We start from the raw sequence: 54,430 nt of genomic DNA, 5'->3' as shown, positions 1-54,430 counted from the left end.
CACGATCACCGCCCCGGCTGCGGGGACCTGGCACGTCCGGGTGAAGGCCTACAGCACCTTCTCCGGCGTGACCCTGACCGCGCAGTATTGATGTCATCGGTCACCCGACCAACGGTCGGGTGCTACCGGAGGTAGGTGCCGACCGTTGGTCGGCACGCCCCACGCGTGACGCGGTTACCGCGTCACGCGTCTTCGAACCGGTTCGCAGCGACGTTCTTTCGCACGTGTTCGGGGTTCCAGATGCGGCCGTTCATGGCGATGTACACGCCCGGCTGCAGCGACTGCACCGCGCCGATCGCACAGCCGATGTTGAACTCGGCGTCCGAACCACGGAAGCGCGCCGGGCTGAGTGCGCCGGTCATGACGATGGTCTTGTCGGGGATGCTCTTGAGCACCCGGCCGGTCTGCACCATCGAATCGGTGCCGTGGGTGACCAGCACGTGGCGGGTCGGCTGCGCGGCGATGGTGGCGCGGATCAGCTCGCGGTCTTCGTCGGTGATGTGCAGCGAATCCTTGCGCAGGATCGGAATCACGTTGAAGCGGAAGGTCACCCCCAGCTCGCGCAGGATCATCCCGATCTGGGGATCGCCGATCTGGTAGTCCGACTTGTCGTCGAAGTAGATCTTGTCGATCGTGCCACCGGTGGTGATGATCAGTAGTTCTTCCATTGCAGGCTTCCTGGAGTGCGGGCGGTACCGCGCGGCAACACCCGCGCTGGGTGCCCATGATACGGCTGCCGACGCCCGCCCGCAGCCGCGCGCGAAGCGCTCAACGCTTCGAGAAACGCCGGCGCAGGCCGGGCGCGCTGGATATCCCGATCACCGCCAGGGCCAGCAGCAGTTCCAGCCAGGCGAAGTGCGCGGTTTCCGGGTGGCTCCAGGCACTCATCACGCCGTGGCTGAACCAGAACAGCGCCAGCACCCCGGCCCAGAACATCGCCTTGCCCCGCGCCGTGACCACGCCGAGCGCCAGCAGCAGCGGCGGGGCGGTGAAGACCAGCTGGCTGGCCAGCCAGTGCCGGTCATGCGCGAACCACACCGCAAACAGCGCCGCCAACGCCAGCAGCACGGTGGCCAACGTCCACTTCTGCGCGCGCGGGCTCATCCCAGCCGCCGCGCGATATCGGCCACGCGCCGGCCGAGCGCGCGCGCCAGGATCGCTTCGTCCTCGCTCGGCACCGGGTTGTCGTCGGCGCCGGCCACATGGCTGGCACCGTAGGGGGTGCCGCCGGTGGTGGTATGGCTCAGCGCCGGCTCGGTGAACGGAATGCCCACGATAAGGCAGCCGTGGTGCAGCAGCGGCACCTGCATCGACAACAGTGTGGATTCCTGCCCGCCATGCAGCGACGCGGTGGAGGTGAACACCCCGGCGGGCTTGCCGGCCAGCGTGCCGTTGACCCACTCGGCCCCCAGCCCGTCGAGGAAATGCTTGACCGGCGCGGCCATGTTGCCGAACCGCGTCGGGCTGCCCAGCAGCAGGCCGCTGCACTCGGCCAGGTCCTCCACGCTCACGTAGGGCGCACCGTCATCGGGCACCGGCGGCCGCGCGGTCTGGGTGACCGCCGCCACCGGCGGCACCGTGCGCAGGCGCGCGCTCATGCCGGGCACTTCGCCGATGCCACGCGCGATCTGGCGCGCAAGCCGCGCCACCGAACCGCCGCGGCTGTAATACAGCACCAGGATCTCCGCCATCTCGCTTCCGTTGTGTCCAGTCTGTCCGCAGTATGGCATTGCCTCCACCCGGCTTCAGGTACGCTTGCCACGATGGAACCCCTGGACACCCTCAACCTGTGGATGGAACGCGTGCGCGATCGCGCCCGTACCGCCAGCTTCGGTCGCTTCCTGTGGCGCCGCTTCCTCGACGACCGCCTGTTCCAGGCCGCTGCTTCGCTGGCCTACACCACCGTGTTCGCGCTGGTGCCGCTGGCGATCGTGGTGTTCGGCGTGCTCTCGGCGTTCCCGGTGTTCGACCGCTGGAGCGACACGCTCAGCGACTACGTGTTCTCCAACTTCGTGCCCAACGCCGCGCGCGCGGCCGAAGGCTACCTGCGCCAGTTCTCGGCCAGTGCCGGGCAGCTCACCGCCGCCGGCTTCATCGCGCTGGTGGTGTCGCTGCTGATCACCCTCAACAGCGTCGAGCAGACCTTCAACCAGATCTGGCGGGTCAGTTCGGCGCGGCCCAAGCTCACCCGCTTCCTGGTCTATTGGACCGTGCTCACCCTGGGCGCGATGCTGGCGGCCGCGTCGCTGGCCGTATCGGCCCGCGTGTTCGCGCTGCCGCTGTTCGGCACCAGTGAAGGCCGCCTGCTGGCCAATGCGTCGTTGACCCTGGCGCCGATCCTGATCGAGTTCGTCTGCATCATGCTGGTCTACCGGGTGGTGCCGCACCACACGGTGAAGTGGCGGCATGCCATTCCCGGCGCGATCCTTGCGGCGGTGATGCTGGAGCTGGTGAAGTGGGGCATGGGCGCCTACCTGGGCAGCTTCCAGTCCTACCAGAAGCTTTACGGCACGGTGGCCTTCGTGCCGATCCTGCTGCTGTGGATCTACCTGTGCTGGGTGTCGGTGCTGCTGGGTGCCTCGCTGGCCTCGTCGATCGCCGCGTTCCGCTACCAGCCGGCCGACCTGCGCCTGCCCACCGGCTACGAACTGTATGGCCTGCTGCGCCTGATCGGCCGCTTCCACCAGGCGCGCCTGGACGGACGCGGGCTGGACGAAGACGAGATCCTGCGGCTGGAGCCGATGCTGACCGACTCGCTGCTGCAGAGCATGCTCTGCGACCTGGAAGCGATCCGGGTGGTGCGCCGCGACGAACAGGGCGAATGGCTGCTGTCGCGCGACCTGGACAAGCTCACCCTGGCCGAGCTCTACGAATCCACGCAGCTGCGCATTCCGGTCAAGGAAGCCTACCTGCCTTACCGCGACGACAGCCTCGGTACCGCCTCGGTGGCGGCGCTGGATGCCCTGCGGCTGCCGCTGCGCGAGCTGCTCAAGCGCCGCGTCAGCGATATCTATTCCCCGTCTGGAGACACCCCATGACCTTCAAGCCCCTGCTGCTGGCCGTCGGCCTGCTGGCCCTGGCCGGCTGCAACAAGCCGGCACCGCAGCCCGAAGCGGCCGCCCCGGCGCCAGCCCCCGCAGCAGAACCGGCAGCCCCGGCCGCCGACCCCGCTACGCCCGACCTGGAGCGCAAAACCGTGGCGCAGCCGCGCCTGGTGCTGCCCGCCCTCGACGGAACCACGTACGACCTGGCCGCACATCGCGGCAAATGGGTGGTGGTGAACTTCTGGGCGACCTGGTGCGCGCCGTGCCGCAAGGAAATGCCGGAGCTGTCGGCACTGCATGCCATGCGCGAGGAGATCGAAGTGGTCGGCCTGGCCTACGAAGACATCGAACCGGAGGAGATGAAGGCGTTCCTGCAGAAGCTGCCGGTGACCTACCCGATCGTGCTGGTGGACACCTACAACCCGCCGGAAGACTTCGCCGTGCCGCGCGGCCTGCCGCTGACCTACCTGATCGCACCGGACGGCAAGGTCGCCAAGGAATTCCTGGGCCCGGTCACCGCAGCGGACATCGAAGCGATTGTGCATTGACGATCTGCCCTTGGTTGATTGATCCCGATCCGCGGACGCCACGTAACAATTCGTAGCGCCGGCCGTTGGCCGGACACCGCGCGAAGCGCGGCCCAAGTGTCCGGAGACGGTTGCGCCACGCTCGCGACCAACACGCCGGGGTTTACAGGTTCCGAAGCCGTCTGTCGGGCGCTCATGGCGCCGGAACGAAAAGCGGCCGGCCAACGGCCGGCGCTACAGTCGGCTTCGGATCGTCCAAGCGTCGGACGGATTACCGGAGCCGCGTTTTGCCGGCTGCGGATACGTGGGCCGCGCTGCGCGCGGTGTCCGGCCAACGGCCGGCGCTACGAATTCATACGGGCCCATCAGGATCGGGATCAATCAACCTGGGGGTCATGAGGTGACAGGTTGATCGGCTTCAACACGCCGAAATGCTCTTCGTGCAGTTTGCCTTTCAACGGCGGCAGGTCCGGGATGGGTTCTTCCACCCCGGTATCGGGCAGACGATCCAGCAGGTTGCGGATCAATCCCAGCCGCCCGCGCTTCTGGTCGTTGAAGTCCACCAGCGTCCACGGTGCCTCTTCCCGATGCGTCGCGCGCAACATCGCCTCGCGCGCTTCGGTATACGCGCTGTACTTGCTGCGCGATTTGAGGTCCACCGGTGACAGCTTCCAGCCCTTGAGCGGGTCCACGTGGCGCTCGGCAAAGCGTTTCTCCTGCTGCACCTGGTCGACCGTGAGCCAGTACTTGAACAGCAGGATGCCATCGTCCACCAGCAGCTTCTCGAACACCGGCGCCTGCGCCAGGAACGCGTGGTACTCGGCCTCGGTGCAATAGCCCATCACGTGCTCGACCCCGGCCCGGTTGTACCAGCTGCGGTCCATCAGCACGATCTCGCCGGCAGCCGGCAGGTGCGACACATAGCGCTGGAAGTACCACTGGGTACTTTCGCGGTCGGTCGGCTTGGGCAGCGCCACCACCCTGCACTGGCGGGGGTTTAGGTGCTCGGCGATGGCCTGGATGGCGCCGCCCTTGCCGGCGGTATCGCGGCCCTCGAACAGCACCAGCACGCGCTGCCCGGTGTGCTGGGCCCAACGCGCCATCGCCGTGAGTTCGAGCTGCATCGGTTCAAGCAGTGCCTGGTACGCCTTGCGCTTGAGCTTGCCCATCGGTGCGGTATTCCGGCTGACAGAAGAAACCCGAGCCTAGCGCAGTGGGTGGTCAGCCCGCGTGTGCATCCTGCCAGCCATGCAATCGCCCCATCGCCTGCACCTCGGCAGTGAAGTCGCGGGCGAAGGCGGCCATGTCGAACAGGCCGGTGTCCGAACGCCGCTGGGCCAGGGTGGCGCGCAGCGCTGCCAGTGCCTGCGGGTTGTTGCCCAGCGCGATGGCGGTCTCCACGAAGACGCGGTCGTCGGCAGCGTTCATCGCCGGCAGCTGCAGGTGATCGTTGAGCGAACCGGCCACGCGCGAAGCGAACGTCGCGCCCGGGCAGGTCAGCACCGGGCAGCCGGCCCACAGTGCATCGGATGCGGTGGTGTGCGCGTTGTACGGGTGCGTGTCCAGGAACAGGTCCGCCTGCTGGTAGCGCGCCAGGTAGGTCGGGTGCGGCAGCTTGGGCATGAACACCAGCCGCGCCGGATCCAGCCCCGCCTCGCGCGCCGCCGCGCGCAGCCGCGCATCGGCATTGCCCGGCCCGGACAGCAGCCACAACACGCTGCCCGGCACGCCATGCAGCACCGCGAACGCGCGGCGCATGCTGCGCGGGTTGAGCTTGTAACTGTTGTTGAAGCAGCAGAACACCACGCCCTGCGCGGGCAGGCCACAGGCCTCTCGGCCCGGCGCCGGCTCCAGCACGCGGGTATTGTCCGAGGGCTGGAACGCGCGGGGCAGCCGCCGGACCTGTTCGCTGAAGGCCGGCGTCAGCGCGGCGGGCAGCACGTAGTCATCGGCCAGCACGTAGTCGATCCACGCCGCGCCCGACGTGCCCGGATACGCCAGCCAGTTCACCTGCACCGGGGCCGGGCGCATCGCCAGTACCGCCGGCGCGCCACCGCCGCCCCAGCCACGCAGATCGAACAGCACATCGATGCCGGTCGCGCGGATTTGCGCGGCGATTGCCGCGTGCGGCAGGCTCGACACGTCATGCAGTGCGGTGGCAGCGGCCTGCAGGCGCGCGCGGATCGCGCTGCCATCATCGGCGTTGAGGGCAAACAGATGCAGCTCCAGCGCGCCGAGCGCACGCAGCTGCTCGAACAGCGCCACGGTCAGCAGCCCGGTCGGGTGCGCGCCGAAGCCATTGGAAAGGAAACCCACGCGCAGCTGCCCCGCGCGGCGGACCTGCGCGGGCGGCAGCGCACGCAGTCCCTCGGCGATGCCCGCAGCGCGCTGCCGCGCACACGCCAGCTGCTCGGCGGCGCTGGCGTCTTCGCTGAGGAAGGCGAACGGCTCCACTACCGCCGCGCCTTGCGCCACGGCCTGGCGCACCTGCTGGGACAGCGGTTCGAGTTCGCGCCAGTCGCACAGCCGGCGTTGCCAGTTGAGCAGCTGGGCGGTGATGTAAGGCTCGCCGGGCAGCAGCCGATGCGCCTGGCGGTAGGCATCGGCAGCGGCTTCGGGCTGGCCGGCGTCTTCCAGCGCGTGGCCCAGCCACAGCGCGATGCCGGGGTGCTCCGGGACCAGGTTGGCGGCCTGGCGCAGCAGCGTGGCTGCTTCGCCATGGCGGCCCTGCATCCAGCGCGCGCGGCCCAGCCGGGCCAGCGCTTCGGGGTGGCCGGGGCGCAGTTGCAACGCGCGTGTAGCGGCATGATCGCCGGCAGCGGTGTCACCGGCCTCAAGCTCGGCGTCGGCCAGCATCACCCAGGCGATGAAGTCCTGCGGCTGGCGCTGCACTGCGCTGCGCAGCTGCTCGCGCTGCGGGTCCATGCTCACGCGCCGGCGGACAGCTGGGCCAGTTCATCGGCCTGGTGTTCGTGGATCAGCCGCTCCACCAGCGTATCCATCTCACCGGCGATGATGTTGGGCAGGTCGTACAGGGTCAGCCCTTCCACCCGGTGGTCGGTGATCCGGCCCTGCGGGAAGCTGTAGGTGCGGATGCGCTGGCTGCGGTCGCCGCTGCCGACCTGCAGCCGGCGGCTTTCGGCGGTGGCGGCCGCCTGCTTGCTGCGCTCGGCATCGAGCAGCTGCGCCTTCAGGCGCTTCATCGCCTTGTCGCGGTTGGCGTGCTGGCTGCGCTCGGTCTGGCATTCCACCACCACGCCGCTGGGCACGTGGGTGATGCGGATGGCCGATTCGGTCTTGTTGACGTGCTGGCCACCGGCGCCGGACGAGCGGAACGTATCCACCCGCAGGTCGGCCGGGTTGATGACGATCTCATCGACCTCGTCGGCTTCGGGAATGATCGCCACCGTGGCCGCCGAGGTGTGGATGCGGCCCTGCGACTCGGTGGCCGGCACGCGCTGCACGCGGTGCGTGCCGGATTCGAACTTGAGCTTGGAATAGGCGCCGCGCCCGACCACGCGCGCCACGATCTCCTTGTAGCCGCCATGCTCGCCGGGGCTGTCCGATTCGATCTCGACCTTCCAGCCCTGGCGTTCGGCATAGCGCGCGTACATGCGGAACAGGTCGCCGGCGAAGATCGCCGCCTCGTCGCCGCCGGTGCCGGCGCGCACTTCCAGGAACAGGTTGCCGTCGTCGCGCGGATCGCGCGGCACCAGCAGCAGCGCCAGGTCATGGTCCAGCTGCTGCAGGCGTTCCTGCGCGGCGGTGATTTCCTCCTCGGCCAGCTCGCGCAGGTCCGGGTCGGCACGCATCGCTTCGGCGGCGGCCAGGTCGGCCAACGCCCGCGCTTCGTCGTCCAGCGCGGTGGCGATCGGCTGCAGCTGGGCGAATTCACGTGAAAAATTGCGGAAGCGCTCGTTGTCGCCGACCACGTCCGGGTCGGCCAGCAGGCGTTCAAGTTCTTCGCGGCGTTCGGCCAGCGCTTCCAGCTTACGGCGCAGGGTCGGCGTCATCGTTGCTCACGGCAGGGTGTTGGTAGCCCGGCTTGGCCGGGAACAGGCGCTCGGCGGCGCGGGTCAGTTCAGTATCGCCGCTGAGCGCGGCCGCACGCAGCGCGGCGGTCGGCGGGTGCAGCAGGCGGTTGGTCAGGCCATGCGCGAGCAGCTCCAGCACTTCCTCCGGCGATTTGCCGTGGGCCAGCTGCTGGCGCGCCTTGTCCAGCATTTCCACCCGGGTGGCTTCGCCGTAGGCGCGAAGCTGGCGCAGCGGCGCCTGGTGCGCGTTGGCCTGCAGGGTCTCGACGAACCGCGATACCTGCAGCTCGATGATGGCCTCGGCTTCAGCGGCCGCCTCGCGCCGGCTGCGGCGGTTGTCCTCCACCGCGCGCTCCAGGTCGTCGACCGTGTACAGGAAGGCATCCTGCAGCTCGCCCACCCCGGTTTCGATATCGCGCGGCACCGCCAGGTCGAACAGCAGCATCGGCTTGTGCTTTCGCGAGCGCAGCGCCGCGGCGATCTGCGCCTTGGTGATCACCGGCTCGCGCGCGGCGGTGGCCGAAAACACCACGTCGGCTTCGCCCAGGTGGCGTTCCAGCTCGGTCAGCGGCAGCGCCACGCCGCCATGGCGGGTGGCCAGCTCCTGCGCGTGCGCCAGGGTGCGGTTGGCGATCAGCAGCCGGCGCACGCGGCCTTCGCTGAGGTGGCGGGCGGCCAGTTCGATGGTTTCGCCGGCGCCAACCAGCAGCACGGTGGAGTCTTCCAGCCGCGCGAAGGAGTTCTGCGCCAGGCGCACTGCGGTGGAGGCCACCGAGATCGGGTTGGCGCCCACGCGGGTGTCGGTGCGCGCGCGCTTGGCCACCGAGAAGGTCTGCTGGAACAAGCGATCCAGGCGCTGGCCGAGCAGGCCATGGTCGCGCGCGGTCGCCCAGGCATCCTTCACCTGGCCCAGGATCTGGGGCTCACCCAGCACCATCGAGTCAAGCCCGGTGGCGACCCGGAACAGGTGGCGCACCGCATCGGCATCGGCATGCTGGTACAGGTAACCGTGCAGCTGCCCGGCGTGCGACTCCAGCCACTGCGCCAGCGCCTCGCCCGATTCGGCCACGGCATACAGCTCCGTGCGGTTGCAGGTGGACAGCAGCACCGCCTCGGCCACCTGTGGGGTATCGCGCAGCGACGCCAATGCCTGGGGCAGGGCGTCGCCGCCAAAGGACGCGCGTTCGCGCAGTTCCACTGGCGCGGTCTGGTGATTCAGTCCGAGCACCCACAGGGTCATTGTTCAGTTGCTTGCGATAAGCTGCTGGCCATTCAAGTCGTCATTTTAAGGCCAGAAGCCCCCGATGCCCGCATTGATTCGCATCTCCAGCGTTCTGCTGCTGTCCCTGTTCACCGCCAGCGCCCTGGCGGCGGCCCCGGCTGCACCGGCTGGCAAGGCCGGAACGGCCGAACCGGCGTCGCTGACCCCGGTCATGGCCGGTGAGTTCGCGCTGCAGGCCGGCAAGCTGCCCGAGGCCGCGCGCTGGTACCTGGAGGCCGCCGAGGCGGGCCGTGACGACGCCGGCCTGGCCGAGCGCGCCACCCGGATCGCCATGCTCGCCGACGATGACAAGCGCGCCACCCGCGCGTTGGCCCTGTGGGAGAAGCGTGCGCCCCGTTCGTTGTCCATGCGCAGCGCTGCGGCCGCGCTGGACCTGCGCAAGGGCGATGTGAAGGGCGCGCGGACCGAGCTGGCCAGCCTGCTGCGTGACCCGGACCCGCGCGGCTGGAAGTTCGCACTGGCCGCGCTGGTCGGTGGGGGCCGCGACCCGGCCGCCGCCGCCGATGTGCTGGGCCGGCTGGTCGACGACAACGCCATCCCCAACCAGCTCGAGCCCTGGCAGGAATTCGGCCGGCTGGCCATGCGCATGGACCGGCCCGAGCTGGCCCGGCGCATGGTCGATGAAGTGGTGCGCCGCTTCCCCGGTGAGCCGCGCGTGGCGCTGCTCAATGCCAGCCTGATGTTCCAGGCCGGCAAGACCGACGACGCGCTGGCGGCGCTGCATTCGGTGGAGCCGCGCACCGCCGAAGACCCGGAGCTGCGCAATGCCGTGGCCATCGCCTACGACGCCATGGGCGATGCGAAATCGGCCGAGCGCGTGCTCGCGGTCGGTCCGCAGAACGTGCAGACCTGGGGCATGCGCGCCTCGCTGCTGGCCAAGCAGAAGGACGATGTGGCGCTGCTGGCGCTGTATACCGATCTCTCGAAGCAGGCGACCAAGCCGGATCCGGCGCAGCGCCTGCTGCTGGGCAAGATCGCCGAATACCTCAAACGCCATGCCGAAGCGGTGGACTGGTACCTCAGCGTGCCGGGCGGCGAAGAGCGCGCCGAAGCGCGCCTGCGTGCGGCCAGCGCCCAGTACGAACTGGGCCAGACCGACAAGGCCTTTGCCGGGGTGCACGCGATCCAGTCCGACGCCATGATCGACGACGAAGCGCGGCGCGATGCCTACCTGCTCGAAGCCGAGCTGCGCCAGCGGGGCGATGACCTGCCGGGTGAGCTGGACGCGCTGGCCCGGGGCCTGGCCGCCTACCCGGACGAGAACGCGCTGCTGTATGCCCGCGCGCTGGCCTGGGAGCGCCGCGATGACGTGCCGCGCGCCGAAGCGGACCTGCGCAAGATCCTGGTGACCGAGCCGGAGAACGTGGCCGCGCTCAATGCGCTGGGCTACACCCTGGCCGACCGCACCACGCGCTACCAGGAAGCATTGGAGCTGATCGACCGTGCCCGTGTGGCCGAGCCGGACAACGCCGCCATCGTCGACAGCTACGGCTGGGTGCTCTATCGCCTGGGCCGCAACGAAGAAGCGCTGGTGCAGCTGCGCCGCGCGTGGACGCTGGCCAAGGACCCGGAAATCGCCGCGCATGTGGGTGAGGTGCTGTGGGTACTCGGCCGCAAGGACGAGGCCCGCCGTTTCTTCGATGAAGCACGCAAGCTCGACCCGGAAAACCGTGCGCTGCAGCGCGTGATCGAGAAATACGGCGTATGAACCTGATTCCCGTGAAGGCCGCCCTGGCGGCGGTCCTGGCCGTGTCGTTGTCGGCCTGCGTGTCACTGGACACGCGCAAGGCCCCGGCCGCCCCCGATGTGGTGACCACCGTGAGCACCGAAGCGCAGCAGGCAGAGGCCGCGCGCGTGGACGCGCTGCGCGCACAGCCGGCGTGGTCGTTCCAGGGCCGGGTCGCGGTCAGCAAGGGGCGCAACGGCGGCAGTGGTCGCATCGACTGGCAGCAGCAGGCGCGGCAATACGTGGTGTCACTCAGCGCGCCGGTCACCCGGCAGAGCTGGACCTTGAGCGGCGACAGCGAAAACCGCAGCGGGCGCCTGGACGGCGTGGACGGTGGGCCCCGCCAGGGCGAGGATGCGCAGCAGGTGCTGCTGGAGGCCACCGGCTGGGATATCCCGGTCAACCAGTTGCCGGAATGGGTGCGCGGCCTGGTCGCCGAAGGGGCTGGTGCCGAGCAGATCGATCGGGACGCCGAAGGCCGGCCGCGCCGCGTCCGCCAGATGGGCTGGGACATCCAATTCCTGGACTGGTACCCGGCCGAAGGCGACCGCCCCGTGCTGCCGCGGCGGATCGAGGCGGTCAATGGCGACGCCAAGGTGCGCCTGCTGGTCGACGGCTGGGTGCTCGGCAGCCCATGAGCGCGCTGGACCTGAACGCCGGCGGGCCGTGGTTTCCGGCCCCGGCCAAACTCAACCTGTTCCTGCACATCACCGGCCGCCGCGCCGACGGCTACCACGAACTGCAGAGCGTGTTCCGGCTGCTGGACTGGGGCGACCGGGTCCGGCTGCAGGTGCGTGAAGACGGCCAGGTGCGTCGTGTGGGGCCCTCCGTGCCGGGCGTGGCCGAGGCCGATGATCTCGCCGTGCGTGCTGCAGTTCTTCTGAAAAATCATGCGAACGTCGCGCAAGGTGCGGATATCGCCGTCGAAAAGCGCATTCCGGCGGGCGGTGGTTTTGGTGGGGGTTCTTCCGATGCGGCGACCGTCCTGGTGGCGTTGAACGCGCTCTGGAAAACGGGTCTGGACGAAGACGCGCTGGCCGGCCTGGGCCTGCAGCTGGGCGCGGACGTGCCGGTCTTCGTGCGCGGCCGCAACGCCTGGGCCGAAGGCGTGGGGGAACAACTGACCCCGCTGGCGCTGCCGCCGGCCTGGTATGTGATCGCCGACCCCGGCGTTCACGTGCCCACGGCTGCACTTTTCGCCAGTCCCGATTTGACGCGCGACGCCCCAGTAGCGAAAATAGCGGACTTCGCTTCCGGGTCTTTGCTCGGGAATGCGTTCGAGCCGGTACTGCGCCGTCGCGAACCTGCCGTCGAGGCAGTGCTTATCGCGTTGGACAGGATTGGCCGGGCACGACTCACCGGGTCGGGAAGCGGTTGTTTCGTCGAGTTCGCCACGCGCGCTGCTGCAGAGCAGGGCCTGGCGCGGTTGCCGAAGGAACTGCGGGCATGGGTGGCTGCGGGCGTGGAGCGCTCGCCACTGCTTGATGTACTCGAGCGTTATTGATTTTGATGCAGGGGCGTCGCCAAGAGGCCCAAGGCACCAGGTTTTGATCCTGGCATTCGGAGGTTCGAATCCTCCCGCCCCTGCCACTTGCGGACGCCAACCGCGTTCCATGCGCATGCTGCGCGGACACGGTTGAACGGCCGCGGTGTTGTCACCGCAGACGTCCTCGGGCGCCGGCGGCCGAGTTCTCCGCCAATCGCTCCCGCCCGAGACCGTCATGATGCAAGATCACCCGAACCTGCTGGTATTTTCCGGCAACGCCAACAAGCGCCTTGCGCAGAGCATCTGCAAGGAACTGGGGGTGCGACCGGGCAAGGCGCTGGTGTCGCGCTTCTCCGATGGTGAAGTGCAGGTCGAAATCGAAGAGAACGTCCGCAAGCAGGACGTCTTCGTGATCCAGCCGACCTGTGCGCCCAGCGCCGAGAACCTGATGGAACTGCTGGTCCTGATCGATGCGCTCAAGCGCGCTTCGGTCAACAGTGTCACCGCCGTGGTGCCGTACTTCGGCTACTCGCGCCAGGATCGCCGCATGCGCTCCTCGCGCGTGCCGATCACCGCCAAGGTAGCCGCCAAGATGTTCAGCGCCGTTGGCGCCGACCGCGTCCTGACGGTGGACCTGCATGCCGACCAGATCCAGGGGTTCTTCGACATGCCGGTGGACAACGTGTATGCCTCGCCGCTGCTGCTCGCCGATATCTGGCGCGCCTACGGCACTGAAAACCTGATCGTGGTGTCCCCGGACGTGGGTGGCGTGGTACGTGCGCGTGCCGTCGCCAAGCGCCTGGACGATGCCGACCTGGCGATCATCGACAAGCGCCGTCCGCGCGCCAACGTCTCCACCGTGATGAACATCATCGGTGACGTCGAAGGCAAGACCTGCGTGATGGTCGATGACATCGTCGATACCGCCGGCACCCTGTGTGCGGCCGCCGCGGCGCTGAAGGCGCGTGGCGCCCTCAAGGTGGCCGCGTACTGCACCCACGCCGTGCTCTCGGGCCCGGCGGTGGACAACATCAACAACTCCCAGCTCGACGAGCTGGTGGTGACCGATACCATCCCGCTGCGTGAAGAAGCGCGCGTGTGCAGCAAGATCCGCCAGCTCAGCGTGGCGGAAATGCTGGCCGAAACGATGCGCCGCATCGCCTTCGGCGAGTCGGTCAGCTCGCTGTACGTGGATTGATTCGTTTTTTTCCTGGCCGCCGGCAACGGCAGCCAGGGCCCCGGGGACGTCTGGTCGCGGACGTGCCCTTCATCGCCAAGCCACTCCGGCAAGGCAACAACTGGTAGAAGCAAAATGTCGAAGACCCATGAAATCAAGGTCACCAAGCGTGAACTGCAGCGTAAGGGTGCGAGCCGCCGCCTGCGTCACGCCGGTGTGATCCCGGCCATCGTGTACGGTGGCAACGCCGAACCGGTCGCCATCAGCCTGGACCACAACGCCACCTGGCTGGCCCAGCAGAACGAGTGGTTCTACTCGTCGATCCTGAGCCTGAACCTGGACGGCCAGATCACCAAGGTGCTGCTGCGTGACATGCAGCGCCACCCGCACAAGCAGCTGATCATGCACCTGGATTTCCTGCGCGTGGATGAGAACCAGGCCCTGACCGCTTCGGTGCCGCTGCACTTCCTCAACGAAGACACCTCGCCGGCCGGCAAGGCTGCCGACGTCGTGGTCACCCACGAACTGAAGGAAGTCACCGTCAGCTGCCTGCCGAAGGACCTGCCGGAGTCGATCGACGTCGACCTGGGCGAACTGAAGGCTGGCGACGTGGTGTACCTGTCCAACATCAAGCTGCCGAAGGGCGTTGAGATCGTTGCCCTGGCCCAGGGCAAGGACCACGACGACGCCATCGTCACTGCCAAGCACGGCAAGGGCGAAGCCGCTGACGAAGAAGTGGCTGCTGCAGAGTAAGTGATTGCGGCGCCTGTCCCCCGGGGCAGGCGCCGTTTCTGCATGTACCGGCACGACGCCGGTAGCGATGAAGAAGAGCGATGACAGGATTGCGATTGATCGTTGGCCTGGGTAACCCCGGACCCGAGCACGCCCAGACCCGGCACAATGCCGGGTTTCGTTTCATTGACGCCCTGGTCGCACAGGCCGGCGCGCGCTGGAGCGTGGACAGCAAGCTGTTCGGCGAGACCGCCAAGGTCGATATCGCCGGCCAACCGGTGTGGCTGCTCAAGCCCGCCACCTTCATGAATCTCAGTGGCAAGTCGGTCACCGCCGCACAGCGCTTCTGGAAGATCGAGCCCGAGGAAACCCTGCTGGCGCACGACGAACTGGACCTGCCGCCCGGCGTGGCCCGGCTCAAGTTCGATGGCGGCCACGGTGGCCAGAACGGCCTGCGTGACACCATCCGCCTGCTCGGCCATGGCAGGTTCCACCGCCTGCGCATCGGCATCGGTCATCCCGGTCACAAGGACCGCGTGGTGCCATGGGTGCTCGGCCGTGCCAGCAAGGACGATGACGTGCTGATCGGGCATGCCATCGACGACGCCATCGACGTACTGCCGCTGGCCGTGCGTGGCGATTACAGTGAGGCGATGAAGCGCCTGCACACCCCGAAATAACCACGGCGTACCGACCGACGGTCGGTGCCTACCACCCCAGAGGTTGTCAAAGATGGGTATCAAATGCGGCATCGTCGGCCTGCCCAACGTCGGCAAATCGACCCTGTTCAACGCGCTGACCAAGGCGGGCATCGCCGCGGCCAACTTCCCGTTCTGCACCATCGAGCCGAACGTCGGCATCGTGCCGGTGCCGGATCCGCGCCTGAACGAACTGGCGGCGATCATCAACCCGCAGAAGGTCATCCCGACCGCAGTGGAGTTCGTCGACATCGCCGGCCTGGTCGCCGGTGCCGCCAGCGGTGAAGGCCTGGGCAACAAGTTCCTGGCCCACATCCGCGAAGTGGATGCGATCACCCACGTGGTGCGCTGCTTCGAGCACGGCGACATCATCCACGTGGCAGGCAAGGTGGATCCGATCTCGGACATCGAGACGATCGACATCGAGCTGGCCTTGGCTGACCTGGACAGCGTGGAAAAGGCGCTGAACCGCGCCGAGCGCGCGGCCAAGGGTGGCGACAAGGATGCAGCGGCACGCAAGCCGGTGCTGGCGAAGCTGCAGGCTGCGCTGTCCGACGGCAAGGCGGGTCGTTCGGTGGGCCTGGACGAGGAAGAGAAGGCGCTGGTGCGCGACCTGTTCCTGCTGACGCTGAAGCCGGTGATGTACATCTGCAACGTGCTGGAAGACGGCTTCGAGAACAATCCGCACCTGGAAGCGGTGCGCGCGCACGCTGCGGCCGACGGCGCGATGGTGGTGCCGGTCTCGGCGGCGATCGAAGAAGAGCTCTCGCAGCTGGACGACGAAGACCGCGACACGTTCCTGGCCGACCTCGGCCTGAGCGAGCCGGGCCTCAACCGCGTGATCAACGCGGCGTACAAGCTGCTCGGCCTGCAGACCTACTTCACCGCCGGCGTGAAGGAAGTACGTGCCTGGACCGTGCGCAAGGGCGCCACCGCCCCGCAGGCGGCCGCCGTGATCCACACCGACTTCGAGAAGGGCTTCATCCGCGCCGAAACCATCGCGTATGACGACTTCATCAAGTACAAGGGGGAAGCCGGCGCCAAGGAAGCCGGTCGCCTGCGCCTGGAAGGCAAGGAATACCGCGTCCAGGAAGGCGACATCCTGCACTTCCGCTTCAACGTCTGATCGATCCGACCGTTGATGTCCGCAACGCCCCGCCTTGAGCGGGGCGTTTGCGTTTGGGCGTGGACAATAATTAGCCACGCCCCGAAAGCACTGCGCGACAGGCTTCACCGCACTTGTCCACAGCAAACTCCCATGCCTTTCCACGCGCCATGTGGAAAACCCGCCGCCGGCATGGACAAATAATCACCATGCATTCGAAACCATTGCGGCACGGGGCTCACGCAGGCTTGTCCACAGCTAACTCCCATCACTCTCCACGCACCCTGTGGAGAACCGCATCCAATCGACGTGACGCCGGGCTCTGCCCGGCTGCTTCTCGCATCTGGGCGAACAGCCGTGCGCTGCGAACGTGCCTGGCTTGGGCCGTCGGGTGCGGGTTTGCGGGACACGCCGTGAACCCATCCATGGGGGCTCGTAGAAAACATCCATGTTTTCTACGGTCCCGCAAACCCACCCCCGCCGGCCCCCGACAGTTGGCCGGTGGCCAAGGAAGGAGCGGAATTCCCGTTGTTTGGCATGCTCCGGCATCGCCGGTAGGGTTGGTTCCCAAACAACCGCCGTGAACGCATCTACGTCCGGTAGCGCATGAATTGGATCGGAATGATCGACGGCCAACGGCCGTCCCCCGCGTTTCCCATGGCAACGACACACCGTCAAAGGCGGGTCGGGGCGGGTTTCCGGGGGTGTAGAAAACATGGATGTTTTCTACAAGCCCCCATGGATGGGTTCACGGCGTCCCCCGGAAACCCGCACCGTCCCGCCAAGCCAGACGATCGTTGCAGAACGGCTGTTCGCCTCACCCGCTTACAGCGCAGACCCACCAAACTTGTGCGTGTACTGCAGGTTCAACTGGCGGCCGACGGTATCGAACCACGACACGTCGTAATACGGGTACGACGTATAGGTCGCATCCTTCGGCGGCATCTTGTTGAACAGGTTCACCACCGACAGCGACAGGCGCGAATGGTCGTCGAAGCGGTACTGCACCGACAGGTTGTAGCGGTACGTCGCCTTCATCCACGGGCTGTCGCCGCTTTCCCAGTCGAAACTCTGGTCGTAGCTGTCGAAGCTCGGCAGCTTGCCCAGGCGCGAACCGTACAGCGTGGTCGACCACGCCGCGTTCTCCCAGGTCAGGCTGGCGCTGGTCTTGGTGCGCGGTATGTCGAAGCCGCTGTTGACCGCGAACTGGTCTTCCACCACGTCCCCGGCGAACTGCTGGAAATCATGGCGCTGCACCCAGGTGTGGTTGCCGCTCAGGATGAAATCACCCGCGCCGGTGGTCAGGCGGTAGCGCAGGCCGACGTCGATGCCACGGGTGGTTTCGCGGGCGATGTTGATCGGGCTCACGTGCACCCCGTACAGGCGGCCGTCGTCGGTTCGGGTGATGCGGCTGATGGCGTCCACGCAGGTCGGCGAGCTGGCATCGGCGTCGCCCAGGCGGCAGGCCGCCTCATCGCGCAGGATCGTGCTCACGTCCATGTCCTGCACCTGGTCACGCATGTCGATGTCGAACCAGTCCACCGACAGGTCCAGGCCCACTGCGGGCGACCACACCAGACCGGCGCTCCAGGACGTGCTGGTTTCCGGATCCAGCTGGCGGTTGCCTTGGCGGGTGCGGATCAGGTTCTCTTCGTAATCCGAGCAGTCGTCGGCACCGTCTACCGCGCAGGCGTAGTAGTCGTTGGCACTGGTTTCATCGTTGCCCGGACCGGCATACACGTAATGCAGGTCCGGCGCGCGGAACGCGGTGCCGTACGAGCCGCGCACCAGCAGCGAATCGATCGGCCGCCACTCGATGCCGCCGCTCCAGGTCGCCTTGCCGATCGTGTTGCCCGAGTAGCGGTACTGATCGAAGCGGCCGGCTACGCTCACGTTGAGCGTGTCGTGCAGCGGCAGCCGCAGCTCGGCCGCGGTGGCCCAGCGGTTGCGGCTGCCATGGCCGTCCGAATCCTTCCAGCTGTAGTAGTAGTACTGCGTGGCCAGCGGATCGGGATGGAGCGCGTAGGACTGGTTGCCGAACTCGGCGGTGGCCGCAAAGCCGGCCTTGCCGCCGGGCAGCTCGAACAGCTCGCCGTTGGTCAGGGTCAGCGCGGCGGTATCGGTGCGCGATCTGGGCGTGTAGGTGGTGCGTGCGGCGATCGAATCGTACTCGGCGCGGGTCAGCGGCCGGTACAGGCGCGCCGGGTCCGCGTTATAGATCGGGAAGCCATCGTCATCCTCGCCCAGCTGCGGGCCCAGGAACAGGTCGTTGGCCTTGGCCGCGATGATCTGCGGCCAGCGGATCGACGACTGGTACTGCGAATGGCTCAGCGAGGCCTCGTAATCCCAGGCCGCGCCCAGCGAGCCCTTGAACCCGGTGGTGACACTGAAGGTCTTCTGGGTGCTGCGGATCATGCCGTTGCTCAGCCCGCCCATTTCCTCCGGCGAGAACTGGCGCTGCCAGAACTCGACCTGGTCGGTGGCCTGGTTATGGAAGTAGCCGTCTTCGTTGCCGTCCGGCGCCATCAGCCCCCACTGGGTCACGTCGCGCATCAGCGCGATGTCGTGGTAGCCCAGCTGTACGTCGGCGAACCACTCCGCGCCATTCTCGAAGCCGTAGCGCAGCGAGGCGTAGCCGTTGGCGCCACGACGCTTGCTCAGGATCGTGCCGTAGCCGATCGAGCGGTCGCTGCCGCAGTAGAAGCCGTACCGCGCGCGCTCGGCGTAGTAGGTGCTGCCCTTGTTCTGTCCGGCCAGCGCATCGCAGGTGGCCTGGCCCGGGTCCAGGTAATCGTCGTTGTAATCCGTGCGCAGGTAAGCGCGGCGCGCGGCGCGCGCGCTGTCGGTGGGGGCGTCGAGGGTGGAATCCTGCTGCGCGCGCTCATAGGCCCACAGCGGGGTCTGCGACTGCAGCTCCAGGCTGTAGACCGCGCTGAACTTTCCCGCATCGAAGCCGCTCGCGATGCTCATGTCGAACGACTCGCCACCGCCCTCGGTGGTGGTGCCCATGCGCACGTCCACCGTGGTGCCATCGACCTGCTTCTTCAGGATGAAGTTGACCACGCCGGCGATCGCGTCCGAGCCGTAGATGGCCGACGCGCTGCCGGTCAGCACTTCGATCCGGTCGATCATGCCCAGCGGGATGTTGGAAACGTCAGTGAAGTTGCTGCGGCCCTGGAACGGCATCGGGAAGTCGGCGATCCGGCGGCCATTGACCAGCACCAGGGTGTGGTTCGGCCCCAGCCCGCGCAGGTCGACCTGCTGCGCGCCCGGTGAGAAATCGGCGCCGCTGGCGGACTGCTGGCTCTGGGTCTCACCGCCGTTCTGGGTCATCGAACGCAGCACGTCCGGCACGCTGGTGAAGCCGCTGGCCTGGATCTGCTCGGCGGTGATCACCGTGACCGGGGCCGGGCCCTCAACCTGCGCGCGCGGAATGCGCGAGCCGGTGACCTGCACCGTGTCCAGCTGCTGCACCCCGGGGGCTGGGGCCTGCGCCGCCGCGGTTGCGGCCACACCCATCAACGCCAGCTGGATCGACCACGCCATCGCCTGTTTACGCATGAGAATTCCCAACAAGAAAAGTAGGCCTCAGGGGAGGCCGCGACCCCCATTCACATTCGGTGAACGGACGGCGCGCATTTAACGCCTTTTTCATGCCGTTCACCACTGCCTCATCTTCAGGAATGCGCTGAAGCCGATTTCCGGCCCCGGTCCCCGACCTGCATGGCTTTCGGCCGATGCAGGCGGGCGTGCGGCGCGGGCATGATGGGGGTTCACCCACCCCGGTCATCGCCATGTCCCGCCGATCCGCTCTCCTGCTGTCCCTGTGCCTGCTCAGCCCCCTCGCGTTGGCCGCCGAACCGGTGCTGGTCATCCATGGTGGGGCAGGGGTGCAGCGCAAGGATCTCTCGGCGGCCGAGGAAAAGGCCGCGCGCGCGGCCCTGAGCCAGGCGCTCATCAAGGGCCACCAGGCGCTGGCGGCCGGCAAGCCGGCGCTGGACGCGGTCACCGCCGCCATCACCGTGCTCGAGGACGATCCGACCTTCAATGCCGGCAAGGGCGCGGTGTTCACCCATGACGGGCGCAACGAACTGGATGCCGCGCTGATGGACGGCGCCAGCCTCAAGGCCGGCGCAGTGGCCGGCGTGCAGCGCGTGCGCAACCCGATCCTCCTCGCTGAAGCGGTGATGCAGCACTCCCCGCACGTGATGATGGTGGGCCAGGGCGCCGAGACCTTCGCCGCGAGCCAGGGCATCGCGCTGGTCGATCCGTCCTACTTCCGCACCGAAAAGCGCTGGCAGCAGCTGCAGAAGGCGCTGAAGGAGGAGGCCAGCGGTCAGGCCCATGCCGACCTGGAAACGGCCCGCCACTTCGGCACCGTGGGCGCCGTCGCGCTGGACAGCCAGGGCCACCTGGCCGCCGGCACCTCTACGGGTGGCATGACCAACAAGCGCTACGGGCGGGTGGGCGACTCACCGATCATCGGCGCCGGTACCTACGCAAACGCCACCTGTGCGGTGTCCGGCACGGGATGGGGCGAGTACTACATCCGCACGGCCGCCGCGTACGACATCTGCGCGCGCATGCAGTACCTCAAGCAGGGGCCGGAAGACGCCGGGCGCGAGGTGATCAATACGCGCATTCCCGCGCTGGGCGGCGATGGTGGTGCGATCGTGCTGGGGGTCGATGGCCGTGCCGCCACGCCGTTCAATACGCAGGGCATGTATCGCGGCTGGATTGGTGCCGACGGCGTGCCGCACGTGGCGATCTTCGCGGACGAAACGCTGACGCTTCCGGGCCAATAGCCCGCGTTGTCAGGGCAAATTGCGATTGGTGTGAAAAATTTCAAAAAGGTTGTTGACAGAACCCGCATTCACCCCCAAAATTCACGGCTCTTCCACCCCACACCGAAAACGCTTCGGCGCCACGGGACAGGGTGGTAAGGAGGGATACCCAAGCGGCCAACGGGGGCAGACTGTAAATCTGCTGGCTTACGCCTTCGGTGGTTCGAATCCACCTCCCTCCACCAGTTTCATGCAGTTTCAAGTTGTGGCAAGAGCTTCCGATGCGGGAGTAGTTCAATGGTAGAACCTCAGCCTTCCAAGCTGATGGTGCGGGTTCGATCCCCGTCTCCCGCTCCATTGAATGGATTTGAATATATTCAAATTCGTGCCATAATTCAAAACTCGCTCACGTAGCTCAGTCGGTAGAGCACCTCCTTGGTAAGGAGGAGGTCGAAGGTTCGATTCCTTTCGTGAGCACCATCTTAGTGCCACCATTCAGACGATTTCGAGATAAGCAGCCATGGCCAAGGGTAAGTTCGAGCGCACCAAGCCGCACGTCAACGTCGGCACCATCGGTCACGTCGACCACGGCAAGACCACGCTGACCGCCGCACTGACCAAGATCGGTGCCGAGCGCTTCGGTGGCGAGTTCAAGGATTATTCCTCGATCGACGCCGCGCCGGAAGAAAAGGCCCGTGGCATCACGATCTCGACCGCACACGTCGAATACGAATCCCCGACCCGTCACTACGCCCACGTCGATTGCCCGGGCCATGCTGACTACGTCAAGAACATGATCACCGGTGCTGCCCAGATGGACGGCGCGATCCTGGTCTGTTCGGCTGCTGACGGCCCGATGCCGCAGACCCGCGAGCACATCCTGCTGTCGCGCCAGGTCGGCGTGCCGTACATCGTCGTGTTCCTGAACAAGGCCGACATGGTGGACGACGCCGAGCTGCTGGAACTGGTCGAAATGGAAGTCCGCGAGCTGCTGAGCAAGTACGACTTCCCGGGCGACGACACCCCGATCATCTCGGGCTCGGCCCGTCTGGCGCTGGAAGGCGACCAGAGCGAGATCGGCGTGCCGGCCATCATCAAGCTGGTCGAGGCGCTGGACACCTGGATCCCGCTGCCGGAACGCGACGTGGACAAGACCTTCCTGATGCCGGTGGAAGACGTGTTCTCGATCTCGGGCCGCGGCACCGTGGTGACCGGTCGTATCGAGCGTGGCGTGATCAAGGTCGGCGAAGAAATCGAAATCGTCGGTATCCGTGACACCCAGAAGACCACCGTGACCGGTGTGGAAATGTTCCGCAAGCTGCTGGACCAGGGCCAGGCAGGCGACAACGCCGGTCTGCTGCTGCGCGGCACCAAGCGTGACGACGTCCAGCGCGGCCAGGTGCTGTGCAAGCCGGGTTCGATCAAGCCGCACACCGAGTTCGAAGGCGAAGTCTACGTGCTGTCGAAGGACGAAGGCGGCCGTCACACCCCGTTCTTCAACGGCTACCGCCCGCAGTTCTACTTCCGTACCACCGACATCACTGGCGCCGCCAAGCTGCCGGAAGGCGTCGAGATGGTGATGCCGGGTGACAACGTGAAGATGGTCGTGACCCTGATCAACCCGGTCGCCATGGACGAAGGTCTGCGCTTCGCGATTCGTGAAGGCGGCCGTACCGTCGGCGCCGGCGTGGTCTCCAAGATCATCAAGTAATCTGCACTACCGGCGGCAGCACAGCGCTGCCGGTCTCGCGAACGGCGGGCCGGGAACCTCGGTCCGCCTTCGCCGTCTCAGGGAAGGCAGTTTTTTCAGTACGCCAGTAGCTCAATTGGCAGAGCAGCGGTCTCCAAAACCGCAGGTTGGGGGTTCGAGTCCCTCCTGGCGTGCCACTTCTCCCTTCCAGCGGCCATGCCGCCTCAGCAGCCAGAGCCGGATGAACAGCAAGATCGAGCATTCCAAGGACACCTCCACCGGGGGTGACATCGTCAAATACGCCGCCGCAGTGCTCCTGGCACTTGCGGGTCTTTTTGCGTGGTTCTGGTTCGGCATGCCCGAGCATGCGGCCCAGAATGCCTGGTCCGGTCCCCTGCGTGGCCTGGGTGTCGCCATCGGCCTTGCTGCCGGTTTCGGCGTGTTCATGCTGACCGCCAAGGGTCGTGACACCCGTGAGTTCCTTTCCGAATCCCGCTTCGAGCTGCGCAAGGTGGTCTGGCCGACGCGCCAGGAAGCCATCCGCATGACCTGGGTGGTGATGGTCGTGGTGATCATCCTCAGCCTGCTGCTCGGCGGCTTTGATTTCTTGATTCAGAAAGCGATCCAGTTGTTCCTGGGTCGATAAGGAGAAACCTGTGAAGCGTTGGTATGTCGTTCACGCCTATTCAGGCTTCGAAAAGTCGGTGGCGCAGGACCTGCGCGGCCGCATCGAGCGTAACGGGAAGCAGGAATTCTTCGGTGACGTCCTCGTCCCGACCGAGGAAGTGGTTGAAATGCGTTCCGGCCAGAAGCGCCGTTCCGAGCGCAAGTTCTTCCCCGGTTACGTCCTGGTCCAGATCGAGACGCACGAAGAGAACGGCATCCCCCGGATCGAGAGCGAAAGCTGGCATCTGGTCAAGGAAACGCCCAAGGTGCTGGGCTTCATCGGCGGCACCGCCGATCGTCCGCTGCCGATCGCCGATCACGAGGCCGAGGCCATCCTGAACCGCGTTCAGGAAGGTGTCGAAAAGCCCCGTCCGAAGGTGCTGTTCGAGCCGGGCCAGATGGTCCGCGTCACCGAAGGCCCGTTCAACGACTTCAACGGCGTGGTGGAAGAGGTCAACTACGAGAAGAGCCGCCTGCGCGTCTCGGTGCTGATCTTCGGTCGTGCCACCCCGGTCGAGCTCGAGTTCGGCCAGGTCGAAAAGGCCACCTGATCCGACGGCCGCGCCTGTTCACGCGGCGGCCTGAAAATCTGATATAGTGCGCGGCTTCCTGCCAGGAAGCTGGCAAAAGCAAAGGGCCGCCGCGAGGTGGCCTTCTGCATGAATTCAAAAACGCGATGCCGGGACGCGAGATTCCCGGTCCGATGGGGAGCCTGTGGTCGCAAGGCGCTAGCACCCGGAGAGTATTCACATGGCAAAGAAAGTAATTGGTTACATCAAGCTGCAGGTGAAGGCCGGCCAGGCCAACCCCTCGCCGCCGGTCGGTCCCGCGCTGGGTCAGCGTGGCCTGAACATCATGGAATTCTGCAAGGCCTTCAATGCCGCCACGCAGAAGCTCGAGCCGGGCCTGCCGGTTCCGGTGATCATCACGGCCTATTCGGACCGTACGTTCACCTTCATCACCAAGAGCACCCCGGCCACCACGCTGCTGAAGAAGGCCGCTGGTGTGAGCTCGGGCTCCAAGCGCCCGAACACCGACAAGGTGGGCAAGGTGACCCGCAAGCAGCTGGAAGAGATCGCCAAGGCGAAGGAAGCTGACCTGACGGCCGCCGACCTGGACGCCGCCGTGCGTACGATCGCTGGTTCTGCCCGTTCCATGGGCCTTGTGGTAGAGGGTTAAGAAGATGGCACAGACCAAGCGTGAGAAGGCCATCCAGGCCGCAGTCGTCCCGGGCAAGGCTTACGCCTTCGAGGACGCAATCAAGATCCTGAAGACCGCCACCAAGGCCAAGTTCGTCGAGTCCTTCGACGTCGCCGTGCGCCTGGGCGTGGACGCCAAGAAGTCCGACCAGCAGGTGCGCGGTTCGACCGTGCTGCCGGCCGGTACCGGCAAGAGCGTGCGCGTTGCGGTGTTCGCACCGGCCGGTGCCAAGGCTGACGAAGCCCTGGCCGCTGGCGCCGAAGCCGTCGGCATGGACGACCTGGCCGAGAAGATGCAGGCCGGCGATCTGAACTACGACGTCGTCATCGCCACCCCGGACGCCATGCGCGTCGTGGGTAAGCTGGGCACCGTGCTCGGCCCGCGCGGCCTGATGCCGAACCCGAAGGTCGGCACCGTGTCGGCCAACCCGGGCGAAGCCGTCAAGAACGCCAAGTCGGGTCAGGTGCGTTACCGCACCGACAAGGCCGGCATCATCCACTGCACCATCGGCAAGGCCGACTTCGCCGAAGACGCGCTGAAGTCGAACCTGCAGGCGCTGCTGCTGGACCTGATCAAGGCCAAGCCGGCTACCTCGAAGGGCACCTACCTGCAGAAGGTTTCGGTCAGCTCGACGATGGGCCCGGGCGTCACCGTCGACCAGTCGTCGCTGACCCTGAAGTAATCGTTTCAAGCGGGTACGCGGCCTCGGTCGCGTATCCGTGAATTTTGAAGGCAATCCGAGCGGGCCTGGCCCGTGACGATAGCCGTCAAAGACCGCAGGCGCGGTCGTTGCATACCGGCGACGGGCAGGGATGCTCGCATTGGCAGGGAGTCGCCGCCGGTGCCGTACCGACCGCTTAATCGTTTCCCCCGGGAATCACCCTGCGTAGATGGTGCCCTTCTGGAGTTTTTCTGGTTTACGCACGTCTGGGTTCACCCAGGTTGGCCATCCAGGTCTAGAACGGCCCACCCTTGGAACATCAACCCGATGTTCCCGGCGTCCAGGACGGATGCCGCCCAGGACCGCACACGGCAGGAGCCGTAAGCGGAGTTCAATTGGAGGAGTGCAATGGCTCTCAATCTGTCCCAGAAGCAAGAAGTAGTCGCCGAGCTGGCAGACGTCGCCGCCAAGGCCCACTCCTTGATCGCAGCCGAATACGCTGGCACCACGGTCGCCCAGATGACCGCGATGCGCAAGCAGGCTCGTGAAACCGGTGTTTTCTTGAAAGTTGTCAAGAACACCCTGGCTTCGCGCGCCGTTGAAGGCACCGAGTTCGCAGTCGCACAGGACAAGCTGGTTGGTCCTCTGCTGTATGCGTTCTCGCTCGAGGAGCCCGGCGCTGCCGGTCGCCTGATCAAGGATGCCGCCAAGACCAACGACAAGCTCAAGGCCAAGGTCGTTGCGATTGGTGGTGAAGTGTTCCCGGCGAGCCACGTCGACGTGCTGGCTTCGCTGCCGACCCGCGATCAGGCCCTGGCCATGCTGGCCCGCGTCCTGACCGAGCCGGTCACGATGTTCGCCCGCGCCATCAAGGCCATCGGTGACAAGCAGAATGGCGGTGAAACCGCTGACGCTGCCGAACCGGCCGCCGAGACCGCCTGAGTCGACGTTTCCGTGGTTCCGAACGGAACCTCAACCCAGAAAATTATCCAAAGGTAATCAAAATGTCCCTTACCAACGAACAGATCGTCGACGCCATCGCCGAGAAGTCCCTGATGGAAGTGATGGAGCTGGTCAAGGCCATCGAAGAGAAGTTCGGCGTCTCCGCCGCTGCTCCGGTCGCCGCTGCTGCCGCAGCTGGCCCGGCTGCCGCTGTTGAAGAGCAGACCGAATTCGACGTCATCCTGAAGTCGGCCGGCGAGAAGAAGGTCGAAGTGATCAAGGCCGTGCGCGCCATCACCGGCCTGGGCCTGAAGGAAGCCAAGGACCTGGCAGAAGCCGGCGGCATGATCAAGGAAGCCGCTTCGAAGGACGACGCTGCCAAGTTCAAGAAGGACCTGGAAGCTGCTGGCGCGACTGTCGAAGTCAAGTAAGCAGCTCCTTGCGTCGCCATCGAATCACGGCGATGCAGCCAAGGCTGGGGGCGTAAGCCCCCGGCCTTTGGTCGTTATTGCGGTAAGGCCGGATGCATGTCCGGTCCGCGCCAATTCGACCGGTAGATCCGACTGTTAGTCGGATGCTTCACCGGCGACGAGTTGGCAGTTGGAAGTAGCGGGAGAAGGCGTGCTGGTGCCGGCAATACCAGCGACTTCCAACTGACAATTTTCATGTTCCCTTCGGGCCACGCCTCCATGGCGGGGCCCGCACAGCCAAGGTGAGACCCCATGACGTCATATTCGTTCACCGAAAAAAAGCGTATCCGCAAGGATTTCGGCAAGCAGCGCTCGATCCTCGAAGTGCCGTTCCTGCTCGCCATCCAGGTGGATTCCTACCGCGAATTCCTGCAGGAAAACGTGGATCCGGCCAAGCGCCGTGATCTCGGCCTGCACGCGGCCCTGAAGTCGGTGTTCCCGATCGCCAGCTACAGCGGCAACGCTGCGCTGGAATACGTGGGCTACAAGCTGGGCGACCCGGTCTTCGACGAGCGTGAATGCCGCCAGCGTGGCATGAGCTACGGCGCGCCGCTGCGCGTGACCGTGCGCCTGGTGATCTACGACCGTGAGTCGTCCACCAAGGCCATCAAGTACGTGAAGGAGCAGGAGGTCTATCTCGGCGAAATCCCGCTGATGACCGACAACGGCACCTTCATCGTCAACGGCACCGAGCGCGTCATCGTCTCGCAGCTGCACCGTTCGCCGGGCGTGTTCTTCGACCACGACCGTGGCAAGACCCACAGCTCGGGCAAGCTGCTGTACAGCGCCCGCATCATCCCGTACCGCGGCTCCTGGCTGGACTTCGAGTTCGACCCGAAGGACGCGCTGTTCACCCGTATCGACCGTCGCCGCAAGCTGCCGGTGTCGATCCTGCTGCGTGCGCTGGGCTACAGCAACGAAGAGATGCTGGCCGAGTTCTTCGAGATCAACACCTTCCACATCAATCCCGATGAGGGCGTGCAGCTCGAACTGGTCTCCGAGCGCCTGCGCGGCGAGACCCTGAACTTCGACCTGGCCGACGGCGACAAGGTCATCGTCGAAGCCGGCAAGCGCATCACCGCGCGCCACGTGAAGCAGCTGGAAGCCTCGGGCATTGCCGCCCTGGCCGTGCCGGACGATTACATCGTCGGCCGCATCCTGTCCCACGACGTGGTCGACGCGAGCACCGGCGAACTGCTGGCCCAGGCCAACGACGAAATCACCGACGAGCAGCTGCAGGCCTTCCGCAAGGCCGGCGTGGATGCCGTGGGCACCCTGTGGGTGAACGATCTGGATCGTGGCCCGTACCTGTCCAACACCCTGCGCATCGATCCGACCAAGACCCAGCTCGAAGCGCTGGTCGAAATCTATCGCATGATGCGTCCGGGCGAGCCGCCGACCAAGGACGCCGCGCAGAACCTGTTCCACAACCTGTTCTTCACCTTCGAGCGCTACGACCTGTCCACGGTTGGCCGCATGAAGTTCAACCGTCGTGTCGGCCGCAAGGAAGTCACCGGTGAAGCGGTGCTGTACGACCGCAAGTACTTCGGCGAGCGCAACGACGAAGAGTCCAAGCGCCTGGTCGCCGAGCACGGCGACAGCTCCGACATCCTGGACGTGATCAAGGTCCTCACCGAGATCCGCAACGGTCGCGGCGTGGTCGATGACATCGATCACCTGGGCAACCGTCGCGTGCGTTCGGTCGGCGAAATGGCCGAAAACGTGTTCCGCGTGGGCCTGGTCCGCGTCGAGCGCGCGGTCAAGGAGCGCCTGTCGATGGCCGAATCCGAAGGCCTGACCCCGCAGGAACTGATCAACGCCAAGCCGGTTGCCGCGGCCATCAAGGAGTTCTTCGGCTCCTCGCAGCTGTCGCAGTTCATGGATCAGAACAACCCGCTGTCGGAAGTCACCCACAAGCGTCGCGTCTCGGCCCTGGGCCCGGGCGGCCTGACCCGTGAGCGCGCCGGCTTTGAAGTGCGCGACGTGCACCCGACCCATTACGGCCGCGTCTGCACCATCGAAACCCCGGAAGGCCCGAACATCGGCCTGATCAACTCGCTGGCCGTGTACGCCCGCACCAACCAGTACGGCTTCCTGGAAACCCCGTACCGCAAGGTGCACGACGGCAAGGTCTCCGACGAGATCGAGTTCCTGTCGGCCATCGAAGAAAACGAATACGTCATCGCCCAGGCCAACGCCCTGACCGACGCCAAGAGCATGCTCACCGAGCAGTTCGTGCCGTGCCGGTTCCAGGGTGAGTCGCTGCTGAAGCCGCCGGCGGAGGTCCACTTCATGGACGTCTCGCCGATGCAGACCGTCTCGATCGCCGCCGCGCTGGTTCCGTTCCTGGAACACGATGACGCCAACCGTGCACTGATGGGCGCCAACATGCAGCGCCAGGCCGTGCCGACCCTGCGTGCGCAGAAGCCGCTGGTGGGTACCGGTATCGAACGCGCCGTGGCCCGTGACTCGGGTGTGACCGTGAACGCCCGTCGTGGCGGCGAGATCGTGCAGATCGACGCCGGCCGCATCGTGGTCAAGGTCAACGAAGTGGAAATCACCGACGCCAGCGATGCCGGCGTGGATATCTACAACCTGATCAAGTACACCCGTTCCAACCAGAACACCTGCATCAACCAGCGTCCGCTGGTGGAAGTGGGCAACGTGGTGGCGCGTGGCGACGTGCTGGCCGATGGTCCGTCCACCGACATCGGCGAACTGGCCCTGGGCCAGAACATGCTGATCGCCTTCATGCCGTGGAACGGCTACAACTTCGAAGACTCCATCCTGCTCTCCGAGCGCGTGGTGGAAGAAGATCGTTACACCACGATCCACATCGAAGAGCTGACCTGCGTCGCGCGCGACACCAAGCTGGGGCCGGAGGAAATCTCGGCCGACATCCCGAACGTGTCCGAGCAGGCGCTGAACCGCCTGGATGAGTCGGGCGTGGTGTACATCGGTGCCGAAGTGCGCGCCGGCGACATCATGGTGGGCAAGGTCACCCCGAAGGGCGAAAGCCAGCTGACCCCGGAAGAGAAGCTGCTGCGCGCGATCTTCGGTGAGAAGGCGTCGGACGTGAAGGACAGCTCGCTGCGCGTGCCGCCGGGCATGGACGGCACCGTCATCGACGTGCAGGTCTTCACCCGCGACGGCATCGAGAAGGACAAGCGTGCGCGCCAGATCGAGGAAAGCGAGATCAAGCGCGTCAAGAAGGACTTCGACGACCAGTTCCGCATCCTGGAAGGCGCCATCTACGCACGCCTGCGCTCGCAGATCGTGGGCAAGGTCGCCAACGGCGGTGCCAACCTGAAGAAGGGCGACACCATCACCGACGCCTACCTGGACGGCCTGAAGAAGGCTGACTGGTTCGTGCTGCGCATGAAGGACGATGACGCTTCCGAAGCCATCGAACGCGCCCAGAAGCAGATCCAGGCGCACGAGAAGGAATTCGAGCGTCGCTTCGCCGACAAGCGCGGCAAGATCACCGCCGGCGACGACCTCGCCCCGGGCGTGCTGAAGATGGTCAAGGTGTTCCTGGCCGTGAAGCGCCGCATCCAGCCGGGCGACAAGATGGCAGGCCGCCACGGCAACAAGGGTGTGGTCTCCAACGTGGTGCCGGTCGAGGACATGCCGTACATGGCCTCGGGCGAGACCGTGGACATCGTGCTGAACCCGCTGGGCGTGCCGTCGCGCATGAACATCGGCCAGATCCTGGAAGTGCACCTGGGCTGGGCCGCCAAGGGCCTGGGCCGCAAGATCCAGGGCATGCTCGAGGCACAGGCCGCGATCAACGACCTGCGCAAGTTCCTGGACGACGTGTACAACCACGACAAGACCCAGCACGCCAACCACGTCGACCTGACCCAGTTCAGCGACGAGGAACTGCTGCGCCTGGCCGGCAACCTCACCGACGGCGTGCCGATGGCCACCCCGGTGTTCGACGGTGCCACCGAAGCTGAAATCAAGCACATGCTTGCCCTGGCTGACCTGCCGCTCAGCGGCCAGACCCAGCTGTATGACGGTCGTACCGGTGAGGCCTTCGATCGCCACACCACCGTGGGCTACATGCACTACCTGAAGCTGAACCACCTGGTCGACGACAAGATGCACGCCCGTTCGACCGGTCCGTACTCGCTCGTCACCCAGCAGCCGCTGGGCGGCAAGGCGCAGTTCGGCGGCCAGCGCTTCGGTGAAATGGAAGTCTGGGCGCTGGAAGCCTACGGCGCGGCCTACACCCTGCAGGAAATGCTGACGGTGAAGTCCGATGACGTGCAGGGCCGCAACCAGATGTACAAGAACATCGTCGACGGTGAGCACGAGATGGTCGCGGGCATGCCGGAATCCTTCAACGTGCTCGTGAAGGAAATCCGCTCGCTGGCCATCAACATGGAACTGGAAGACAACTGATCGTGCAGGCGCGGCTGCCCCGGCAGCCGCGCCGCCGGATGTGACCTGACAGCCCCATCGACAAGATTTCCTCCTTTCGGAGAAACACCATGAAAGACCTGCTCAACCTCTTCAACCAGCAGCGCCAGACGCTGGACTTCGACGCGATCAAGATCGCGCTGGCTTCGCCGGACCTGATCCGTTCGTGGTCCTTCGGCGAAGTGAAGAAGCCGGAAACCATCAACTACCGTACCTTCAAGCCGGAGCGTGACGGCCTGTTCTGCGCCGCCATCTTCGGGCCGGTCAAGGACTACGAGTGCCTGTGCGGCAAGTACAAGCGCATGAAGCACCGTGGCGTGGTCTGCGAAAAGTGCGGCACCGAAGTGACCCTGGCCAAGGTGCGCCGCGAGCGCATGGGCCACATCGACCTGGCCTCGCCGGTCGCGCACATCTGGTTCCTCAAGTCGCTGCCGTCGCGCATCGGCCTGATGCTGGACATGACCCTGCGTGACATCGAGCGCGTGCTGTACTTCGAAGCCTACGTGGTGACCGAGCCGGGCCTGACCGCCCTGGAGCGCCGCCAGCTGCTGACCGAAGAACAGTACCTGCAGGCACGCCAGGAACACGGCGACGACTTCGACGCCGCCATGGGCGCCGAGGCCGTGTACGAACTGCTGCGCACCATCGACCTGCAGTCGGAGATGACCCGCCTGCGCGAGGAGATCGCCAGCACCGGTTCGGAAACCAAGCTCAAGCGCCTCACCAAGCGCATCAAGCTGGTCGAAGCCTTCCTGGAGTCGGGCAACCGCCCGGAATGGATGGTCATGACCGTGCTGCCGGTGCTGCCGCCGGACCTGCGTCCGCTGGTGCCGCTGGACGGTGGCCGCTTCGCGACCTCCGACCTGAACGACCTGTACCGCCGCGTCATCAACCGCAACAACCGCCTGCGCCGCCTGCTCGAGCTGAACGCGCCGGACATCATCGTGCGCAATGAAAAGCGCATGCTGCAGGAATCGGTCGATGCGCTGCTGGACAACGGCCGCCGCGGCCGTGCCATCACCGGCACCAACAAGCGCCCGCTGAAGTCGCTGGCCGACATGATCAAGGGCAAGCAGGGCCGCTTCCGCCAGAACCTGCTGGGCAAGCGCGTCGACTACTCGGGCCGTTCGGTCATCGTGGTCGGTCCGTACCTGCGCCTGCACCAGTGCGGCCTGCCGAAGAAGATGGCGCTTGAGCTGTTCAAGCCGTTCGTGTTCGCCAAGCTGCAGCGTCGTGGCCTGGCCACCACCATCAAGGCCGCCAAGAAGCTGGTCGAGCGCGAAGAAGCCGAAGTCTGGGACATCCTGGAAGAGGTCATCCGCGAACACCCGGTGATGCTGAACCGTGCGCCGACCCTGCACCGCCTGGGCATCCAGGCGTTCGAGCCGGTGCTGATCGAAGGCAAGGCCATCCAGCTGCACCCGCTGGTCTGCACCGCGTTCAACGCCGACTTCGACGGTGACCAGATGGCCGTCCACGTGCCGCTCTCGCTGGAAGCCCAGCTGGAAGCGCGTGCGCTGATGATGTCCACCAACAACATCCTGTCGCCGGCCAACGGCGAGCCGATCATCGTGCCGTCGCAGGACGTGGTGCTGGGTCTGTACTACATGACCCGCGCCCTGGAAAACAAGAAGGGCGAGGGCATGGCCTTCGCCAACATCGCCGAAGTGAAGCGTGCCTATGACAACCGCGTGGTGGAACTGCACGCCAAGGTCAAGGTCCGCATCACCGAAGTGGTGACCGACGAGAACGGTGACAAGCAGAACAAGACCTCGATCGTGGACACCACGATCGGTCGCGCCCTGCTGGCCGAAATCCTGCCGGAAGGCCTGCCGTTCGCGCTGGCCAACACCGAGCTGACCAAGAAGAACATCAGCCGCCTGATCAACTCCAGCTATCGCCAGCTGGGCTTGAAGGACACGGTCGTGTTCGCCGACAAGCTGATGTACACCGGCTTTGCCTACGCAACCCGTGCGGGCGTGTCGATCGGTATCGACGACATGCTGATCCCGGACGAGAAGCGCGGCATCCTCACCGAGGCCGAAGCCGAAGTGCTGGAAATCCAGGAACAGTACCAGTCGGGCCTGGTCACCGCCGGCGAGCGCTACAACAAGGTGGTCGACATCTGGTCGCGTACCAATGAACGCATCGCCAAGGCGATGATGGACACCATTGGTACCGAGAAGGTGGTCAACGCCAAGGGCGAGACCATCGACCAGAAGTCGATGAACTCGCTGTACATCATGGCCGACTCCGGTGCCCGTGGTTCGCAGGCGCAGATCCGCCAGCTGGCCGGCATGCGTGGCCTGATGGCCCGTCCGGATGGCTCGATCATCGAAACGCCCATCAAGGCGAACTTCCGTGAAGGCCTGAACGTGCAGGAGTACTTCAACTCCACCCACGGTGCCCGTAAGGGTCTGGCCGATACCGCGCTGAAGACCGCCAACTCGGGTTACCTGACCCGTCGTCTGGTGGACGTGGCGCAGGACGTGGTCATCACCGAGGTGGATTGCGGTACCTCCGAAGGCCTGACCATGACCCCGATCGTGGAAGGCGGCGACGTCGTGGAGCCGCTGAAGGACCGCGTGCTGGGTCGTGTCGTGGCCGAGGACGTGTTCCTGCCGGGCAACGACGAAGATCCGATCGTGACCCGCAACACCCTGCTCGACGAAGCCTGGGTGGCCAAGCTGGAAGACGCCGGCGTACAGAGCATCAAGGTGCGCTCCACGATCAGCTGCGAATCGGCGTTCGGCGTGTGCGGCCACTGCTACGGTCGCGACCTGGCCCGTGGCCACCTGGTCAACATTGGTGAAGCGGTGGGCGTCATCGCCGCGCAGTCGATCGGTGAGCCGGGTACCCAGCTGACCATGCGTACGTTCCACATCGGTGGTGCGGCATCGCGTGCGGCAGCCGTGGACAACATCACGGTCAAGACCACCGGTTCGGTGAAGTTCAACAACCTCAAGTCCGTCGAACACGCCAGCGGTTCGCTGGTGGCGGTCTCGCGCTCGGGTGAAATCTCGGTGCTCGATGCCCACGGCCGTGAGCGTGAGCGTTACAAGCTGCCGTACGGCTCGATGATCGCGTCCAAGGATGGCGATGCAGTGAAGGCTGGCCAGACCGTGGCCAACTGGGATCCGCATAACCACCCGATCGTGTCCGAAGTGGCCGGTTTCATCCGCTTCATCGACTTCATCGACGGCGTCACCGTCATCGAGAAGACCGACGAACTGACCGGCCTGGCCTCGCGCGAAATCACCGACCCGAAGCGTCGTGGCTCGCAGGCCAAGGAGCTGCGCCCGATCGTGCGCATCGTGGATGCCAAGGGCAATGACCTGACCATCCCGAACACCGATCTGCCGGCCCAGTACCTGCTGCCGCCGCGTTCCATCGTCAACCTGCAGGACGGCGCCGCCGTCGGCGTGGGCGACGTGGTCGCCAAGATCCCGCAGGAAGCGTCCAAGACCCGCGACATCACCGGTGGTCTGCCGCGCGTGGCCGATCTGTTCGAAGCGCGCAAGCCGAAGGATCCGGCGATCCTGGCCGAGCGTTCGGGCATCATCAGCTTCGGCAAGGACACCAAGGGCAAGCAGCGCCTGATCATCAAGGACACTGATGGTTCGGAACACGAAGAGCTGATCCCGAAGTACCGCCAGGTGATCGTGTTCGAAGGCGAGCACGTGACCAAGGGCGAAACCATCGTGGACGGCGAGCCGAGCCCGCAGGACATCCTGCGCCTGCTGGGTGTCGAGCCGCTGGCCGCTTACCTGGTCAAGGAAATCCAGGACGTGTACCGCCTGCAGGGCGTGAAGATCAACGACAAGCACATTGAAGTGATCACCCGCCAGATGCTGCGCAAGGTCGAGATCACCGACCAGGGCAGCAGCAAGTTCCTGAATGGCGAGCAGGCCGAGCGCCAGCGCGTCATCGAGGAAAACGCACGCCTGACCACCCGCAACGAGCTGATCGCCCGTTTCGACCCGGTCCTGCTGGGCATCACCAAGGCATCGCTGGCCACCGAATCGTTCATCTCGGCGGCCTCGTTCCAGGAAACCACCCGCGTGCTGACCGAAGCTGCCGTCCGCGGCACCTCGGACAACCTGCGCGGCCTGAAGGAAAACGTCATCGTCGGCCGCCTGATCCCGGCCGGTACCGGCCTGGCGTACCACGCCAACCGTCGTCGCAACGCCTCCGGGCTGACCGAGTCGGAGATGCAGACCCTGTCCGGCACCACGCCGGCGGTGGCTGAAGTGGCGCCGGCAGCCCCGGTGGCGGTGGAATCGACCGAAGCCGAATCGGCCGCGGACGAATGATGGATCCGGTCCGGCCGTCTGGCCGGACCACCCTCGGCGGTGGCGCAATCGCCACCGATGGGGTAGGATGCCGGCCGGTCCTCGAAAGGGGGCCGGTTTGACAACCTGAACGGGGGGCATGGAAAAGGCTCCCCTGTAACGGCCCGGGATCAGGGTCGGCTTGGCGTGCGCGCGGTTGACTGCGTTTTCGCCGGGTTGCTACAATCGTCTGTCTCAGCAGGCCGGTTTCTCGCCTGCTCGCACATATCCGCATTCATGGCCTGTTTTTCATCGGGCCTCTCTCAGAAGAACTTACTGATGGCGACGATCAATCAGCTTGTCCGCAAGCCGCGGCAGGCAACCACTTACAAGAGTGCCTCCCCGGCTCTTGAAAAGTGCCCCCAGCGCCGTGGCGTCTGCACGCGCGTGTACACCACCACCCCGAAGAAGCCGAACTCGGCGCTCCGCAAGGTTGCCAAGGTCCGCCTGACCAACCAGGAAGAGGTCATCAGCTACATCGGTGGCGAAGGCCACAACCTGCAGGAGCACTCCGTGGTCCTCATCCGTGGCGGTCGCGTCAAGGACCTGCCGGGTGTGCGTTACCACACCGTGCGTGGCTCGCTGGACGCCTCGGGCGTTGCCAAGCGTCGCCAGGGCCGTTCCAAGTACGGCGCCAAGCGTCCGAAGAGCTAAGGGAAAGTACACATGTCTCGTAAAGGTAATACGCCGCAGCGCTCTGTCCTGCCGGATCCGAAGCACGGAAGTGAAACCATCGCGCGCTTCATCAACATGGTGATGCTGAGCGGCAAGAAGTCGGTCGCTGAAAAGATCGTCTATGGCGCCATGGACGTGATCAGCGAAAAGAACCCGAACTCCATCGAGCTGGTGCAGAAGGCTCTGGACAACGTGGCTCCGTCGGTCGAAGTGAAGTCCCGCCGCGTCGGCGGTGCGACCTACCAGGTGCCGGTCGAAGTGCGTTCGTCGCGCAAGATGGCCCTGGCCATGCGCTGGCTGATCGACTCCGCCCGCAAGCGTGGTGAAAACACCATGCCGAAGAAGCTGGCTGCAGAACTGCTGGATGCCTCGGAAAACCGTGGTGGCGCCATCAAGAAGCGCGAAGAAACCCACCGCATGGCCGAAGCCAACAAGGCCTTCGCCCACTACCGCTGGTGAGTTTGACGGCCTTGTAAAACAGGCACGGCAGCACCATTAAGGTGCTGCCTCGCGGCCCCAGAAGGGCTGCGCCAATCCGAAGGCCGCCGAAAGGCGGCGTTCGGCCATCCGAATTCCAAGAAATTGAGAGGCTCCCGTGGCCCGCACCACTCCCATCGAGCGTTACCGCAATTTCGGCATCATGGCCCACATCGATGCCGGCAAGACCACCACGTCCGAGCGCATCCTGTTCTACACCGGCAAGAGCCACAAGATCGGTGAAGTGCACGACGGCGCCGCCACCATGGACTGGATGGAGCAGGAGCAGGAGCGTGGCATCACGATCCAGTCCGCTGCCACCACCGCGTTCTGGAAGGGCATGGACAAGTCCCTGCCGGAGCACCGCTTCAACATCATCGACACCCCCGGGCACGTCGACTTCACCATCGAAGTGGAGCGCTCGCTGCGCGTGCTCGACGGTGCGGTGTTCGTGCTGTGCGCCGTCGGTGGCGTGCAGCCGCAGTCCGAGACCGTGTGGCGCCAGGCCAACCGGTACAAGGTGCCGCGCATCGCGTTCGTCAACAAGATGGACCGCACCGGCGCCAACTTCACCAAGGTCGTTGGCCAGCTGAAGGCCAAGCTCGGCGCCACCGCCGTGCCGATGCAGCTGCCGATCGGCGCTGAAGAAGGCTTCAAGGGCGTCGTCGACCTGATCAAGATGAAGGCCATCCACTGGGATGAAGCCTCGCAGGGCATGAAGTTCGAGTACCTGGAAATCCCGGCCGACATGAAGGACGCCGCCGACGAGGCGCGCACCTTCATGATCGAAGCTGCGGCTGAAGCCAGCGAAGAGCTGATGGAAAAGTACCTGGGCGGCGACGAGCTGACCGAGGCCGAGATCATCGAAGCCCTGCGCGTGCGCACCCTGGCTACCGACATCGTGCCGATGTACTGCGGTTCGGCGTTCAAGAACAAGGGCGTGCAGGCCATGCTGGACGGCGTGGTGCAGCTGCTGCCGTCGCCGATCGACGTGCCGGACGTGACCGGTACCGACGTCGATGACGAAACCGTTGCGCTGAGCCGCAAGTCCGACGACAAGGCACCGTTCTCGGCGCTGGCCTTCAAGATCATCACCGACCCGTTCGTGGGCGCGCTGACCTTCTTCCGTGTCTACTCGGGCACGCTGAACGCCGGCGACCAGCTGCTGAACTCGGTGAAGGGCAAGAAGGAGCGCATCGGCCGCATCCTGCAGATGCACTCCAACGATCGCGAAGAGATCAAGGAAGTGCTGGCCGGTGACATCGCCGCCGCCGTGGGCCTGAAGGACACCACCACCGGTGACACCCTGTGCTCGCAGGAGCACCCGATCATCCTGGAGCGCATGGTGTTCCCGGAGCCGGTCATCTCGATGGCCGTCGAACCGAAGACCAAGTCGGACCAGGAAAAGATGGGCCTGGCCCTGGGCCGTCTGGCACAGGAAGATCCGTCGTTCCGCGTCAAGACCGACGAAGAATCCGGCCAGACCATCATCTCGGGCATGGGCGAGCTGCACCTGGACATCATCGTTGACCGCATGAAGCGCGAGTTCAACGTTGAAGCCAACGTCGGCAAGCCGCAGGTGGCCTACCGCGAAACCATCCAGCTGGCCGACGTGAAGTCGGATTACAAGCACGCCAAGCAGTCCGGTGGTAAGGGTCAGTACGGTCACGTCGTGATCGAGCTGTCGCCGATCACCGCTGAAGACCGTGCCGATCCGAAGATCGCGCCGAACATCAAGGACGATTTCCTGTTCGTCAACGACATCACCGGTGGCGTGATTCCGAAGGAATTCATTCCGTCGATCGAAAAGGGCCTGCGCGAAACCATCACCAGCGGTCCGCTGGCTGGCTTCCCGGTCGTGGACGTGAAGGTGAAGCTGGTGTTCGGCTCCTACCATGACGTCGACTCCTCGGAAATGGCGTTCAAGCTGGCGTCGTCGATGGCCTTCAAGCAGGGCTTCGCCAAGGCCAAGCCGGTCCTGCTCGAGCCGATCATGAAGGTCGAGATCGTGACCCCGGAGGATTACCAGGGTGACGTGATGGGCGACGTGAGCCGCCGTCGTGGCGTGCTGCAGGGTTCGAGCACCACCGGTGACGGTTCGGCCAGCATCATCAACGCGATGATCCCGCTGGGTGAAATGTTCGGTTACGCCACCTCGCTGCGTTCGCAGACCCAGGGTCGCGCGACGTTCACGATGGAATTCGACCACTACGAGCCGGCGCCGAACAACATCGCCGAAACCGTGATCAAGAAGTCCTGAGCATAAGCTCAGGCCTTCATCTCCCTCTTTCTGATATCCAAGGTATACAACAATGGCAAAGGGTAAGTTCGAGCGCACCAAGCCGCACGTCAACGTCGGCACCATCGGTCACGTCGATCATGGCAAGACCACGCTGACTGCTGCGCTGACCAAGATCGGCGCAGAGCGCTTCGGTGGCGAATTCAAGGATTACTCCGCGATCGACGCCGCGCCGGAAGAAAAGGCGCGTGGCATCACGATCTCGACCGCACACGTCGAATACGAATCCACCGAGCGTCACTACGCCCACGTCGATTGCCCGGGCCATGCTGACTACGTCAAGAACATGATCACCGGTGCTGCCCAGATGGACGGCGCGATCCTGGTCTGTTCGGCTGCTGACGGCCCGATGCCGCAGACCCGCGAGCACATCCTGCTGTCGCGTCAGGTCGGCGTGCCGTACATCGTCGTGTTCCTGAACAAGGCCGACATGGTGGACGACGCCGAGCTGCTGGAACTGGTCGAAATGGAAGTCCGCGAGCTGCTGAGCAAGTACGACTTCCCGGGCGACGACACCCCGATCATCTCGGGCTCGGCCCGTCTGGCGCTGGAAGGCGACCAGAGCGAGATCGGCGTGCCGGCCATCATCAAGCTGGTCGAGGCGCTGGACACCTGGATCCCGCTGCCGGAACGTGACGTGGACAAGACCTTCCTGATGCCGGTGGAAGACGTGTTCTCGATCTCGGGCCGCGGCACCGTGGTGACCGGTCGTATCGAGCGCGGTGTGATCAAGGTCGGCGAAGAAATCGAAATCGTCGGTATCCGCGACACCCAGAAGACCACCGTGACCGGTGTGGAAATGTTCCGCAAGCTGCTGGACCAGGGCCAGGCAGGCGACAACGCCGGTCTGCTGCTGCGCGGCACCAAGCGTGACGACGTCCAGCGCGGCCAGGTGCTGTGCAAGCCGGGTTCGATCAAGCCGCACACCGAGTTCGAAGGCGAAGTCTACGTGCTGTCGAAGGACGAAGGCGGCCGTCACACCCCGTTCTTCAACGGCTACCGCCCGCAGTTCTACTTCCGTACCACCGACATCACTGGCGCCGCCAAGCTGCCGGAAGGCGTCGAGATGGTGATGCCGGGTGACAACGTGAAGATGGTCGTGACCCTGATCAACCCGGTCGCCATGGACGAAGGCCTGCGCTTCGCGATTCGTGAAGGCGGCCGTACCGTCGGTGCCGGCGTGGTCTCCAAGATCATCAAGTAATCTGCTAGACTCTGCGCCCCGATGTTGCCTGGGTAGGGCATCGGGGTTGCAACACAAACGGGAAAAGAGGCGCAGGACGCACCTCGTGTTCCCCAGACCAGGAAGGGTCGCGCCATTCAGGCAGTGTCAACAGGACCCCCTGTTGACCGCCGCGTTGTATGCGCGCTATACTTTTTGTCTGGGCAGATCGGGAGACCGGTCTGCCTCGATTTTTGAGGTCTACGGAAAGATCTTGTCGCCGCGCAGGAATGTGCGGCGTCCGCATTCAGGATATTCATGGGACAAGGCAACCCAGAGGCCTTGTCCGTCGCTCTTTTAACGAAGGAACCTACCGCCATGGCGGACCAAAAGATCCGGATTCGGTTGAAGGCGTTCGATCATCGTTTGATCGACCGTTCGGCCAGCGAGATCGTTGAAACGGCAAAGCGGACCGGCGCGCAAGTGCGTGGCCCGATCCCGCTGCCGACCAAGATCGAGCGTTACACCATTCTCGTCTCGCCGCACGTCGACAAGGACGCGCGTGACCAGTACGAGACCCGCACGCACAAGCGCGTGCTCGACATCGTCGACCCCAACGACAAGACCGTGGACGCGCTGATGAAGCTCGAACTGGCTGCCGGCGTCGACGTTCAGATCAAGCTGACCTGAGGACTACGACCATGACGAAGAAATATTCGTTGGGCTTCGTGGGCCGCAAGGCTGGCATGAGCCGCGTGTTCACCGAAGATGGCCAGGCCATCCCGGTGACCCTGATTGAAGCTACCCCGAACCGCATCGCGCAGATCAAGACCGTCGAAGCTGACGGCTACAGCGCCGTGCAGGTGACCGTCGGCGCGCGTCGCGCTGCCCTGGTCAACAAGCCGGAAGCCGGCCACTTCGCCAAGGCGAAGGTGGAAGCCGGTCGTGGCCTGTGGGAATTCCGCGTTGAAGACGCGCAGCTCGGCGATTTCGCCGTTGGCGGCGAAGTCAAGGCGGACATCTTTGAAGTTGGCCAGAAGGTCGACGTCCAGGGTGTCACCAAGGGTAAGGGCTTCCAGGGCACCATCAAGCGCTACAACTTCCGTATGGGCGATGCAACCCACGGTAACTCGCTGTCGCATCGCGCGCCGGGTTCGCTGGGCCAGCGCCAGACCCCGGGTCGCGTTTTCCCGGGCAAGAAGATGTCGGGCCACATGGGTGCCGTGCAGCAGAGCACGCAGAACCTGGAAGTTGTCAAGGTCGACGTCGAGCGCGGTCTGATCGCGATTCGTGGCGCCGTGCCTGGCGCTGCGGGTGGTGACGTGATCGTGCGTCCGGCTAGCAAGGCATAAGGAGAGATGACGATGGAACTCGTTATCACGGGTAGCAACAACAAGGTCTCGGTCTCCGATGCCGTGTTCGGTCGCGATTTCAGCGAAGATCTGGTCCACCAGGTCGTCGTTGCCTATCGCAATGCCGGTCGCGCCGGCACCAAGGCACAGAAGACTCGTTCTGAAGTGGCTGGTACCACCAAGAAGTCGAAGAAGCAGAAGGGCGGCGGTGCGCGTCATGGCGCGCTGACGGCTCCGATCTTCGTCGGCGGCGGTGTCACCTTCGCGGCCAAGCCGCGCAGCTTCGAACAGAAGGTCAACCGCAAGCAGTACCGTGCCGCCATGTGCGCGATCCTGTCCGAGCTGAACCGCCAGGGCCGTCTGACCATCGTGGAGTCCTTCGATGTCGAAGCGACCAGCACGAAGGCTCTGATCGCCAAGCTGGCCGGCCTGGAAGTGGGCAAGCGCCCGCTGATCGTCACCGAGGAAGCCACCGAGCACCTGTACCTGTCGGCCCGCAACATTCCCTACGTGGAAGTGCGTGACGTGCAGGGCCTGGATCCGGTGTCGCTGGTCGGTGCCGACACGGTCGTCATCACCGCTGATGCGGTCAAGAAGGTCGAGGAGTGGCTGGCATGAACAGCAACGAAAAAATCTTCAGCGTGCTGCGTGCTCCGCGAGTCTCCGAAAAGACCGCGCGCCTGCAGGAACATTCCAACCAGTATGTCTTCGAGATCTCGAACGAAGCGACCAAGGCCGACGTGAAGGCCGCGGTAGAGCAGTTGTTCGACGTCAAGGTCGAAGCGGTCAACGTGCTGAACGTGAAGGGCAAGAACAAGTCCTTCCGTAACCGCACCGGCCGCCGCGGCGATTGGCGCAAGGCGTACGTGCGTCTCGCCGATGGCCAGTCCATCGATGTAACGGCCAAGGCCTGAGGTACATCCCATGCCATTGATGAAATTCAAGCCCACTTCCCCCGGCCGCCGTTCGGCCGTGCGCGTGGTTACGCCCGATCTGCACAAGGGCGCACCGCACGCAGCGTTGCTGGAGCCGAAGAGCAATACCGGTGGTCGTAACCACCACGGTCGCATCACCACCCGTCACGTGGGCGGTGGTCACAAGCAGCATTACCGTCTGATTGACTTCAAGCGCAACAAGGAAGGCATTCCGGCGCGCGTGGAACGCATCGAATACGATCCGAACCGCACCGCCCATATCGCCCTGCTGTGCTACGTCGACGGCGAGCGCCGCTACATCATCGCACCGAAGGGCCTGAAGGCCGGTGACCAGGTGATCGCGGGTTCGGATGCGCCGATCAAGACCGGCAACACCCTGCCGCTGCGCAACATCCCGGTTGGTACCACTGTCCACGGCATCGAACTGAAGCCGGGCAAGGGTGCCCAGATCGCGCGTGCCGCCGGCGCTGCCGTGCAGCTCGTCGCTCGTGAAGGCGTCTTCGCCACCCTGCGCCTGCGCTCGGGTGAAATGCGCAAGGTGCCGGTCGAGTGCCGCGCAACGATCGGTGAAGTCGGCAACGACGAACACAACCTGGAAAAGCTGGGCAAGGCTGGCGCCAAGCGCTGGCGCGGTGTCCGCCCGACCGTTCGTGGTGCTGCCATGAACCCGGTTGACCACCCGCACGGTGGTGGTGAGGCGAAGGCCGGCCAGGGTAATCCGCATCCGGTCACCCCGTGGGGTGTTCCGACCAAGGGTTACAAGACGCGCAAGAACAAGCGCACCCAGCAATTCATCGTCCGCGATCGTAGGGGCTAATCGACCATGGCACGTTCACTCAAGAAGGGCCCGTTCGTCGATCACCACCTCGTCAAGAAGGTGGAGGCCGCTGCGGGTAGCAAGAAGCCGATCAAGACCTGGTCGCGCCGTTCGATGATCCTGCCGGAAATGGTAGGCATCACCATCGCCGTTCATAACGGTAAGAACCACGTTCCGGTGCTCGTCAACGAGAACATGGTCGGCCACAAGCTCGGCGAATTTGCCATCACCCGGACCTTCAAGGGTCACGGTGGTGACAAGAAGTCGGGCAAGTAAGGAGAGATGACAATGGAAGCGAAAGCAATCCTGCGCTCCGCGCGCATCTCTGCGCAGAAAGCACGCCTGGTCGCTGACCAGGTGCGCGGCCTGCCGGCCGAGCGTGCGGTCAACCTGCTGAAGTTCTCGGACAAGAAGGCTGCCCACCTGATCAAGAAGGTGGTGGAGTCGGCTATTGCCAATGCCGAGAACAACCAGGGCGCCGACGTCGACGAGCTGAAGGTTCAGACCATCATGGTTGATGAAGGTCCGACCCTGAAGCGTTTCATGGCGCGGGCGAAAGGCCGCGGCACCCGCATCCTCAAGCGCACCAGCCACATCACTGTGGTTGTGGGCGCCGGCAAGTAAGCGGAAAGGAAAACACCATGGGTCATAAAGTTCATCCGATTGGTATCCGCCTCGGCATCTCCAAGGACTGGAACTCCAAGTGGTACGCCAACAAGGCCGAGTTTGCTGGTTATCTGGCAGCCGACCTGAAGGTGCGGGACATGCTGCGCAAGAAGCTCGCGCAGGCCGGCATCAGCAAGATCCTCATCGAACGTCCGGCGAAGACCGCCCGCGTGACGATCCACACCGCCCGTCCGGGCGTGGTGATCGGCAAGCGTGGTGAGGACATCGAGAAGCTGCGCAAGGAAGTGAGCGAAATGATGGGCGTTCCGGCGCACATCAACGTCACCGAAGTGCGCAAGCCCGAGCTGGACGCACAGCTGGTTGCCGAGTCGATCGCGCAGCAGCTGGAGCGTCGCATCATGTTCCGCCGCGCAATGAAGCGCTCGGTCGGCAACGCGATGCGCCTCGGTGCCCTGGGCATCAAGGTCAACGTCGGTGGCCGCTTGAACGGTGCTGAAATCGCCCGTTCGGAGTGGTACCGCGAAGGCCGCGTGCCGCTGCACACGCTGCGTGCCGACATCGACTATGGCTTCGCTGAAGCCAAGACGACCTACGGCATCATCGGCATCAAGGTCTGGATCTACAAGGGCGAGGTTTTCGATTTCTCCCAGGTTGGCCAGGAAAAGCAGGACGACACCCCGTCGCGCAACGATCGTAACGATCGCGGTGACCGCGGTGACCGTCAGCGCCCGGCCCGTGAAGCGAGGTAACGACAATGTTGCAACCCAAGCGAACCAAGTACCGCAAGGTACACAAGGGCCGTAACGATGGCCTGAGCTGGAGCGCCAACGCTGTCAGCTTCGGCGAATACGGCCTGAAGGCAACCGCCCACGGTCAGCTGACCGCGCGCCAGATCGAAGCGGCCCGCCGCTCGATCAGCCGCTACGTCAAGCGCGGTGGCAAGATGTGGATCCGAGTGTTCCCCGACAAGCCGATCACCAAGAAGCCCATCGAAGTCCGAATGGGTTCTGGTAAGGGCAACGTGGAGTACTGGGTAGCCCAGATCCAGCCCGGCCGCATGATCTATGAAATTGAAGGTGTGGGTGAAGACGTGGCACGCGAGGCGTTCCGCCTGGCAGCTGCCAAGCTCTCCGTGACCACCACTTTCGTGACCCGGACGGTGATGTGATGGATATCAAACAGCTTCGCGAAAAGTCGGCTGACGACCTGAAGTCCCATTTGGTTGACCTGCGTAAGGAGCAGTTCTCGCTCCGCATGCAGCAGGTCACCGGGCAGCTGCCGAAGACTCACGAAACCCGCCGGGTCCGCCGCGAGATTGCTCGCGTCAAGACCCTGCTCGGCAGCAACAAGTAAGGATGGCCGCGATGAGCGACAATACTGAAAACAAGCAGCTGCGCACGGTCGAAGGCCGTGTCGTCAGCAACAAGATGGACAAGACGGTCACCGTGTTGGTGGAGCGCCAGGTCAAGCACGCGCTGTACGGCAAGTACCTGCGTCGTTCGACCAAGCTCCACGCGCACGACGCCGACAACGCCTGCAATGAAGGCGATGTCGTCCGCGTGACCGAAATTGCTCCGATGTCCAAGACCAAGAACTGGCGCGTGGTGGAAATTGTCACCCGTGCGGCTCAATAAGGAGATCTGACTCATGATCCAGATGCAGAGCTACCTCGAGGTCGCGGACAATTCCGGTGCCAAGGAAGTGATGTGCATCAAGGTGCTGGGCGGCTCCAAGCGTCGCTACGCACACATCGGTGACATCATCAAGGTCACCGTGAAGGATGCAATCCCGCGCGGCAAGGTCAAGAAGGGTGAAGTGTTCGACGCCGTCGTGGTGCGTACCCGCAAGGGTGTGCGTCGCGCCGATGGCTCGCTGATCCGTTTCGACACCAATGCCGCGGTCCTGCTCAACAACAAGCAAGAGCCGATCGGCACCCGCATCTTCGGGCCGGTGACCCGTGAACTTCGTTCCGAGAAGTTCATGAAGATCGTCTCGCTCGCTCCCGAAGTGCTGTGAGCGACAGGAGATAATCATGGCTAACCGTATCAAGAAGGGCGACCAGGTCGTCGTCAACACCGGCAAGGACAAGGGCAAGCAGGGCGAAGTCGTCCGCGTCGACGGCGATCGTGTGATCGTCGCCAACGTGAACATCGTCAAGCGCCACACCAAGCCGAACCCGCAGGCAGGCGTTGCCGGCGGCGTGGTCGAGCGTGAAGCGTCGATCCATATCTCCAACGTGAATGTGCTCAACCCGGCTTCGGGCAAGGGCGAGCGCGTTGGCTTCAAGGTGCTGGAGGATGGACGCAAACTGCGTGTGTTCCGCTCCAGCGGTGAGGCGCTTGACGCCTGAGGAATGAGAAGATGAGTTCCCGTCTCGAAAAGTTCTACCAGGAAGAAGTGGTGCCGGCGCTGATGAAGCAGTTCGGCTACACCAATCCGATGCAGGTTCCCCGCCTGGTCAAGGTCACCCTGAACATGGGTGTCGGCGAAGCGGCGACCAACAAGAAGATCCTGGAAAATGCCGTCGCCGACATGGCCAAGGTCTCCGGCCAGAAGCCGATCGTGACCAAGTCCCGCGTCTCGGTGGCTTCGTTCAAGATCCGCGATGGTTGGCCGATCGGCTGCAAGACCACGCTGCGTCGTGCCAAGATGTATGAGTTCCTGGATCGCCTGATCAACATCTCGCTGCCGCGCGTGCGCGACTTCCGTGGTGTCTCGGGTCGTTCCTTCGACGGTCGCGGCAACTTCAACATGGGTGTGAAGGAACAGATCATCTTCCCGGAAATCGACTTCGACGCTGTCGACGCGATCCGCGGCATGGATATCGCCATCACCACCACCGCCAAGACCGATGCGGAAGCGAAGGCGCTGCTTGCAGCGTTCAAGTTCCCGTTCCGTAACTGATACGTCGAGGAATCCGAAATGGCAAAGACCTCCATGGTCAACCGCGACCTGAAGCGTGCGAAGCTGGCCGTCAAGTACGCCGGCAAGCGTGAAGAGCTGAAGAAGATCATCTCCAGCACGACCGCTTCGTACGAAGAGAAGGAACAGGCCGTGATCAAGTTGCAGAAGCTGCCGCGCGATTCGTCGCCGAGCCGCCACCGCAACCGTTGCGAACTGTCGGGCCGCCCGCGTGGCGTGTACAGCAAGTTCGGCCTCGGCCGCAACAAGCTGCGCGAAGCCACCATGCGTGGTGACGTGCCGGGCCTGCGCAAGGCCAGCTGGTAAGGGATCCGTCCCTGCAGTATGGGGTGGGCCTGTTCAGGTTCACCCCGACTTGAAGAGTCCGACCCCGGTCGGGCTCTTTTTGTCGTATACTCCCGCGTCTCACCCGGCGGCATGGGGTGGGGTAGGGCGCAACACCCGAACGACGGGCCTCCAGGCCCATTCCAAATAGCAAGATTTTCGCGAAAGCGGATATCGGTGCACTCAAAGGTATCGACTATGAGCATGACTGATCCCATCGCCGACCTGCTGGTACGCATCAAGAATGCGGCCGCGGTTGGCAAGCAGACGGTGAAAGCACCGTCCTCCAAGATCAAGGTTGCAATCGCAGAAGTGTTGAAGGCCGAAGGCTACATCACCGACCTGCGCGTGACCAAGACCGAGAACAACAAGGCCGAGCTTGAAATCGTCCTGAAGTATTTCGAGGGCAAGCCGGTCATCGAGACCCTGAAGCGCTTCTCGCGTTCGGGTCTGCGCCAGTACCGTGGCAAGTCCGAGCTGCCGAAGGTCCTGAACGGCCTGGGCATCTCCATCATCTCCACCTCCAAGGGCATCATGACTGATGCGCAGGCGCGCCAGTTGGGCGTCGGCGGCGAAGTCCTGTGCTTCGTGGCCTAAGGCGAGAAGGAAACCACTATGTCCCGCGTAGCCAAGAAGCCGGTCAACCTGCCCAAGGGCGTTGAACTGAACATCCAGCCGGAATCCGTCAGCGTGAAGGGCCCGAAGGGCACCCTGAGCCTGGCCAAGGTTGCTGGCGTCGAAATTTCCGTCAACGACGGCGTTGCCACCCTGGCCGCCAGCAATGACGAGCTGGTCGCCCTCACCGGCACCGTCCGCGCGATCCTGGCCAACATGGTCAAGGGTGTCACCGATGGCTTCGAGCGCAAGCTTGAGCTGGTCGGCGTGGGTTACCGCGCCACCATGCAGGGCAAGGACCTGAGCCTGGCGCTCGGTTTCTCGCACCCGGTTGTGTACGTGGCGCCGGAAGGCATCACGCTGTCGACCCCGACCCAGACCGAAATCCTGGTCCAGGGCACCGACAAGCAGCTGGTGGGCGAAGTTGCCGCCAAGATCCGCGCTTACCGCAAGCCGGAGCCCTACAAGGGCAAGGGTGTGAAGTACGCCGGCGAAGTCATCATTCGTAAGGAAGCCAAGAAGGCGTAAGGGCGAGTCCCCGTTCCGGGGAGGAATCCTGTCTTCAGCTTTCAAGGAAAAAGATCATGAACAAGAACATTGCTCGCCTGCGTCGCGCCAAGTCCACCCGCGCACACATCCGTGTCCTCGGCGTGCCGCGTCTGTCGGTGCTGCGCACCGGTCAGCACCTGTACGCCCAGGTCTTCACCGCCGACGGCTCCAAGGTGCTGGCTGCTGCCAACACCACCCAGGCCGACGTCAAGGAAGGCCTGAAGAACGGCAAGAACAGCGACGCCGCCGCCAAGGTCGGCAAGCTGGTTGCCGAGCGCGCCAAGGCTGCGGGCATCGAGAAGGTCGCTTTCGACCGCTCGGGCTACCGCTACCACGGCCGCATCAAGGCACTGGCCGATGCAGCCCGCGAAGGCGGCCTGCAGTTCTAAGGGATAAGGAAGCGGGGCTGGTCCCCGCTTCCGCCTGCCTGCCGGCACGGGTTGTGCCGGGCGGCGTCCTTCTTCTGCAGGGGCGTTCGATCCACCGCGTCATTCCACAGCTATAAGCGGCCCTGAGCCGTACATACCCAATCAATCAAGGAATCAACATGGCAGAAGAACGTCAGCAGCGGGGTCGCGATCGCGACCGTAACCGCGAAGAGAAAGTCGACGACGGCATGATCGAGAAGCTGGTCGCGGTCAACCGCGTCAGCAAGACCGTCAAGGGCGGTCGTCAGTTCACCTTCACCGCACTGACCGTGGTCGGTGACGGCGCAGGCAAGGTTGGCTTCGGCTACGGCAAGGCGCGTGAAGTGCCGGTCGCGATCCAGAAGTCGATGGAGCAGGCTCGCAAGAACCTGGCCGACGTCGATCTGAACAACGGCACCCTGTGGCACCCGGTGAAGTCCGGCCACGGCGCAGCCCGCGTGTTCATGATGCCGGCTTCGGAAGGTACGGGCGTCATCGCCGGCGGTGCCATGCGCGCCGTGCTGGAAGCGGTGGGCGTCAAGAACGTGCTGGCCAAGGCCGTCGGTTCGCGCAACCCGATCAACCTGGTTCGCGCCACGCTGAAGGGTCTGTCCGAAATGCAGTCGCCGGCCCGCATCGCGGCCAAGCGCGGCAAGAAGGTGGAGGATCTCAACCATGGCTAATGACACCGTCAAGACCGTCAAGGTCCGTCTGGTTGGCGGCCTGCGTGGCACCCAGTCGCGTCACCGCCTGTCGGTGCGTGCCCTGGGCCTGAACAAGCTCAACGATGTGCGTGTCCTGAAGGACAGCCCGCAGGTTCGCGGTCTGATCAACAAGGTCCACTACCTCGTCAAGGTTGAGGAATAATCCAATGACCCTGCATCTCAATGAACTGAGCCCGGCACCGGGCGCGCGCAAAGAGCGCACCCGCGTCGGCCGTGGTATCGGCTCCGGCCTGGGCAAGACCTGCGGCCGCGGCCACAAGGGTTCGTTCGCCCGTAAGGGTGGCGGCAAGATCAAGGCGGGCTTCGAAGGCGGCCAGACCCCCATGCAGCGTCGTCTGCCGAAGGTCGGTTTCCGTTCCAAGATCGCCAAGGACACCGCCGAAGTGCTGTCGTACCACCTGGACCGCCTGGAAGCTGGCGAGATCGATTTCGCCGCGCTGCGCGCTGCGAAGCTGGTCCCGAGCACTGCCAAGCAGGCCAAGATCGTCATGAAGGGCGGCCTGACCAAGGCCTTCACCCTGAAGGGCATCGCAGCAACGGCCGGTGCGAAGGCCGCGATCGAAGCTGCCGGCGGCAGCGTACAGGAGTAAGACATGGCGCAAGCTGGCATTGGTAACCTGGGCGGCGGGCTCGGCAAGTTCACGGAACTTCGCCAGCGTCTGCTGTTCGTCGTCGGGGCTTTGATCGTCTACCGCATCGGCTGTTATGTGCCGGTGCCGGGCGTCAATCCCGATGCCATGCTTGCGCTCATGCAGGCGCAGGGCGGCGGCATCGTGGACATGTTCAACATGTTCTCGGGCGGCGCCCTGCACCGTTTCAGCATTTTCGCGCTGAACGTGATGCCGTACATCTCGGCATCCATCGTGATGCAGCTGGCCGTCCACATCTTCCCCGCGCTCAAGGCGATGCAGAAGGAAGGTGAGTCTGGTCGCCGCAAGATCACCCAATATTCCCGCATCGGCGCCGTGTTGCTGGCCGTGGTGCAGGGCGGCAGCATTGCGCTGGCGCTGCAGAACCAGCTGTCCCCGTCCGGTGCGCCGGTCGTGTACGCGCCGGGCATGGGCTTCGTGCTCACTGCCGTGGTCGCGCTGACCGCCGGTACCATCTTCCTGATGTGGGTTGGCGAGCAGGTCACCGAGCGCGGCATCGGCAACGGTGTGTCGCTGATCATCTTCGCCGGCATCGTGGCGGGCCTCCCGGGTGCGGTCATCCACACCTTCGACGCCTTCCGCGAAGGCAACCTGCAGTTCATCCAGCTGCTGCTGATCGCGCTGGTGGTGCTGGCCTTCACCTTCTTCGTGGTGTTCGTCGAACGCGGCCAGCGCCGCATCACGGTGAACTACGCACGTCGCCAGGGTGGCCGCAACGCGTACATGAACCAGACCTCGTTCCTGCCGCTGAAGCTGAACATGGCGGGCGTGATCCCGGCCATCTTCGCCTCCAGCATCCTGGCATTCCCGACCACCCTGGCCATGTGGTCCGGCCAGGCCAGCTCGGCGACCTGGCTGCAGAAGGTCGCCAACGCCCTGGGTCCGGGCGAGCCGCTGCACATGATCGTGTTCGCTGCGCTGATCACCGGTTTCGCGTTCTTCTATACCGCGCTGGTGTTCAACTCGCAGGAAACCGCCGACAACCTGAAGAAGTCGGGCGCGCTGATTCCGGGCATCCGTCCGGGCAAGGCCACCGCCGACTACATCGACGGCGTGCTGACCCGCCTGACCGCGGCCGGCTCGGCCTACCTGGTGATCGTCTGCCTGCTGCCGGAAATCATGCGCACGCAGCTGAATGCCTCGTTCTACTTCGGCGGCACCTCGCTGCTGATCGTGGTGGTGGTGGTGATGGACTTCATTGCGCAGATCCAGGCGCACCTGATGTCGCACCAGTACGAGAGCCTGTTGAAGAAGGCCAACCTGAAGGGCGGCAACCGCGGCGGTTTTGCCCGCGGCTGATTGGCCTGTTACACTATCGTCTTCCTGACGTGATGGTCCTCCGCTTCGCGGACCTGGCCACACAAACGAAGGGCGGCCCCCGCAGCGGTTCCGGGTGGGGGTGAGATCGGGTCGTCCCGCGCGGGAGTAGCGCGGGCGGCGCCGGAAGAGGGTCCGAAAGGGTCGCTTCCGGAGTCAACCTGATCCGGCGCCGGAGCCTGGGCACACTCCCTGGGCCGGGTCCATGAAACCTTTCAGGTTTCACGGGCTTCCATGTAAACCGGAACCTTGTTAGTATCGCTAGTTCACTTTTTTGATCCATCCTGCCGGATCGGCGCGCCTCGGGTGCGCTGTCGGCCATCACTCAGCTGGAGAACCGCGTCATGGCGCGTATTGCAGGCGTCAACCTGCCAGCCCAGAAGCACGTCTGGGTCGGGTTGCAAAGCATTTACGGCATCGGCCGTACCCGTTCGAAGAAGGTCTGCGACGCCGCAGGCGTCACTTCGACCACCAAGATCCGCGATCTGTCGGAGCCGGAAATCGAGCGTCTGCGCTCGGAAGTGGCCAAGTACATCGTGGAAGGCGATCTGCGCCGTGAAATCGGTATCGCGATCAAGCGCCTGATGGACCTGGGCTGCTACCGCGGTCTGCGTCACCGCCGCGGCCTGCCGTTGCGTGGTCAGCGCACCCGTACCAACGCCCGCACCCGCAAGGGCCCGCGCAAGGCGATCAGGAAGTAAGGGACCTAAGAAATGGCTAAGCCCGTCGCTAAGACCAAGAAGAAGATCAAGCGCGTCGTCACTGACGGCGTTGCCCACGTCCACGCTTCTTTCAACAACACCATCGTGACCATCACCGACCGCCAGGGCAATGCTCTGTCGTGGGCGACGTCCGGTGGCGCTGGCTTCCGCGGTTCGCGTAAGTCCACCCCGTTCGCTGCCCAGGTGGCTGCCGAGAAAGCCGGCCGTGCCGCGCTGGATTACGGCGTCAAGTCCCTGGAAGTCCGCATCAAGGGCCCGGGTCCGGGTCGTGAGTCGGCCGTGCGCTCGCTGAACAACGTGGGCTACAAGATCACCAACATCATCGACGTGACGCCAATCCCGCACAACGGGTGCCGTCCGCCGAAGAAGCGTCGCGTCTAAAGGAGCGATAAGAAATGGCTCGTTATATCGGTCCTACCTGTAAGCTCGCCCGCCGCGAAGGCGCCGACCTTTCCCTCAAGAGCCCGGCCCGTGCGCTGGACTCCAAGTGCAAGCTGGAGCAGAAGCCCGGCCAGCACGGCGCGACCGCCCGCAAGGGCAAGCTGTCCGACTACGCCACCCAGCTGCGTGAAAAGCAGAAGGTCAAGCGTATCTACGGTCTGCTGGAGCGTCAGTTCCGCAACTACTACAAGAAGGCCTCGACCAAGAAGGGCAACACCGGCGAGAACCTGCTGCAGCTGTTGGAAACCCGCCTGGACAACGTCGTCTATCGCATGGGCTTCGCTGTGACCCGTCCGGCTGCCCGTCAGCTGGTCTCGCACCGCGGTGTCACCGTGAACGGTAAGTCGGTCAACCTGGCTTCGTACCAGGTCAAGGCTGGCGACGCTGTCGCGCTGTCCGAGAAGGCTGCCAAGCAGCTGCGCGTTCAGGAAGCCCTGACCGTGTCCAAGACGCACGACCTGCGCCCGACGTGGATCGAAGTGGACGCCGACAAGTTCGCCGGCATCTTCAAGGCCGTGCCGGATCGTTCGGACCTGCCTGCGGATATCAACGAAGCGCTGATCGTCGAGTTGTATTCGAAGTAATTCACATTGGAGAGCCCCCGGCGACGGCCGGGGGTTCACTAGGAGAACCCGCAACATGACGGTTACCGCCAACCAGGTTCTGCGTCCTCGTGGTCCGCAGATCGAACGCCTTACCGACACCCGCGCCAAGGTCGTTATCGAACCCTTGGAGCGTGGTTACGGGCATACGCTGGGCAATGCCCTGCGTCGCGTGCTGCTGTCGTCCATCCCGGGCTTCGCCATCACGGAAGTTGAGATCGACGGCGTACTGCACGAGTACACCACGCTCGAAGGCCTGCAGGAGGACGTTCTCGAAGTCCTGCTCAACCTGAAGGACGTGGCGATCCGTATGCACACCGGTGACAGCGCAACCCTGTCGCTGTCCAAGCAGGGTCCGGGTGTCGTGACTGCTGCCGATATCAAGGTCGACCACAACGTCGAGATCCTCAACACGGATCATGTCATCTGCCACCTGACCAAGGACACGGCAGTCAACATGCGCCTGAAGATCGAGCGTGGTTTCGGCTACCAGCCGGCCGCCGCGCGTCGTCGTCCGGACGAAGAAACCCGTGCCATCGGTCGTCTGGTCCTGGACGCCTCGTTCTCGCCGGTCCGTCGCGTCGCCTATTCGGTGGAAGCGGCCCGCGTCGAACAGCGTACCGACCTGGACAAGCTGGTGCTGGACATCGAAACCAACGGCACGATCGATGCCGAGGAAGCCGTGCGCACCGCCGCCGACATCCTCAGCGATCAGCTGTCGGTCTTCGGTGACTTCACCCACCGCGACCGCGGTGCAGCCAAGCCGGCCAACAACGGCGTGGATCCGGTGCTGCTGCGCCCGATCGACGACCTGGAACTGACCGTGCGTTCGGCCAACTGCCTCAAGGCCGAGAGCATCTACTACATCGGCGATCTGATCCAGAAGACCGAAGTGGAACTGCTCAAGACCCCGAACCTCGGCAAGAAGTCGCTGACCGAGATCAAGGAAGTCCTCGCCCAGCGCGGCCTTTCGCTCGGCATGAAGCTGGAGAACTGGCCGCCGGCCGGTGTCGCCCAGCACGGCATGCTCGGCTGATCCAGCGCAGTAAATGCTTTACCCCGCACCTTCGGGTGCGGGGGCTTCACCCGCAGTACCTCGCATCGACAGGCGCCAGCCTGCGGTGACGGTCGGCCAGGAGGGCCGGCGCCGGACCATCCGCAGTCCAAGCAACAACGCCGGGAAGGCGACAGCGATACCCAACCGATCCAACATTCTTTCAAGGAACATCCGTCATGCGTCACATGAAATCCGGCCGTAAGTTCAGCCGTACCAGCGCCCACCGCGAAGCAATGTTCAAGAACATGGCCGCGTCGCTGTTCAAGCACGAGCTGATCAAGACCACCCTGCCGAAGGCCAAGGAACTGCGCCGCGTCGCCGAGCCGCTGATCACCCTGGCCAAGGTCGACTCCGTTGCCAACCGCCGTCTGGCTTTCGCCCGCCTGCGTGACAACGAAGCCGTGGGCAACCTGTTCACCACCCTGGGCCCGCGTTACGCGAACCGTCCGGGCGGCTACCTGCGTCTGCTGAAGTGCGGCTTCCGCGCTGGCGACAACGCGCCGATGGCCTACGTCGAACTGGTCGACCGTCCGGCCGCCGTGGCTGAAGCCGTCGAAGAATAATCGACTCGCTTTACCAAAGATTCTTCAAAGAACCCGGCCTTGTGCCGGGTTTTTTGTTGGGTCTGGTTTTGCTCCAACGTCAACGTCAACGGCGCTGGTTGTTCGCTGATCACTGCGGGGCCCCGGCCGGTGTGGGTTTGCGGGGGGCGCCGTGAACCCGTCCTTGGGGGCTCTTACCAAACATCCATGTTTGGTAAAGCCCCCGCAAACCC

59 protein-coding genes and 5 tRNA genes (1 of these 64 cut by a window edge) are annotated in these 54,430 nt (G+C 64.7%); 56 read left to right on the top strand and 8 right to left on the bottom strand.

Features of this window, described 5'->3' with window-relative positions:
• Positions 1–91 carry the final stretch of a S8 family peptidase gene (locus tag V9K91_RS19005; protein ID WP_307107421.1) on the top strand. 1,649 nt of this gene lie to the left of the window's left edge, so 91 of the gene's 1,740 nt are visible here — the last part of the coding sequence; its start codon lies off the left edge, out of view; its stop codon occupies positions 89–91.
• Positions 92–182: 91 nt separating this feature from the next.
• On the opposite strand, the gene V9K91_RS19000 is transcribed toward V9K91_RS19005, so the two are convergent.
• The 3 genes from V9K91_RS19000 to wrbA form a co-directional block, all read right to left on the bottom strand.
• Complete coding sequence (locus tag V9K91_RS19000) at positions 183–668, bottom strand: asparaginase domain-containing protein (RefSeq protein WP_068849402.1); 486 nt, start codon at positions 666–668, stop codon at positions 183–185.
• Positions 669–768: 100 nt separating this feature from the next.
• Positions 769–1,104: a DUF2069 domain-containing protein gene (locus V9K91_RS18995; protein WP_336442932.1), complete on the bottom strand. Its 336-nt coding sequence runs from the start codon at positions 1,102–1,104 to the stop codon at positions 769–771.
• Positions 1,101–1,691 carry an NAD(P)H:quinone oxidoreductase gene (gene wrbA, locus V9K91_RS18990; RefSeq protein WP_068849405.1) on the bottom strand — a complete coding sequence of 197 codons (591 nt, stop codon included), beginning with the start codon at positions 1,689–1,691 and terminating at the stop codon, positions 1,101–1,103. Before wrbA ends, V9K91_RS18995 begins: the two co-directional genes overlap by 4 nt.
• 72 nt (positions 1,692–1,763) lie before the next feature.
• On the opposite strand from wrbA, the gene V9K91_RS18985 reads away from it, so the two are divergent.
• Both V9K91_RS18985 and V9K91_RS18980 read left to right on the top strand, forming a co-directional pair.
• Entirely contained in the window at positions 1,764–3,038 is a 1,275-nt protein-coding gene (locus V9K91_RS18985; protein WP_093534552.1) for a YihY family inner membrane protein, read from the top strand.
• Complete coding sequence (locus V9K91_RS18980) at positions 3,035–3,592, top strand: TlpA disulfide reductase family protein (RefSeq protein ID WP_068849409.1); 558 nt, start codon at positions 3,035–3,037, stop codon at positions 3,590–3,592. Before V9K91_RS18985 ends, V9K91_RS18980 begins: the two co-directional genes overlap by 4 nt.
• A gap of 356 nt (positions 3,593–3,948) precedes the next feature.
• Here the strand turns inward: V9K91_RS18980 and ppk2 are convergent, their stop codons facing one another.
• Genes ppk2 through hemA form a run of 4 tightly spaced genes read right to left on the bottom strand, consistent with a single transcriptional unit; the run spans position 3,949 to position 8,845 of the window.
• Complete coding sequence (ppk2, locus tag V9K91_RS18975; RefSeq protein WP_093534554.1) at positions 3,949–4,740, bottom strand: polyphosphate kinase 2; 792 nt, start codon at positions 4,738–4,740, stop codon at positions 3,949–3,951.
• A gap of 52 nt (positions 4,741–4,792) precedes the next feature.
• Positions 4,793–6,502 carry a tetratricopeptide repeat protein gene (locus V9K91_RS18970; RefSeq protein WP_336442931.1) on the bottom strand — a complete coding sequence of 570 codons (1,710 nt, stop codon included), beginning with the start codon at positions 6,500–6,502 and terminating at the stop codon, positions 4,793–4,795.
• Entirely contained in the window at positions 6,499–7,584 is a 1,086-nt protein-coding gene (gene prfA / locus V9K91_RS18965) for a peptide chain release factor 1 (RefSeq protein WP_336442930.1), read from the bottom strand. The genes V9K91_RS18970 and prfA overlap by 4 nt, the downstream gene beginning before the upstream one ends.
• A complete protein-coding gene (hemA, locus tag V9K91_RS18960) occupies positions 7,562–8,845 on the bottom strand; it encodes a glutamyl-tRNA reductase (RefSeq protein WP_095364647.1) in 1,284 nt (427 codons plus the stop codon). The genes prfA and hemA overlap by 23 nt, the downstream gene beginning before the upstream one ends.
• Before the next feature lie 64 nt (positions 8,846–8,909).
• Here hemA and V9K91_RS18955 point away from each other — a divergent pair, with 64 nt between their 5' ends.
• From V9K91_RS18955 to ychF, 8 genes are all read left to right on the top strand, one after another.
• Entirely contained in the window at positions 8,910–10,595 is a 1,686-nt protein-coding gene (locus V9K91_RS18955; RefSeq protein ID WP_093534562.1) for a tetratricopeptide repeat protein, read from the top strand.
• Entirely contained in the window at positions 10,592–11,251 is a 660-nt protein-coding gene (gene lolB / locus V9K91_RS18950; RefSeq protein ID WP_249833791.1) for a lipoprotein insertase outer membrane protein LolB, read from the top strand. Before V9K91_RS18955 ends, lolB begins: the two co-directional genes overlap by 4 nt.
• Complete coding sequence (gene ispE / locus V9K91_RS18945) at positions 11,248–12,117, top strand: 4-(cytidine 5'-diphospho)-2-C-methyl-D-erythritol kinase (RefSeq protein WP_336442929.1); 870 nt, start codon at positions 11,248–11,250, stop codon at positions 12,115–12,117. Before lolB ends, ispE begins: the two co-directional genes overlap by 4 nt.
• Positions 12,118–12,126: 9 nt before the next feature.
• A tRNA-Gln gene (locus V9K91_RS18940) sits at positions 12,127–12,203 on the top strand.
• A 134-nt stretch (positions 12,204–12,337) separates the two neighbouring features.
• Entirely contained in the window at positions 12,338–13,297 is a 960-nt protein-coding gene (locus tag V9K91_RS18935; protein WP_038692467.1) for a ribose-phosphate diphosphokinase, read from the top strand.
• A 114-nt stretch (positions 13,298–13,411) separates the two neighbouring features.
• On the top strand, positions 13,412–14,029 hold the full coding sequence (locus V9K91_RS18930; protein WP_068849424.1) for a 50S ribosomal protein L25/general stress protein Ctc: 618 nt from the start codon (positions 13,412–13,414) through the stop codon (positions 14,027–14,029).
• An 80-nt stretch (positions 14,030–14,109) separates the two neighbouring features.
• Positions 14,110–14,688 carry an aminoacyl-tRNA hydrolase gene (pth, locus tag V9K91_RS18925; RefSeq protein ID WP_184124884.1) on the top strand — a complete coding sequence of 193 codons (579 nt, stop codon included), beginning with the start codon at positions 14,110–14,112 and terminating at the stop codon, positions 14,686–14,688.
• Positions 14,689–14,740: 52 nt separating this feature from the next.
• Positions 14,741–15,832 carry a redox-regulated ATPase YchF gene (gene ychF / locus V9K91_RS18920; protein ID WP_336442928.1) on the top strand — a complete coding sequence of 364 codons (1,092 nt, stop codon included), beginning with the start codon at positions 14,741–14,743 and terminating at the stop codon, positions 15,830–15,832.
• An 804-nt stretch (positions 15,833–16,636) separates the two neighbouring features.
• Here ychF and V9K91_RS18915 read toward each other — a convergent pair.
• Positions 16,637–19,372, bottom strand: coding sequence for a TonB-dependent receptor (locus V9K91_RS18915; RefSeq protein WP_336442927.1), 2,736 nt, complete (start codon positions 19,370–19,372; stop codon positions 16,637–16,639).
• Between the two features lie 233 nt (positions 19,373–19,605).
• Between V9K91_RS18915 and V9K91_RS18910 the strand changes: the two genes are divergently transcribed.
• The 45 genes from V9K91_RS18910 (at position 19,606) to rplQ (ending at position 54,218) form a co-directional block, all read left to right on the top strand.
• Entirely contained in the window at positions 19,606–20,616 is a 1,011-nt protein-coding gene (locus tag V9K91_RS18910; RefSeq protein ID WP_093534626.1) for an isoaspartyl peptidase/L-asparaginase, read from the top strand.
• A 138-nt stretch (positions 20,617–20,754) separates the two neighbouring features.
• Positions 20,755–20,840, top strand: a tRNA-Tyr gene (locus V9K91_RS18905).
• 38 nt (positions 20,841–20,878) lie between these two features.
• Positions 20,879–20,952, top strand: a tRNA-Gly gene (locus tag V9K91_RS18900).
• A gap of 47 nt (positions 20,953–20,999) precedes the next feature.
• A tRNA-Thr gene (locus V9K91_RS18895) sits at positions 21,000–21,075 on the top strand.
• 40 nt (positions 21,076–21,115) lie between these two features.
• Entirely contained in the window at positions 21,116–22,306 is a 1,191-nt protein-coding gene (gene tuf, locus V9K91_RS18890; RefSeq protein WP_068849432.1) for an elongation factor Tu, read from the top strand.
• Between the two features lie 100 nt (positions 22,307–22,406).
• Positions 22,407–22,482, top strand: a tRNA-Trp gene (locus V9K91_RS18885).
• Positions 22,483–22,526: 44 nt separating this feature from the next.
• The gene (gene secE, locus V9K91_RS18880; RefSeq protein WP_093534574.1) at positions 22,527–22,931 is read left to right on the top strand and encodes a preprotein translocase subunit SecE; all 405 of its coding nucleotides are present in this window, start codon (positions 22,527–22,529) and stop codon (positions 22,929–22,931) included.
• Positions 22,932–22,941: 10 nt separating this feature from the next.
• Entirely contained in the window at positions 22,942–23,502 is a 561-nt protein-coding gene (nusG, locus tag V9K91_RS18875; protein WP_336442926.1) for a transcription termination/antitermination protein NusG, read from the top strand.
• Between the two features lie 199 nt (positions 23,503–23,701).
• The gene (gene rplK, locus V9K91_RS18870; protein WP_068849438.1) at positions 23,702–24,130 is read left to right on the top strand and encodes a 50S ribosomal protein L11; all 429 of its coding nucleotides are present in this window, start codon (positions 23,702–23,704) and stop codon (positions 24,128–24,130) included.
• A 4-nt stretch (positions 24,131–24,134) separates the two neighbouring features.
• Positions 24,135–24,833, top strand: coding sequence for a 50S ribosomal protein L1 (gene rplA / locus V9K91_RS18865; protein WP_068849440.1), 699 nt, complete (start codon positions 24,135–24,137; stop codon positions 24,831–24,833).
• Positions 24,834–25,220: 387 nt separating this feature from the next.
• Positions 25,221–25,754, top strand: a complete 534-nt coding sequence (gene rplJ, locus V9K91_RS18860) for a 50S ribosomal protein L10 (protein WP_068849442.1) — start codon at positions 25,221–25,223, stop codon at positions 25,752–25,754.
• Positions 25,755–25,816: 62 nt separating this feature from the next.
• Positions 25,817–26,185 carry a 50S ribosomal protein L7/L12 gene (rplL, locus tag V9K91_RS18855; RefSeq protein ID WP_068849444.1) on the top strand — a complete coding sequence of 123 codons (369 nt, stop codon included), beginning with the start codon at positions 25,817–25,819 and terminating at the stop codon, positions 26,183–26,185.
• Positions 26,186–26,476: 291 nt separating this feature from the next.
• A complete protein-coding gene (gene rpoB / locus V9K91_RS18850; protein WP_184124902.1) occupies positions 26,477–30,631 on the top strand; it encodes a DNA-directed RNA polymerase subunit beta in 4,155 nt (1,384 codons plus the stop codon).
• An 89-nt stretch (positions 30,632–30,720) separates the two neighbouring features.
• Entirely contained in the window at positions 30,721–34,962 is a 4,242-nt protein-coding gene (gene rpoC / locus V9K91_RS18845) for a DNA-directed RNA polymerase subunit beta' (RefSeq protein WP_093534578.1), read from the top strand.
• A gap of 297 nt (positions 34,963–35,259) precedes the next feature.
• Positions 35,260–35,634 (top strand): 30S ribosomal protein S12, encoded by a 375-nt coding sequence (gene rpsL / locus V9K91_RS18840; protein WP_025879344.1) that lies wholly within the window; start codon positions 35,260–35,262, stop codon positions 35,632–35,634.
• A 12-nt stretch (positions 35,635–35,646) separates the two neighbouring features.
• Positions 35,647–36,114, top strand: a complete 468-nt coding sequence (gene rpsG / locus V9K91_RS18835) for a 30S ribosomal protein S7 (protein ID WP_068849450.1) — start codon at positions 35,647–35,649, stop codon at positions 36,112–36,114.
• A 136-nt stretch (positions 36,115–36,250) separates the two neighbouring features.
• Entirely contained in the window at positions 36,251–38,392 is a 2,142-nt protein-coding gene (fusA, locus tag V9K91_RS18830) for an elongation factor G (protein WP_068849452.1), read from the top strand.
• A gap of 52 nt (positions 38,393–38,444) precedes the next feature.
• Positions 38,445–39,635: an elongation factor Tu gene (gene tuf, locus V9K91_RS18825; protein WP_068849454.1), complete on the top strand. Its 1,191-nt coding sequence runs from the start codon at positions 38,445–38,447 to the stop codon at positions 39,633–39,635.
• Positions 39,636–39,971: 336 nt separating this feature from the next.
• Positions 39,972–40,283 (top strand): 30S ribosomal protein S10, encoded by a 312-nt coding sequence (gene rpsJ, locus V9K91_RS18820; protein WP_010341589.1) that lies wholly within the window; start codon positions 39,972–39,974, stop codon positions 40,281–40,283.
• Positions 40,284–40,294: 11 nt separating this feature from the next.
• Entirely contained in the window at positions 40,295–40,945 is a 651-nt protein-coding gene (gene rplC / locus V9K91_RS18815) for a 50S ribosomal protein L3 (RefSeq protein WP_068849456.1), read from the top strand.
• Between the two features lie 12 nt (positions 40,946–40,957).
• Positions 40,958–41,563: a 50S ribosomal protein L4 gene (gene rplD / locus V9K91_RS18810; protein WP_068849458.1), complete on the top strand. Its 606-nt coding sequence runs from the start codon at positions 40,958–40,960 to the stop codon at positions 41,561–41,563.
• Positions 41,560–41,859 (top strand): 50S ribosomal protein L23, encoded by a 300-nt coding sequence (rplW, locus tag V9K91_RS18805; protein ID WP_068854553.1) that lies wholly within the window; start codon positions 41,560–41,562, stop codon positions 41,857–41,859. The genes rplD and rplW overlap by 4 nt, the downstream gene beginning before the upstream one ends.
• Positions 41,860–41,869: 10 nt before the next feature.
• Positions 41,870–42,697 carry a 50S ribosomal protein L2 gene (rplB, locus tag V9K91_RS18800; RefSeq protein ID WP_068849460.1) on the top strand — a complete coding sequence of 276 codons (828 nt, stop codon included), beginning with the start codon at positions 41,870–41,872 and terminating at the stop codon, positions 42,695–42,697.
• A 6-nt stretch (positions 42,698–42,703) separates the two neighbouring features.
• On the top strand, positions 42,704–42,973 hold the full coding sequence (rpsS, locus tag V9K91_RS18795; protein WP_017355409.1) for a 30S ribosomal protein S19: 270 nt from the start codon (positions 42,704–42,706) through the stop codon (positions 42,971–42,973).
• Positions 42,974–42,985: 12 nt separating this feature from the next.
• Positions 42,986–43,321: a 50S ribosomal protein L22 gene (gene rplV, locus V9K91_RS18790; RefSeq protein ID WP_017355410.1), complete on the top strand. Its 336-nt coding sequence runs from the start codon at positions 42,986–42,988 to the stop codon at positions 43,319–43,321.
• Between the two features lie 17 nt (positions 43,322–43,338).
• A complete protein-coding gene (gene rpsC, locus V9K91_RS18785) occupies positions 43,339–44,073 on the top strand; it encodes a 30S ribosomal protein S3 (RefSeq protein WP_068849461.1) in 735 nt (244 codons plus the stop codon).
• A gap of 5 nt (positions 44,074–44,078) precedes the next feature.
• Positions 44,079–44,492, top strand: coding sequence for a 50S ribosomal protein L16 (rplP, locus tag V9K91_RS18780; protein WP_068849463.1), 414 nt, complete (start codon positions 44,079–44,081; stop codon positions 44,490–44,492).
• On the top strand, positions 44,492–44,677 hold the full coding sequence (gene rpmC / locus V9K91_RS18775) for a 50S ribosomal protein L29 (protein ID WP_068849465.1): 186 nt from the start codon (positions 44,492–44,494) through the stop codon (positions 44,675–44,677). The genes rplP and rpmC overlap by 1 nt, the downstream gene beginning before the upstream one ends.
• Before the next feature lie 11 nt (positions 44,678–44,688).
• A complete protein-coding gene (rpsQ, locus tag V9K91_RS18770) occupies positions 44,689–44,958 on the top strand; it encodes a 30S ribosomal protein S17 (RefSeq protein ID WP_068849467.1) in 270 nt (89 codons plus the stop codon).
• 13 nt (positions 44,959–44,971) lie between these two features.
• Positions 44,972–45,340 (top strand): 50S ribosomal protein L14, encoded by a 369-nt coding sequence (gene rplN / locus V9K91_RS18765; RefSeq protein WP_068849469.1) that lies wholly within the window; start codon positions 44,972–44,974, stop codon positions 45,338–45,340.
• A gap of 16 nt (positions 45,341–45,356) precedes the next feature.
• Positions 45,357–45,674 carry a 50S ribosomal protein L24 gene (gene rplX / locus V9K91_RS18760; protein WP_017355416.1) on the top strand — a complete coding sequence of 106 codons (318 nt, stop codon included), beginning with the start codon at positions 45,357–45,359 and terminating at the stop codon, positions 45,672–45,674.
• Positions 45,675–45,685: 11 nt separating this feature from the next.
• A complete protein-coding gene (rplE, locus tag V9K91_RS18755; RefSeq protein WP_068849470.1) occupies positions 45,686–46,228 on the top strand; it encodes a 50S ribosomal protein L5 in 543 nt (180 codons plus the stop codon).
• A gap of 18 nt (positions 46,229–46,246) precedes the next feature.
• Positions 46,247–46,552 (top strand): 30S ribosomal protein S14, encoded by a 306-nt coding sequence (rpsN, locus tag V9K91_RS18750; protein ID WP_068849472.1) that lies wholly within the window; start codon positions 46,247–46,249, stop codon positions 46,550–46,552.
• A gap of 216 nt (positions 46,553–46,768) precedes the next feature.
• The gene (gene rpsH, locus V9K91_RS18745) at positions 46,769–47,167 is read left to right on the top strand and encodes a 30S ribosomal protein S8 (protein ID WP_017355419.1); all 399 of its coding nucleotides are present in this window, start codon (positions 46,769–46,771) and stop codon (positions 47,165–47,167) included.
• An 18-nt stretch (positions 47,168–47,185) separates the two neighbouring features.
• Positions 47,186–47,713, top strand: a complete 528-nt coding sequence (gene rplF / locus V9K91_RS18740; protein WP_068849473.1) for a 50S ribosomal protein L6 — start codon at positions 47,186–47,188, stop codon at positions 47,711–47,713.
• 56 nt (positions 47,714–47,769) lie between these two features.
• Positions 47,770–48,123, top strand: a complete 354-nt coding sequence (rplR, locus tag V9K91_RS18735) for a 50S ribosomal protein L18 (RefSeq protein ID WP_019186158.1) — start codon at positions 47,770–47,772, stop codon at positions 48,121–48,123.
• 158 nt (positions 48,124–48,281) lie between these two features.
• A complete protein-coding gene (rpsE, locus tag V9K91_RS18730; RefSeq protein ID WP_038690276.1) occupies positions 48,282–48,824 on the top strand; it encodes a 30S ribosomal protein S5 in 543 nt (180 codons plus the stop codon).
• Positions 48,817–49,008 carry a 50S ribosomal protein L30 gene (gene rpmD, locus V9K91_RS18725; protein WP_068849475.1) on the top strand — a complete coding sequence of 64 codons (192 nt, stop codon included), beginning with the start codon at positions 48,817–48,819 and terminating at the stop codon, positions 49,006–49,008. The genes rpsE and rpmD overlap by 8 nt, the downstream gene beginning before the upstream one ends.
• A 4-nt stretch (positions 49,009–49,012) precedes the next feature.
• Complete coding sequence (gene rplO / locus V9K91_RS18720; RefSeq protein ID WP_068849476.1) at positions 49,013–49,456, top strand: 50S ribosomal protein L15; 444 nt, start codon at positions 49,013–49,015, stop codon at positions 49,454–49,456.
• Between the two features lie 3 nt (positions 49,457–49,459).
• A complete protein-coding gene (secY, locus tag V9K91_RS18715) occupies positions 49,460–50,815 on the top strand; it encodes a preprotein translocase subunit SecY (protein ID WP_068849478.1) in 1,356 nt (451 codons plus the stop codon).
• Positions 50,816–51,177: 362 nt separating this feature from the next.
• On the top strand, positions 51,178–51,534 hold the full coding sequence (rpsM, locus tag V9K91_RS18710) for a 30S ribosomal protein S13 (protein WP_017355426.1): 357 nt from the start codon (positions 51,178–51,180) through the stop codon (positions 51,532–51,534).
• 12 nt (positions 51,535–51,546) lie between these two features.
• Complete coding sequence (gene rpsK / locus V9K91_RS18705) at positions 51,547–51,936, top strand: 30S ribosomal protein S11 (protein WP_017355427.1); 390 nt, start codon at positions 51,547–51,549, stop codon at positions 51,934–51,936.
• Positions 51,937–51,950: 14 nt separating this feature from the next.
• Positions 51,951–52,580, top strand: coding sequence for a 30S ribosomal protein S4 (gene rpsD / locus V9K91_RS18700; RefSeq protein ID WP_068849480.1), 630 nt, complete (start codon positions 51,951–51,953; stop codon positions 52,578–52,580).
• A 55-nt stretch (positions 52,581–52,635) separates the two neighbouring features.
• On the top strand, positions 52,636–53,634 hold the full coding sequence (rpoA, locus tag V9K91_RS18695; RefSeq protein ID WP_068849481.1) for a DNA-directed RNA polymerase subunit alpha: 999 nt from the start codon (positions 52,636–52,638) through the stop codon (positions 53,632–53,634).
• 197 nt (positions 53,635–53,831) lie between these two features.
• Positions 53,832–54,218, top strand: coding sequence for a 50S ribosomal protein L17 (gene rplQ / locus V9K91_RS18690; RefSeq protein ID WP_068849483.1), 387 nt, complete (start codon positions 53,832–53,834; stop codon positions 54,216–54,218).
• Positions 54,219–54,430: the final 212 nt, after the last annotated feature.

Origin of the sequence: Stenotrophomonas sp. CCNWLW57, assembly GCF_037203925.1 — a bacterium.
Taxonomy (GTDB): Bacteria; Pseudomonadota; Gammaproteobacteria; order Xanthomonadales; family Xanthomonadaceae; genus Stenotrophomonas; species Stenotrophomonas rhizophila_A.
This window is presented reverse-complemented; position numbering and strand designations above follow the sequence as displayed.

Excerpts from the sequence above, each read along its gene's own strand:
- V9K91_RS19000 (WP_068849402.1), bottom strand. The coding sequence starts at position 668 with ATGGAAGAACTACTGATCATCACCACCGGTGGCACGATCGACAAGATC.
- V9K91_RS18995 (WP_336442932.1), bottom strand. The coding sequence starts at position 1,104 with ATGAGCCCGCGCGCGCAGAAGTGGACGTTGGCCACCGTGCTGCTGGCG.
- wrbA (WP_068849405.1), bottom strand. The coding sequence starts at position 1,691 with ATGGCGGAGATCCTGGTGCTGTATTACAGCCGCGGCGGTTCGGTGGCG.
- V9K91_RS18985 (WP_093534552.1), top strand. The coding sequence starts at position 1,764 with ATGGAACCCCTGGACACCCTCAACCTGTGGATGGAACGCGTGCGCGAT.
- V9K91_RS18980 (WP_068849409.1), top strand. The coding sequence starts at position 3,035 with ATGACCTTCAAGCCCCTGCTGCTGGCCGTCGGCCTGCTGGCCCTGGCC.
- ppk2 (WP_093534554.1), bottom strand. The coding sequence starts at position 4,740 with ATGGGCAAGCTCAAGCGCAAGGCGTACCAGGCACTGCTTGAACCGATG.
- prfA (WP_336442930.1), bottom strand. The coding sequence starts at position 7,584 with ATGACGCCGACCCTGCGCCGTAAGCTGGAAGCGCTGGCCGAACGCCGC.
- hemA (WP_095364647.1), bottom strand. The coding sequence starts at position 8,845 with ATGACCCTGTGGGTGCTCGGACTGAATCACCAGACCGCGCCAGTGGAA.
- V9K91_RS18955 (WP_093534562.1), top strand. The coding sequence starts at position 8,910 with ATGCCCGCATTGATTCGCATCTCCAGCGTTCTGCTGCTGTCCCTGTTC.
- lolB (WP_249833791.1), top strand. The coding sequence starts at position 10,592 with ATGAACCTGATTCCCGTGAAGGCCGCCCTGGCGGCGGTCCTGGCCGTG.
- ispE (WP_336442929.1), top strand. The coding sequence starts at position 11,248 with ATGAGCGCGCTGGACCTGAACGCCGGCGGGCCGTGGTTTCCGGCCCCG.
- V9K91_RS18935 (WP_038692467.1), top strand. The coding sequence starts at position 12,338 with ATGCAAGATCACCCGAACCTGCTGGTATTTTCCGGCAACGCCAACAAG.
- V9K91_RS18930 (WP_068849424.1), top strand. The coding sequence starts at position 13,412 with ATGTCGAAGACCCATGAAATCAAGGTCACCAAGCGTGAACTGCAGCGT.
- pth (WP_184124884.1), top strand. The coding sequence starts at position 14,110 with ATGACAGGATTGCGATTGATCGTTGGCCTGGGTAACCCCGGACCCGAG.
- ychF (WP_336442928.1), top strand. The coding sequence starts at position 14,741 with ATGGGTATCAAATGCGGCATCGTCGGCCTGCCCAACGTCGGCAAATCG.
- V9K91_RS18915 (WP_336442927.1), bottom strand. The coding sequence starts at position 19,372 with ATGCGTAAACAGGCGATGGCGTGGTCGATCCAGCTGGCGTTGATGGGT.
- V9K91_RS18910 (WP_093534626.1), top strand. The coding sequence starts at position 19,606 with ATGTCCCGCCGATCCGCTCTCCTGCTGTCCCTGTGCCTGCTCAGCCCC.
- tuf (WP_068849432.1), top strand. The coding sequence starts at position 21,116 with ATGGCCAAGGGTAAGTTCGAGCGCACCAAGCCGCACGTCAACGTCGGC.
- secE (WP_093534574.1), top strand. The coding sequence starts at position 22,527 with ATGAACAGCAAGATCGAGCATTCCAAGGACACCTCCACCGGGGGTGAC.
- rplK (WP_068849438.1), top strand. The coding sequence starts at position 23,702 with ATGGCAAAGAAAGTAATTGGTTACATCAAGCTGCAGGTGAAGGCCGGC.
- rplA (WP_068849440.1), top strand. The coding sequence starts at position 24,135 with ATGGCACAGACCAAGCGTGAGAAGGCCATCCAGGCCGCAGTCGTCCCG.
- rplJ (WP_068849442.1), top strand. The coding sequence starts at position 25,221 with ATGGCTCTCAATCTGTCCCAGAAGCAAGAAGTAGTCGCCGAGCTGGCA.
- rplL (WP_068849444.1), top strand. The coding sequence starts at position 25,817 with ATGTCCCTTACCAACGAACAGATCGTCGACGCCATCGCCGAGAAGTCC.
- rpoB (WP_184124902.1), top strand. The coding sequence starts at position 26,477 with ATGACGTCATATTCGTTCACCGAAAAAAAGCGTATCCGCAAGGATTTC.
- rpoC (WP_093534578.1), top strand. The coding sequence starts at position 30,721 with ATGAAAGACCTGCTCAACCTCTTCAACCAGCAGCGCCAGACGCTGGAC.
- rpsL (WP_025879344.1), top strand. The coding sequence starts at position 35,260 with ATGGCGACGATCAATCAGCTTGTCCGCAAGCCGCGGCAGGCAACCACT.
- rpsG (WP_068849450.1), top strand. The coding sequence starts at position 35,647 with ATGTCTCGTAAAGGTAATACGCCGCAGCGCTCTGTCCTGCCGGATCCG.
- tuf (WP_068849454.1), top strand. The coding sequence starts at position 38,445 with ATGGCAAAGGGTAAGTTCGAGCGCACCAAGCCGCACGTCAACGTCGGC.
- rpsJ (WP_010341589.1), top strand. The coding sequence starts at position 39,972 with ATGGCGGACCAAAAGATCCGGATTCGGTTGAAGGCGTTCGATCATCGT.
- rplC (WP_068849456.1), top strand. The coding sequence starts at position 40,295 with ATGACGAAGAAATATTCGTTGGGCTTCGTGGGCCGCAAGGCTGGCATG.
- rplD (WP_068849458.1), top strand. The coding sequence starts at position 40,958 with ATGGAACTCGTTATCACGGGTAGCAACAACAAGGTCTCGGTCTCCGAT.
- rplW (WP_068854553.1), top strand. The coding sequence starts at position 41,560 with ATGAACAGCAACGAAAAAATCTTCAGCGTGCTGCGTGCTCCGCGAGTC.
- rplB (WP_068849460.1), top strand. The coding sequence starts at position 41,870 with ATGCCATTGATGAAATTCAAGCCCACTTCCCCCGGCCGCCGTTCGGCC.
- rpsS (WP_017355409.1), top strand. The coding sequence starts at position 42,704 with ATGGCACGTTCACTCAAGAAGGGCCCGTTCGTCGATCACCACCTCGTC.
- rplV (WP_017355410.1), top strand. The coding sequence starts at position 42,986 with ATGGAAGCGAAAGCAATCCTGCGCTCCGCGCGCATCTCTGCGCAGAAA.
- rpsC (WP_068849461.1), top strand. The coding sequence starts at position 43,339 with ATGGGTCATAAAGTTCATCCGATTGGTATCCGCCTCGGCATCTCCAAG.
- rplP (WP_068849463.1), top strand. The coding sequence starts at position 44,079 with ATGTTGCAACCCAAGCGAACCAAGTACCGCAAGGTACACAAGGGCCGT.
- rpmC (WP_068849465.1), top strand. The coding sequence starts at position 44,492 with ATGGATATCAAACAGCTTCGCGAAAAGTCGGCTGACGACCTGAAGTCC.
- rpsQ (WP_068849467.1), top strand. The coding sequence starts at position 44,689 with ATGAGCGACAATACTGAAAACAAGCAGCTGCGCACGGTCGAAGGCCGT.
- rplN (WP_068849469.1), top strand. The coding sequence starts at position 44,972 with ATGATCCAGATGCAGAGCTACCTCGAGGTCGCGGACAATTCCGGTGCC.
- rplX (WP_017355416.1), top strand. The coding sequence starts at position 45,357 with ATGGCTAACCGTATCAAGAAGGGCGACCAGGTCGTCGTCAACACCGGC.
- rplE (WP_068849470.1), top strand. The coding sequence starts at position 45,686 with ATGAGTTCCCGTCTCGAAAAGTTCTACCAGGAAGAAGTGGTGCCGGCG.
- rpsN (WP_068849472.1), top strand. The coding sequence starts at position 46,247 with ATGGCAAAGACCTCCATGGTCAACCGCGACCTGAAGCGTGCGAAGCTG.
- rpsH (WP_017355419.1), top strand. The coding sequence starts at position 46,769 with ATGAGCATGACTGATCCCATCGCCGACCTGCTGGTACGCATCAAGAAT.
- rplF (WP_068849473.1), top strand. The coding sequence starts at position 47,186 with ATGTCCCGCGTAGCCAAGAAGCCGGTCAACCTGCCCAAGGGCGTTGAA.
- rplR (WP_019186158.1), top strand. The coding sequence starts at position 47,770 with ATGAACAAGAACATTGCTCGCCTGCGTCGCGCCAAGTCCACCCGCGCA.
- rpsE (WP_038690276.1), top strand. The coding sequence starts at position 48,282 with ATGGCAGAAGAACGTCAGCAGCGGGGTCGCGATCGCGACCGTAACCGC.
- rpmD (WP_068849475.1), top strand. The coding sequence starts at position 48,817 with ATGGCTAATGACACCGTCAAGACCGTCAAGGTCCGTCTGGTTGGCGGC.
- rplO (WP_068849476.1), top strand. The coding sequence starts at position 49,013 with ATGACCCTGCATCTCAATGAACTGAGCCCGGCACCGGGCGCGCGCAAA.
- secY (WP_068849478.1), top strand. The coding sequence starts at position 49,460 with ATGGCGCAAGCTGGCATTGGTAACCTGGGCGGCGGGCTCGGCAAGTTC.
- rpsM (WP_017355426.1), top strand. The coding sequence starts at position 51,178 with ATGGCGCGTATTGCAGGCGTCAACCTGCCAGCCCAGAAGCACGTCTGG.
- rpsK (WP_017355427.1), top strand. The coding sequence starts at position 51,547 with ATGGCTAAGCCCGTCGCTAAGACCAAGAAGAAGATCAAGCGCGTCGTC.
- rpsD (WP_068849480.1), top strand. The coding sequence starts at position 51,951 with ATGGCTCGTTATATCGGTCCTACCTGTAAGCTCGCCCGCCGCGAAGGC.
- rpoA (WP_068849481.1), top strand. The coding sequence starts at position 52,636 with ATGACGGTTACCGCCAACCAGGTTCTGCGTCCTCGTGGTCCGCAGATC.
- rplQ (WP_068849483.1), top strand. The coding sequence starts at position 53,832 with ATGCGTCACATGAAATCCGGCCGTAAGTTCAGCCGTACCAGCGCCCAC.